The sequence below is a fragment of the uncultured Microscilla sp. genome (assembly GCF_947493425.1).
Classification (GTDB): domain Bacteria; phylum Bacteroidota; class Bacteroidia; order Cytophagales; family Microscillaceae; genus Microscilla.
Window position 1 is genome coordinate 1 of the sequence record NZ_CANLRP010000037.1, and the last position, 57,483, is coordinate 57,483.

At 37.9% G+C, this 57,483-nt stretch carries 46 protein-coding genes; 20 read left to right on the top strand and 26 right to left on the bottom strand.

All coding sequences use genetic code 11. From position 1 onward, the window contains the following. A partial coding sequence (locus Q0954_RS12005) for a transposase (protein ID WP_299457097.1) occupies window positions 1–237 on the top strand: 237 nt, incomplete at its 5' end. A 194-nt stretch (window positions 238–431) separates the two neighbouring features. On the opposite strand, the gene Q0954_RS12010 is transcribed toward Q0954_RS12005, so the two are convergent. The 3 genes from Q0954_RS12010 to Q0954_RS12020 form a co-directional block, all read right to left on the bottom strand. Next, window positions 432–1,754, bottom strand: a complete 1,323-nt coding sequence (locus Q0954_RS12010; RefSeq protein ID WP_299457099.1) for a response regulator — start codon at window positions 1,752–1,754, stop codon at window positions 432–434. Then, window positions 1,751–2,149, bottom strand: coding sequence for a response regulator (locus Q0954_RS12015; RefSeq protein WP_299457103.1), 399 nt, complete (start codon window positions 2,147–2,149; stop codon window positions 1,751–1,753). The genes Q0954_RS12010 and Q0954_RS12015 overlap by 4 nt, the downstream gene beginning before the upstream one ends. Before the next feature lie 97 nt (window positions 2,150–2,246). Then, the gene (locus Q0954_RS12020) at window positions 2,247–4,580 is read right to left on the bottom strand and encodes an ATP-binding protein (RefSeq protein WP_299457106.1); all 2,334 of its coding nucleotides are present in this window, start codon (window positions 4,578–4,580) and stop codon (window positions 2,247–2,249) included. Between the two features lie 291 nt (window positions 4,581–4,871). Between Q0954_RS12020 and Q0954_RS12025 the strand changes: the two genes are divergently transcribed. After that, window positions 4,872–5,189 (top strand): hypothetical protein, encoded by a 318-nt coding sequence (locus Q0954_RS12025; protein WP_299457108.1) that lies wholly within the window; start codon window positions 4,872–4,874, stop codon window positions 5,187–5,189. Between the two features lie 279 nt (window positions 5,190–5,468). After that, a complete protein-coding gene (locus tag Q0954_RS12030; RefSeq protein WP_299457110.1) occupies window positions 5,469–5,699 on the top strand; it encodes a KTSC domain-containing protein in 231 nt (76 codons plus the stop codon). 78 nt (window positions 5,700–5,777) lie between these two features. Here the strand turns inward: Q0954_RS12030 and Q0954_RS12035 are convergent, their stop codons facing one another. Further along, a complete protein-coding gene (locus tag Q0954_RS12035; protein ID WP_299457113.1) occupies window positions 5,778–10,403 on the bottom strand; it encodes a PAS domain-containing protein in 4,626 nt (1,541 codons plus the stop codon). Between the two features lie 424 nt (window positions 10,404–10,827). Here Q0954_RS12035 and Q0954_RS12040 point away from each other — a divergent pair, with 424 nt between their 5' ends. From Q0954_RS12040 to Q0954_RS12055, 4 genes are all read left to right on the top strand, one after another. Beyond that, window positions 10,828–11,490: a peroxiredoxin-like family protein gene (locus tag Q0954_RS12040; protein ID WP_299457116.1), complete on the top strand. Its 663-nt coding sequence runs from the start codon at window positions 10,828–10,830 to the stop codon at window positions 11,488–11,490. Window positions 11,491–11,688: 198 nt separating this feature from the next. Continuing rightward, entirely contained in the window at window positions 11,689–13,398 is a 1,710-nt protein-coding gene (locus Q0954_RS12045; protein ID WP_299457118.1) for a PAS domain S-box protein, read from the top strand. Between the two features lie 82 nt (window positions 13,399–13,480). Continuing rightward, window positions 13,481–15,547: a 7TM diverse intracellular signaling domain-containing protein gene (locus Q0954_RS12050; protein WP_299457120.1), complete on the top strand. Its 2,067-nt coding sequence runs from the start codon at window positions 13,481–13,483 to the stop codon at window positions 15,545–15,547. A gap of 83 nt (window positions 15,548–15,630) precedes the next feature. Beyond that, a complete protein-coding gene (locus Q0954_RS12055) occupies window positions 15,631–17,880 on the top strand; it encodes a tetratricopeptide repeat protein (RefSeq protein WP_299457122.1) in 2,250 nt (749 codons plus the stop codon). A gap of 153 nt (window positions 17,881–18,033) precedes the next feature. On the opposite strand, the gene Q0954_RS12060 is transcribed toward Q0954_RS12055, so the two are convergent. Continuing rightward, a complete protein-coding gene (locus Q0954_RS12060) occupies window positions 18,034–20,556 on the bottom strand; it encodes a M14 metallopeptidase family protein (protein WP_299457124.1) in 2,523 nt (840 codons plus the stop codon). 227 nt (window positions 20,557–20,783) lie between these two features. On the opposite strand from Q0954_RS12060, the gene Q0954_RS12065 reads away from it, so the two are divergent. Beyond that, window positions 20,784–21,728, top strand: coding sequence for a lysophospholipid acyltransferase family protein (locus tag Q0954_RS12065; RefSeq protein WP_299457126.1), 945 nt, complete (start codon window positions 20,784–20,786; stop codon window positions 21,726–21,728). Between the two features lie 24 nt (window positions 21,729–21,752). Here Q0954_RS12065 and Q0954_RS12070 read toward each other — a convergent pair whose 3' ends face one another. After that, the gene (locus Q0954_RS12070) at window positions 21,753–22,298 is read right to left on the bottom strand and encodes a GNAT family protein (RefSeq protein ID WP_299457128.1); all 546 of its coding nucleotides are present in this window, start codon (window positions 22,296–22,298) and stop codon (window positions 21,753–21,755) included. Between the two features lie 520 nt (window positions 22,299–22,818). Here Q0954_RS12070 and floA point away from each other — a divergent pair. The 3 genes from floA to Q0954_RS12085 all read left to right on the top strand — a co-directional run bounded on the left by floA (window position 22,819) and on the right by Q0954_RS12085 (window position 25,997). Further along, a complete protein-coding gene (floA, locus tag Q0954_RS12075; RefSeq protein ID WP_299457129.1) occupies window positions 22,819–23,781 on the top strand; it encodes a flotillin-like protein FloA in 963 nt (320 codons plus the stop codon). Window positions 23,782–24,055: 274 nt separating this feature from the next. Further along, the gene (locus Q0954_RS12080) at window positions 24,056–24,766 is read left to right on the top strand and encodes a tetratricopeptide repeat protein (RefSeq protein ID WP_299457130.1); all 711 of its coding nucleotides are present in this window, start codon (window positions 24,056–24,058) and stop codon (window positions 24,764–24,766) included. 358 nt (window positions 24,767–25,124) lie between these two features. After that, a complete protein-coding gene (locus Q0954_RS12085) occupies window positions 25,125–25,997 on the top strand; it encodes a glycosyltransferase family 2 protein (RefSeq protein WP_299457131.1) in 873 nt (290 codons plus the stop codon). Window positions 25,998–26,055: 58 nt separating this feature from the next. Here the strand turns inward: Q0954_RS12085 and Q0954_RS12090 are convergent, their stop codons facing one another. The 7 genes from Q0954_RS12090 to Q0954_RS12120 all read right to left on the bottom strand — a co-directional run bounded on the left by Q0954_RS12090 (window position 26,056) and on the right by Q0954_RS12120 (window position 33,116). Further along, complete coding sequence (locus Q0954_RS12090; protein ID WP_299457132.1) at window positions 26,056–27,789, bottom strand: glycosyltransferase family 39 protein; 1,734 nt, start codon at window positions 27,787–27,789, stop codon at window positions 26,056–26,058. 63 nt (window positions 27,790–27,852) lie between these two features. Next, entirely contained in the window at window positions 27,853–28,059 is a 207-nt protein-coding gene (locus Q0954_RS12095) for a hypothetical protein (RefSeq protein ID WP_299457133.1), read from the bottom strand. Between the two features lie 232 nt (window positions 28,060–28,291). Continuing rightward, window positions 28,292–29,101 carry a DUF6503 family protein gene (locus Q0954_RS12100; protein WP_299457135.1) on the bottom strand — a complete coding sequence of 270 codons (810 nt, stop codon included), beginning with the start codon at window positions 29,099–29,101 and terminating at the stop codon, window positions 28,292–28,294. Between the two features lie 471 nt (window positions 29,102–29,572). Then, window positions 29,573–30,190 carry a SiaB family protein kinase gene (locus tag Q0954_RS12105; RefSeq protein ID WP_299457136.1) on the bottom strand — a complete coding sequence of 206 codons (618 nt, stop codon included), beginning with the start codon at window positions 30,188–30,190 and terminating at the stop codon, window positions 29,573–29,575. Between the two features lie 262 nt (window positions 30,191–30,452). After that, a complete protein-coding gene (locus Q0954_RS12110) occupies window positions 30,453–31,085 on the bottom strand; it encodes a Uma2 family endonuclease (RefSeq protein ID WP_299457138.1) in 633 nt (210 codons plus the stop codon). Between the two features lie 201 nt (window positions 31,086–31,286). Next, complete coding sequence (locus tag Q0954_RS12115) at window positions 31,287–32,141, bottom strand: SAM-dependent chlorinase/fluorinase (RefSeq protein ID WP_299457140.1); 855 nt, start codon at window positions 32,139–32,141, stop codon at window positions 31,287–31,289. 9 nt (window positions 32,142–32,150) lie between these two features. After that, complete coding sequence (locus Q0954_RS12120; RefSeq protein WP_299457142.1) at window positions 32,151–33,116, bottom strand: glycosyltransferase; 966 nt, start codon at window positions 33,114–33,116, stop codon at window positions 32,151–32,153. Window positions 33,117–33,306: 190 nt separating this feature from the next. On the opposite strand from Q0954_RS12120, the gene Q0954_RS12125 reads away from it, so the two are divergent. Together Q0954_RS12125 and Q0954_RS12130 are read left to right on the top strand one after the other, a co-directional pair. After that, window positions 33,307–35,139 carry an ABC transporter ATP-binding protein gene (locus Q0954_RS12125; protein ID WP_299457145.1) on the top strand — a complete coding sequence of 611 codons (1,833 nt, stop codon included), beginning with the start codon at window positions 33,307–33,309 and terminating at the stop codon, window positions 35,137–35,139. Window positions 35,140–35,194: 55 nt separating this feature from the next. After that, window positions 35,195–35,716, top strand: coding sequence for a hypothetical protein (locus Q0954_RS12130; RefSeq protein WP_299457147.1), 522 nt, complete (start codon window positions 35,195–35,197; stop codon window positions 35,714–35,716). 88 nt (window positions 35,717–35,804) lie between these two features. Here Q0954_RS12130 and Q0954_RS12135 read toward each other — a convergent pair whose 3' ends face one another. The 3 genes from Q0954_RS12135 to Q0954_RS12145 all read right to left on the bottom strand — a co-directional run bounded on the left by Q0954_RS12135 (window position 35,805) and on the right by Q0954_RS12145 (window position 38,566). After that, entirely contained in the window at window positions 35,805–36,182 is a 378-nt protein-coding gene (locus Q0954_RS12135; RefSeq protein ID WP_002695310.1) for a DUF1987 domain-containing protein, read from the bottom strand. A gap of 105 nt (window positions 36,183–36,287) precedes the next feature. Next, complete coding sequence (locus Q0954_RS12140) at window positions 36,288–37,598, bottom strand: CHASE2 domain-containing protein (RefSeq protein ID WP_299457153.1); 1,311 nt, start codon at window positions 37,596–37,598, stop codon at window positions 36,288–36,290. Between the two features lie 233 nt (window positions 37,599–37,831). Next, the gene (locus Q0954_RS12145; RefSeq protein ID WP_299457155.1) at window positions 37,832–38,566 is read right to left on the bottom strand and encodes a hypothetical protein; all 735 of its coding nucleotides are present in this window, start codon (window positions 38,564–38,566) and stop codon (window positions 37,832–37,834) included. A gap of 434 nt (window positions 38,567–39,000) precedes the next feature. Here Q0954_RS12145 and Q0954_RS12150 point away from each other — a divergent pair, with 434 nt between their 5' ends. Then, window positions 39,001–39,783, top strand: coding sequence for an ApaLI family restriction endonuclease (locus tag Q0954_RS12150; protein WP_299457157.1), 783 nt, complete (start codon window positions 39,001–39,003; stop codon window positions 39,781–39,783). A gap of 1 nt (window position 39,784) precedes the next feature. Next, the gene (locus tag Q0954_RS12155; RefSeq protein WP_299457159.1) at window positions 39,785–40,996 is read left to right on the top strand and encodes a site-specific DNA-methyltransferase; all 1,212 of its coding nucleotides are present in this window, start codon (window positions 39,785–39,787) and stop codon (window positions 40,994–40,996) included. A gap of 37 nt (window positions 40,997–41,033) precedes the next feature. Here Q0954_RS12155 and hisS read toward each other — a convergent pair whose 3' ends face one another. Beyond that, entirely contained in the window at window positions 41,034–42,440 is a 1,407-nt protein-coding gene (gene hisS, locus Q0954_RS12160) for a histidine--tRNA ligase (protein ID WP_299457161.1), read from the bottom strand. 292 nt (window positions 42,441–42,732) lie between these two features. Here hisS and Q0954_RS12165 point away from each other — a divergent pair, with 292 nt between their 5' ends. Then, a complete protein-coding gene (locus Q0954_RS12165) occupies window positions 42,733–42,891 on the top strand; it encodes a hypothetical protein (protein WP_299457163.1) in 159 nt (52 codons plus the stop codon). Between the two features lie 129 nt (window positions 42,892–43,020). Here the strand turns inward: Q0954_RS12165 and Q0954_RS12170 are convergent, their stop codons facing one another. From Q0954_RS12170 to ileS, 3 genes are all read right to left on the bottom strand, one after another. Continuing rightward, on the bottom strand, window positions 43,021–43,644 hold the full coding sequence (locus Q0954_RS12170) for a hypothetical protein (RefSeq protein WP_299457165.1): 624 nt from the start codon (window positions 43,642–43,644) through the stop codon (window positions 43,021–43,023). A 102-nt stretch (window positions 43,645–43,746) separates the two neighbouring features. After that, window positions 43,747–44,583 (bottom strand): sigma-70 family RNA polymerase sigma factor, encoded by an 837-nt coding sequence (locus tag Q0954_RS12175; protein WP_299457167.1) that lies wholly within the window; start codon window positions 44,581–44,583, stop codon window positions 43,747–43,749. Between the two features lie 90 nt (window positions 44,584–44,673). Next, window positions 44,674–48,144: an isoleucine--tRNA ligase gene (gene ileS / locus Q0954_RS12180; RefSeq protein ID WP_299457170.1), complete on the bottom strand. Its 3,471-nt coding sequence runs from the start codon at window positions 48,142–48,144 to the stop codon at window positions 44,674–44,676. A gap of 365 nt (window positions 48,145–48,509) precedes the next feature. Here ileS and Q0954_RS12185 point away from each other — a divergent pair, with 365 nt between their 5' ends. Continuing rightward, complete coding sequence (locus Q0954_RS12185; RefSeq protein WP_299457172.1) at window positions 48,510–48,905, top strand: hypothetical protein; 396 nt, start codon at window positions 48,510–48,512, stop codon at window positions 48,903–48,905. A 558-nt stretch (window positions 48,906–49,463) separates the two neighbouring features. On the opposite strand, the gene Q0954_RS12190 is transcribed toward Q0954_RS12185, so the two are convergent. From Q0954_RS12190 to Q0954_RS12200, 3 genes are all read right to left on the bottom strand, one after another. Then, on the bottom strand, window positions 49,464–50,486 hold the full coding sequence (locus tag Q0954_RS12190) for a hypothetical protein (protein WP_299457173.1): 1,023 nt from the start codon (window positions 50,484–50,486) through the stop codon (window positions 49,464–49,466). 211 nt (window positions 50,487–50,697) lie between these two features. Then, window positions 50,698–51,567 carry a pirin family protein gene (locus Q0954_RS12195; RefSeq protein ID WP_299457174.1) on the bottom strand — a complete coding sequence of 290 codons (870 nt, stop codon included), beginning with the start codon at window positions 51,565–51,567 and terminating at the stop codon, window positions 50,698–50,700. A 715-nt stretch (window positions 51,568–52,282) separates the two neighbouring features. Then, a complete protein-coding gene (locus Q0954_RS12200; protein WP_299457175.1) occupies window positions 52,283–53,212 on the bottom strand; it encodes a hypothetical protein in 930 nt (309 codons plus the stop codon). 157 nt (window positions 53,213–53,369) lie between these two features. Between Q0954_RS12200 and Q0954_RS12205 the strand changes: the two genes are divergently transcribed. From Q0954_RS12205 to Q0954_RS12215, 3 genes are all read left to right on the top strand, one after another. Next, window positions 53,370–53,720 (top strand): cupin domain-containing protein, encoded by a 351-nt coding sequence (locus Q0954_RS12205; protein WP_299457176.1) that lies wholly within the window; start codon window positions 53,370–53,372, stop codon window positions 53,718–53,720. A gap of 52 nt (window positions 53,721–53,772) precedes the next feature. Continuing rightward, a complete protein-coding gene (locus Q0954_RS12210) occupies window positions 53,773–54,579 on the top strand; it encodes a helix-turn-helix domain-containing protein (RefSeq protein WP_299457178.1) in 807 nt (268 codons plus the stop codon). 83 nt (window positions 54,580–54,662) lie between these two features. Then, entirely contained in the window at window positions 54,663–55,196 is a 534-nt protein-coding gene (locus Q0954_RS12215; protein WP_299457179.1) for a dihydrofolate reductase family protein, read from the top strand. 75 nt (window positions 55,197–55,271) lie between these two features. On the opposite strand, the gene Q0954_RS12220 is transcribed toward Q0954_RS12215, so the two are convergent. From Q0954_RS12220 to Q0954_RS12230, 3 genes are all read right to left on the bottom strand, one after another. Then, the gene (locus Q0954_RS12220) at window positions 55,272–55,892 is read right to left on the bottom strand and encodes a hypothetical protein (protein WP_299457180.1); all 621 of its coding nucleotides are present in this window, start codon (window positions 55,890–55,892) and stop codon (window positions 55,272–55,274) included. Between the two features lie 177 nt (window positions 55,893–56,069). After that, complete coding sequence (locus Q0954_RS12225; RefSeq protein WP_299457181.1) at window positions 56,070–56,855, bottom strand: lipocalin family protein; 786 nt, start codon at window positions 56,853–56,855, stop codon at window positions 56,070–56,072. A 264-nt stretch (window positions 56,856–57,119) separates the two neighbouring features. After that, window positions 57,120–57,275, bottom strand: coding sequence for a hypothetical protein (locus tag Q0954_RS12230; RefSeq protein WP_299457182.1), 156 nt, complete (start codon window positions 57,273–57,275; stop codon window positions 57,120–57,122). Window positions 57,276–57,483 lie beyond the last annotated feature (208 nt).

Sequence of the window (57,483 nt, forward strand, 5' to 3'; positions counted from 1 at the left end):
AACAGTATTCGTAAACATTGGGGAGTAGAAACTAAACTACACTGGGTTTTGGATGTGGCATTTGGAGAAGATGATTCCAGAGTTAGAAAAAGTAATGCTCCTGAAAATTTGTCCATTCTTAGAAGGATTGCTCTTAATAAATTGAAAGCAGAAAGTTCAGTAAAAAAGGGCATCAAGGTAAAAAGGAAAAAAGCAGGTTGGGATGAAGAGTATCTAGTAAAAGTGTTAATGGCTTAAGAGCATAAGGCGGTTTTTTATACATAATGATAAGGTTACTACATTTTATGTATATGCTAGAAATCTGCTAATAAGTTTCTTGCGATTGCCATGAAGGATTTATAATATAGCATGGATATTATGTTGTTAATATACATTTCTTTGTAATATGTGCTAAACTTTTGCAAGGGGGGGGGTTAACGAAAAAGATTAATTTAAAGGTCAATTTGAAATCCTACTACCATTATATCATCTATTTGTTTGTGTGCTTCTCCATACTTCACAGGAAAACTAATCCAGTGATTAAGGGTGTCGTTTAGAATTTGTTCCTGATTTTCTACTGGATGATGATGAATAATGTAAAGTAATTCACGAAAATTATGTTTCATAAACTTTCTACCCTTTGGTCCCCCAAACTGGTCTTGAAAACCATCTGAGAATAGATAGCAAGTAGTGAAGGTTGATACATCTATAGTTTGTTTCGTAAAAGTTGTTTGGTCTAGGTAATTACCTCCAATGGCAAGTTTGTCACCTGTTATCTGCTTTAGATGACCATCTTGTACGTATATTAAAGGGTTTTTTGCGCCAGCAAAATCCATCGTTTTAGAATCAAGGTTGATGACACACAAAGCTATATCCATTCCATCTTTGACTGAACCATCTCCATGTTGAAGAACTTTGAGTACCCCTTGATGTAGTTGATTCAGTATTTCATCTGCCTGAGTAACTTTCTTTATAGTTACTATTTCTGTAAGCTGTTCTATGCCTATAAAGCTCATAAAAGCCCCTGGTACCCCATGCCCAGTACAATCAGCTGCTGCTATAATCAATTGATTTGTTTCTTTGTTATGTGAAAACCAATAGAAATCACCGCTGACAATATCACGAGGACGAAAAAAAATAAAGGGTTTAAGGTATTCCCTTTGTATCTCACTGATATTAGGTAATATGGCATTTTGGATACGTTGTGCATACCGGATGCTTGCTGTTATATTATTATTTTTTTTCTCTAATTCAGCTTTTTGGTGGACAATTTCTGTTGTCCTTTCTTCTACTTTTTGTTCTAAAGTGCTGTTGAGTTCTTTGAGTTGATCATTTTTTTCTACAAGCCTCTTGTTTTGCTCTTCGAGCAATTTATCTTGAAAAAAAGTGCGATTAGCTTCTGAAATAGTAAGAGATAAATCTTCTTTTTGCCATGGTTTTGTAATGTATCTATAGAGGCGAGCATTGTTAATGGCGTTGGTTACACCCTCCATACTAGCTTGTCCGGTAAGCATAATTTTAATGGTACGAGGAGACATTTCATGAATTTTACGTAGTAGTTCATCTCCCTTTACTTCAGGCATAATATAGTCTGAAATAACTACAGTAATCTCCCTTCCTTCGTCAATGAGTTCTTCTACAATCTCAAGGGCTTCATCGGCTCCTTGTGCTATCTCTATAACATAGTCATCCCCGAATTTTTCAGAAAGCTCGATTTCCAGGCTTTCCAAAACAATCTCTTCATCATCTACACATAATATTACAGGTTCTGTCATACTGCTGCTTGTAAACCACGTTTAATTGTACTTATCAAATCATTAGTTTCCCAAGGTTTGCCTAGGCAGGCAAATAAATTAGCTTCTTTCCTGCTACGTTCTACTGCTTCTTCATCGGCTTGTCCGGTAAGCATAATTTTTACTACATTAGGAAACCTTTCATGGATTTTTATAAGGAGATTATCTCCTTTTAATCCAGGCATGAGCCAATCTGAAACTACCAACAAAGTTTGGTAACCATCGTTTTCCAATTCGTCTAAAATCTCCATTGCATCATCTGCGTTTTCAGCAAACTCATACATGTAGTGATCGCCTAAATGTTCTTTGAGTTGCATTTCAAGACTATTGAGAATAATCTCATCATCATCTACACAAAGTATCACTTTATTATTCATATCTTCCTGTTTATTTACGCGTTGGCTTTTGTATTATTTTAAGCTGTTGAATATAGAAGGAATTCGTCTTAAATGCAATATTACTATTACGCTTGGTTTAGGTGGTAGTATCTGGTAGAGGTAGCCACACAGTAAAAGCAGTACCCACACCTGCCGTACTCTGTACTTGAATATCGCCATCATGTTTTTGCACAATTTTACGAACGATATCCAGTCCTAAGCCACTTCCTTCGCCAGCTGGTTTGGTAGTAAAGAAAGGATCAAATATTTTATCAATAATGTCTGCGGGTATACCACTGCCTGTATCGGCTATGATTACCTCCAAACGATTATTTTGATTATGTATACTCACTGTTAGATCACCCTTAAAATCCATTGCCTGTAGTGCGTTATGAATAAGATTTGTCCATACTTGATTCAATTCATCAGGGTAACACCAAATTTGCGGTATATTTTCGTGATAATCACGCTCAAGATGTATGCCCTGTTTTAGGTGATTATGATAAAGTGTAAGTACAGTTTCTATGCCTTGTTTTATGTCACTTTGTACTTTTACTTCCTGTGGGTTGCGATAAGCATAATTTTTTAGTGCAAATACGATCTTGTGTGCTTTTCGTATAGCCAGTTCTATATTACTTGTGCCTCTTAATATATTAGACAGTTTATTCGATGTGTGTAAGATAAGGTTGCTATGAGCATGTTTTAGCAAACTCAGGAAGTCTTCATAAGACTCTTCCGCTCTTAGGTTTACAAGAATATCTGCTGCCTTACGAGCATCAGGTACCTCATGGGTTTTCAGTTTTTCAATAAGTACTTTGCGTAGTTGTTTTTTTTCTTTGAGTGTAATTACATTCGTTTGGTTCATAGATGTATCTAACAAACCCATAAAGAGTGCTTGTTCTTGTGGGGTAAGCACTGTGAGCAAATCTGGAAGCTTTTGTAAGGTGTCTTTTAAAGCAGAAGCTACACTTTCGATAGAAGAGCGAATGGCTCCCAAGGGCGTATTTATTTCGTGAGCCACCCCTGCAATAAGTTGACCTAATGCAGCCATTTTTTCGGATTGAATCATTTGTGACTGAGTCGCCTTGAGTTCTTCGTGAGCATTTTCGAGCTCAATGTGGCTCTGTTGTTCTTTTTCCAATGCAATCTGTAACTCTTGTTGAGCAGTTTTTAACTCATTGTTGGTCGCTTTCATTTGTGCGGCTTGAGCACGTTCTATTTGCTCTGATTCTATCAATTGCTCATTTTTTATATGTAATAACTTGTTAGCCTTTTGTTTCTGAAATATACCTATAATGACTGCCACCACTAAACCCAAGGTAAGTATTAGACCACCAACCAGTAGATATATGAGCTCTTTTCTTAACTCATTTTCTTTCTGCTCTATTTTCAATAATCTATTTTCTTTACTTTTTAGATCAAGTTCTGTTTGTTTTTTCTCTATTTGATAATTGGTTTGTAATGCTTGAATTCGCCGAGCATTTTCTTCGTTTAGTAAACTTTGTGTAATGTCTATGTATTGTTTTTGGTACCTGTAGGCTTTGATAAAATCATTTTGATTAGCATAGGCTTCATTGAGTATTTTAGTACTATGTTGCATAATAGGGTGGGCAGGTATACTTGTAGCACCCTTTAAGCCTTTCTGAGCATATTCAATGGCTTTTGTATAGTTTTTTTGGTTAAGATATACTGCAGCAATGTCATTTTGCATGTCACTAATACCTCTCAAATTCTTATCCTTGATATTCATCTCCAGCGCTTGATTGAGGTAATCAAGTGCTTTTTCATACTTTGCCTGAAGGTTGTATACTACTCCAATCCGATTCAGGGCAACATCCAACGATTTTTTCTTTTTGGTAGACTCCCTTATTTGTTTTACTTTAAAAAATGCTTTCAGTGCTTCATCATACTTTTTTTGTTCTTGAAAAGTTTCTCCCATGCGTAAGTATCCATAAGCCTCTCCACTTTTATTCCCCAGTTTTACAAATACTTTAATGGCATTTTTCATGTTCTCCACAGCCTCGTCGTACCGTTTTTGAAATTTAAAAACCTCACCTATGTTGTTGTAGCTATAGCCAATTTGAATACCTTGCTGGTGTTTTTTTGCTATTTTGAGGGCACGATGATAATACTCAAATGCACTGGCATAATCACCAAGGTTACGGTATATAATTCCTAAAAAACTAAGTATTTCAGCGTGTTTAGTCTTGTACTGAAGTGCGTGTACAATATCCAAGCTGCGTTTGCCATATTGCAATGCTCTGTTTAAGTCTACATCCCTGAGTTTCCAGGTAAGTCTGTTCAGTACCTGAACCTTCAAGGTATCGTCAGACATAGCTGGTAAAATTCTTTCTAAACTGTCTATTTCAGGAGTTTGAGCATGTCCAATAATGGGGATAGATAGTACTAAAGCAATGAAAAAAGCTCTCATAAATTGATAATGACAAAGTTCGTAGAAATTGATTAAAGATCAGCCAAATGTTATACCAACATTGTGAGCAAAGAGGTAAAAGGTAGTCGTATAATACATCCTATAGTTGGGTTTTACAAGTATGCATAAGCCAATTCTTGAGGTGTTTTTCGTGATAAAGGAGTCTGTTTTTGCTGTTTATATTAACAAAATAAATAAATGTTAAATTTATTAGCGAATATTGTTTGTTCAATTCAATTTTAACTTTATTTTTGCTAATATTATTAACAATAAACCTAATTCTTTAGCATCATGAGTGAAATTAGAATTCCCTTACCCAATGGTACACAATTAACTTTTGTTCAAAAAGAAAAACCTGAAGAATTGCAACCAATCATTACAACACAACACCATGAACCTATAAACGACACCAATGAAACAAGAGAAACAAAAGATGAAATTCCTTTGATGGTTTCTTCAGTAGATGAACTTCAGGAAATTTCGTTGGCATTGATTTACTACAAAACCTATCTTAAAAATAAAGGACAACAAGACAGGGCAGAACAAATAGGGGCAATTGACCATAAGGTGTTTCAAACCTTGCAAAGTGTACAAGCTACCAGCCAATAAAACTTGTAAAGAAACCAAACCATAGGCCATATTTCAGAGTAATTACCAACTATGCAATTTTAACTCTACTTGTTATTCTGACAAGCAGAGGGTTATTCTCTTAAGCTAAATAATACAATCACAAATCGTGAGTGATTGAAGTAAAATCGCGGATAGTTTATTCGTGATTTTTTTTATAATAAACTGATTTTAAAGGTTTTAACTCTTTGTTTTGTTGAGTTTGAAAACAACTTTATCTGCTTAAATACGTTAAATAATATATACACTAAATATTAAAATATGACAAGGTTTAAGCGTGTTCACATTCATTCTTCTTTGATTACTTCAGTTGCTTACGATGCTTTTAGTAAGGTGCTTGAAATAGTTTTTTGCCGTGGAGGTATTTATGAGTATGCCAATGTAGATAAACAAGAATATCAAAACCTGTTGAACTCTAAGTCTGTAGGATTGTATTTTAACGGCAATATACGGAATAGGAAGGAAGAAAGATTTATCAAAGTGCGAGATTGACAGAATATACCAGAAACAACAAACGCGAGCATTGTCCAAATGGGTAATGCTCGTGTTTGTTTTAGCCCCATCCCTATACTAAATTCTTATGCCAATAACCAATACATCGTCAATTTGACGTTCGTTACCTTCCTTCATCCACTGGGCAAGTGTATCATCTAAAATCTGTTTTTGCTCCTCCATAGGCTTTTGGTGAATTTCCAACAGTAACTCCCGCAACCGTTTTTTCATAAACTTTTGTTTATTAGGACCTCCAAACTGATCCTGGTAACCATCAGAGTAGATATACAAGGTGGTAGGTTCGTTGGCATCTATAGTGTGTTTGTTGTATGTGCGTTCTGTGCCTCTTTCTCGCCCGCCAATACTAAACTTACTTCCTTTAATTTCGTGTACTTGCCCATTTTGAATATATACCAAGGGGTTTTTTGCTCCTGCAAACTCTACTGTGCGTTCATCTAAATCAATGGTACACAAGGCTATATCCATACCATCGCGACTATCAGCATTTTCTTGCTGTTTCAGTGACTTTTTTACTCCTTCATTTAGCTTCGTTAAAATTTGATCTGGGTCAGTAGTTTCATGCTGAATCACCACATTATTTAATATGTCATTGCCAATCAAACTCATAAATGCCCCTGGTACCCCATGCCCGGTACAATCTACCGCAGCAATTACAATCTTTTCGTTTCTAAAACCCTTCAGTACTTTTTCTATTCCTTGAAAACTGCTCACTTCCTCGTACAAAGGTTTGGCTTCAGTATGAGCAAACCAATAAAAGTCCCCACTTACAATGTCGCGTGGTTTGAACAAGATAAAGGAATCAGGCAAGGATTCTTCGATATGTTTTCGGTGAGGGAGCAGTGCATTCTGAATTCTTTTGGCGTAGCTTATACTTGCTCTTATATTTTGCTGCTGTTGAGTAATTTCTACGTTCTTTGATTGTAGCTTATCCTCAAAGATTTTACGGTCGGTAAAATCACGAGCAATAGAAAGCACCGCATATACTTGCCCAGTTGAATCAAACAAGGGGAGTTTCTGGGTATCAAAAAATCTAAGCTCGCCATGTATCATAATCCCTGGGTCATTGGTATTTTGAATAAAGTGCTCGTATTCAAATACTCGTCTATCATCTTCTCTAAAACCCTTAATTCCTTGTGCTTCATCGCCTTCAATCAAGTGCTTAGGAAATCCAAGGCTATAATCATCTTCGCCTAATACTTGTTTTTTGGTGCGGTTAAATGCACGGGCAAAACTACGGTTACACAAAATATATTGATAGTTACGGTCTTTTACTGAAATCCAATCTGGAGTAGCGTCTATTACTGCCTGGATAAGTTCCCTCGAACGTTTCGACTCTTCAAAGGCGGCCTTCATTTTAGCTTGTGATTTTTTCCGATCAGTAATATCCCTTTGGATAGTAGCAATACAAATAGGTTGTTGGGTATTTTCATCTATTACCGTGAAAATTTTAGAATCTATGTTAATGTCTTCATCACTAATGACACTTCGTTGAATAAACTCTCCTTTCCAGACACCTTGCTCAGCTACTTTTGGGAATATATTATTAAATATACTTACTTTTTTACCTTTGGCATTTTTCAATTCCAGGTCATCAATTTTTAAAGTACTCACATTGGCATCAGCGGCAATGCCCCATACTTTACGCGCTTGACGGTTCATATACAGTATTTTACCATCAAAACCTGCCATAGCAATCATATCGTCACTATTATCAATCATAGTAGCCAACTTTTGCTGCTCTATTTGAGCCTCCTTCAGGTTATGAAGGTTTTTTTGTAACAATTTCTCCTTATCTACCAGTTCCTGGGTTCTTTGTGCTACTTTGTCGTCTAGCGACTCATTCAAGCTATTAAGCTCTTCTATATTTTGTCTTAACTCCTCTTCTTGCGCCAGCAAACGTTGGTTTTTTTCCTGAATATCCTGAGTAGCTTCTTGTATTCTTTTTTCCAGTGATTCATTTAAGGTCTGAAGTTCTTCTGCATTTTGTCTAAGCTCCTCTTCTTGTTGAACAAGTTTGTTTTGGGCTTCTTTACGCTCAGTAATATCACTTTGAATCAATGTAAAACAAATCCACTCCTGGGTATTAGAATCTTTTACCGGAAACACAGTAGTCTCTACATTCAACATAGCGTTAGTGCCCAAGTGCTGTTGATGAAGCTCTCCTTTCCATACCCCTTCTTTAGCAACAATAGGTATCACATCCTCTATTAGGTCAAGAGTATCATCAGGTACCTTAAAGTCCATCAAAGTCAGATGGCTAATATCTGCGCCTTGTGCAACGCCTTTCATAGCTCTGGCGGCATTGTTCATATATATTACATTGCCTTCTATGCCAGTAAGTACAATAAAGTCATCAGAATTATTGAGCATCAACGACAACTTGTGTTGCTCTCGTTGGCTCACCTTAAGTTTGGCCAGGTTTTGCACCAGTATTCTTTCTTTTTCTTTCAGTTCTCTGGTACGTTCTTCTACCTTCTGGTCAAGCGACTCATTAATAGCATTGAGCTCTTCAAGGTTTTGTCTCAATTCTTCTTCTTGTGCCAGTAGTTGTTGATTTTTTTCCTGAATGTTTTTCGTGGCAGCTTCGACTTTTTCTTCCAGCGATTCATTCAAATTTTGAAGCTCTTCAGAGTTTTTGCGTAAAGCATCTTCCTTAGCAGATAACTGTTCATTTTGGATTTTTACCTCTTGTAATAGTTCTTGAGTAAGTATGTCGGCTTTCATGTTGTATACCGCCAAGCTGATACGTTCACTAATACGTCTCACAAAAGCTACTTCATTTTCAGTGATTTTTCTCAAATAACTTATTTCCAATACTCCTACCAACCTTTGGTTATTGAGTAAAGGCACCAACAGCAAGGTGGTTGGTTTGGCGTTAAATGTGGCCGATGTGATGATGTCATACTCTTCTTCTTTAGGAGTCAAGCGCATTACTTCTTTATCTTTGGCACAAGTACCTGCCAGCCCAGTACCCAGTGGTATTTTTGTGTGGTTGGTTACAAACTTTTCATTATGTCCTCGGTGTGCCAGTAGCTTTAAAAAGGTGGTGTGTTCATCAGCCTCAGCTACATACATTGCTGCCTGCGTTGCATCTACATATTGAGTCAAATGATTAAGAATATCCTCAGCCATTGCTTCAATGTTATGGTCGTTGCGCTGTAGTACAGGTAAAAACTCTATTACCCCGTTTGATAGCCACTGTCGAGCTTCCAGTGCGGTGTTAGATGTTTCTAGCTTTTGACGTTTCTCATCCAGCGATTCATTTTTTTCCTTGATATTTTGTGCCATCTGGTTAAATGAATGAGCCAGATCGCCAATCTCATCTTTGGAGGTTACTTGCACTTCGGTATCAAGTTTCCCTTGTTGAATATTTTTAGTGCCTTCTAATAATTGCTTGATCGGAGAAGACAGGTTTTTGGACAACAAAAGCGTAATTATCAAAATAATGATGAGTAATACCAATACACCTTGATATGCTTTTCGGGCAAAACTATCCATAGGCTGCATTACCTCTTTTTCGTCTATTTGGGTGACCAAAAACCACTCAAGGTCAGGGATTTTGAGGGGAGTGTAAGAAGTAAGTACCCTTTGGTTTCGGTAATCAGTAGCAATTTTAGCGTCTACTCTACCCAAGTAGGCGTCTTTCACTGCTTCAGTTTTTATTTCCTGAAAAAGAATAGAAGATTGAAATTGCTTCATCTTTTCAAGGTCACCTGCATTGAGCTTAAGCTTGGTCAATAATTTTAAAAATGCTTTAGGATCTTCTATCATTGCCCTGGCGTCATTACGCATTTTTGAGTCTCTGCCTACAATATAGCTTTCCCCCGTTTTGCCTAACCCCACTTCTGCCCATTTATGTTCATTGGTCATTGTGCGGTCAATTTCTTTAGTTGATAGTTCAAATACCAGAGTCCCTATGTTTCTTTTACCGTCAAACACTGGTGTACCTATAAACATTGCAGGAAACATAAAGGAAGGAGTGTATTGTTCAAAGTCATATATTTTAACAAAATCTGGTTCACGGGCTTGCTTAACTTCCTGAAACACCTTGGCTATATTACTTTGAGAGTAAGGACCTGTTTTGAGGCTAGTGGCAAAATCAATTTCTTTATCTACCGAATAGATAATATGACCAGTTTCGTTGTCAACCAACAGAATGTCATAGTATTTAAATTTCTTTAGAAAATTGCTAATGTCTTGGTTGTATTTGGTGTGAACAGCATGATAGGGGTGATCATTTTTTATACCAGCCATTTCGGCCATATAATACCTTTGAAAAAAAAGTGTGGTAGAATCTTGAGGAATGAGGCGGTTTAGTTCAAAATTGCTAAGATTGTTTCCTAACTTTTTAAATATTTTATCTTTATAATAGCTTTTTACCTTTGCTATGTCATTTTCATTCAAACGTGTTGGTACAGAAGCGTGAAAGGAATCTTTAAATTCACGCATTGCATTCACAATAGTGTGGTTTTTTGATAGGTACTGAATCTCATTGCGTACCAGTTGAAAATACTCTTCTATAGTTTGTTTTTTGTATTCGCGAATGGCGTTCAGTTGATCAAAGTTTTTTTTACGCAATAAATTGCCTGTAAACCAAAATCCCAGAAACATAAGAATGATCAGAGGCACTATGCCTACCAGCAAGAAGTTTAAAAGTAGCTTTATTCGTATGTTGATCTTCATTCTTTTTATATAAAATATTGCTTATAGCATTATTGGGTGGTAAACTTCTCCCAATACCAAAGCTTTTTGTCAAAGTTAAAATTATATCTGGTTGATTGTCAATAAGCTAATATCGCTTAACAAACTTGTTGAGGGGGGAGTGCACCAGTGCTACAATAAATACCAAAATTTGCACTACATCCAATACCCAATGTTCAGAAACTTTGCCAAAGAATGACAAATAGGCAAAGTTTCTTGATATAAAGTACAACTTATGGCACTTAATAAAACGTTTAAATGTTAATATGACAGATTGGTCTAGTTGAGCGCAAGTATACTGTTTTCAAGAATCATTTTTGTTGTGAGCCTGACTAACCATGTCATTGTTTATAGCGTTAGTTTATAAACTTGCACATCGTTTATGAACATCAATAAAGTATGAGTTATGACTTTACAAGAAGAATTAGACACTTTAAAAGCTAAAGCGCAGAGCGTTAATGGAGGAGAAATGGTATTAGGTCACCATGACTTTGTCCAAGATATTAACAATTCGGGCAGGCTAGAGCAAGTTCCCAAATTGGGCGATATTGCACCACCCTTTATGCTACCTGATGATAAAGGAAACATCGTAAGTAGTAATACATTGTTGGAAAAAGGACCTTTGATTATTTCGTTTTTTAGAGGCGATTGGTGTGTGTTCTGTAGCCTTGAACTAAGGGCTTTGCAAAGGTCGCTGGCAGAGTTTAAAAAACTAGGAGCAAGTTTGATAGGAATCTCTCCTCAAAGTGTATCATACTCACACATGGTAGCCGATAAAAGAAATGTACAATACAATGTGTTGTCAGACGAAGGAAATAAAATTGCTGATAGCTATGGATTGATGTTTTCTATGCCCAACCAAATGATCAATGCTTTTAGCGCTTTTGGTGTAGACCTTAAGGCAATTAATGGTAGCCAAAGTTCAGTAGATGTGCCCGTGCCGGCTACTTTTGTGCTCAATACAGAGGGGAGAGTTGTATACCGTTTTGTAGATGCTGATTATACCAAACGTGCCGAACCAGCAGCAATTATTGCAAGTTTGATGGAAATCAATGCTCAGGCAGCCTAAACCAGGTATGTTGCACTTGCTGATATGGCGGCAATTCTTAACATATCAAACGAGTTTTGGTAAGTAAGTTGTAGGTATTTGTCAAAAATATAGACAACTTAGGAGTGCTAAATCAATACTTGTAAGTGCGTCTTGGTTAAACTCATTCTAAAACTTGATTTAAATTTGCTGGCATATATTTAACTTAATGCATAACTAATGGCAGACCAACAACCTATTAGTCCCCAACAGGTTCAGTTACTCGAAGAACAAGTGCGTAAACTGGAGCAACGTCTCAAAGAAGCTGAAAAAATCAACCAGTGGATACTGATGGACAAAAGAGCACTTGAGGTGCGTTTTGACATATCAGAAAAACTTGCTCACATAGGTTATTGGGAAACCAATCTACAGAATCAAGAATTACATTGGTCAGACGGTTTTAGAGAGATTTTAGGTGCTGATAAACAGCTACAGCCTGATATGAAGCTTTACAAGCAAATGATGACCGACGAAGATGGGGATAAGTTAGGAGCAGCGATTCAAAAAGTATTTATCAACCGTGAAAATTACTCTTTTGAGCACAGTCTTTTGTTGGCAAACCAACAACTAAAGTTTGTAGAACTTACCCTAAAACTGGTGTTTGATGAACAAACCAGCCAACCAGCCAAATTACTAGGCATAGTACAAGACATTACTGCACGTAAAGAGTCACAAGCAAAACTTGAGCGTTTGTCGTTGGTAGCAGCCAAAACCTCCAATGCCGTATTTATTCTGGATAAAGACCTAAAGCTTGAGTGGATGAACGATGGGTATACCCGGATGACAGGCTATACTTATGACGATTTGCAAGGAAAGCATCTGCCAGAAGTGTTGGCTTTGTGTGAAGGTGACTTGAAAAATTATGATGAGTTTGTCGATAGTCTCTCCTCTAGTCAGTCGGTAAGCAAAGAACTTAAAATAAAAAACCGACAAGGGGAAGACTTGTGGATTTTAATGAATTTGACTCCCACCTATGACTATGCACTTAATCTAACAAACTATGTTGCCATTATTATTAATATTACCAAGCGCAAAGAAGCGGAGGAAATGTTGTTAGATGCCAACAATGAGCTCAAAGACAAAAATCAAAGTATTACCGAAAGCATCAACTACGCGCAAAGAATACAAGCTGCTATGTTGCCCAACCTTAATACCGTAAAGCAAGAGTTACCCGACTTGTTTGTGTTGTTTAAGCCCAGAGACATTGTAAGCGGAGACTTTTACTGGTTTGCTGCCCCCCACCAATACGACGAAAGTGGCAACAGTATACCTAAACATAAATTAATGATTGCAGCAGTTGACTGTACCGGGCATGGGGTGCCAGGAGCTTTTATGAGCATGATTGGGCATTCCTTATTAGATGAGATTGTAAATGTGCGAGGGATAATCAAACCCGACTACATATTGAAGGGTTTACACGAAGGGGTTCGTTATGCTTTGCGGCAACAAGATAGCCGCAACCGCGATGGAATGGATATGGCGTTGGTAGTGGTGTGTAAAAAGAAACAAATTATAGAATTTGCCGGGGCAAAAAACCCTCTATTGTATATTCAAGACAATCAGTTGTATCAACTCAAAGGAGATAAACTTGCCATTGGGGGTGAGCAACTCGAAGTAGAGCGAAAGTACACCCGCCATGTCATTGACATCTCAAAACCTACTACTTTTTATCTTTACTCTGATGGTTATCAGGATCAGTTTGGAGGACCAGAAGGAAAAAAGTTTATGCGACGAAACTTGCGTGAACTGTTGTTGCGTATACACCAAAAGCCTATGCCCGAACAACGTCAGGTATTGGATGACACTATTGAAAGTTGGTGTGCTCAAGCCAACGAAAAACAAGTAGATGACATTATGGTAGTAGGGGCACACTGGCCAGGTAAGCAATGATCTTCCTGAACAAGTATCTTATCAAACAGTGGCATTTTTCAGTAGTATTAGATATAAAATGTTTCAACCCATTATTTTTTCAATGCAGTACTTAAAATATTTGTGTTTTAGTTTGTACCTGCTGTTGGCTTATGATGCAAAAGCTCAAAAAGTCTTTTATATCGAAGGAGATAGTAGTCAATACAAACAACTGAATTCTTGTTTATATGTACTGTCGAAAAACACCGCTTCAATTGATTTTACACAAGTACAAAACCTCCCTGACACTCAATTCCAACTGTTTATATCTGCCCCAGAAAATATTAAAAAAGCGTTAAAAATTTGGGGGAAAATTAGAATTCAAAACAAGCAAAGCCGTGATTTTAATGGTATCCTTATACTGGGCAAACGTTATATTAACATAGCAGAGGTGTATCAACAAAATGATAAGGGAGAGGTGGAGCTCAAGAAAACAGGAGGGCATGTAAGAGGCAGCGAAAAAGACCTTAATATAAACCGTACCATACCCAAAGTAAGGTTGTACCTCAAGCCAGGGCAAGCCAAAACCCTATATATTCGCTTCCAAAATGTTAACCAAAAAAACTTGAGTATCGGGCTTGAAGCCCAAACTAAAGAATACTGGGACAGTTTTATCCAACGTCGTAACCTGGTACAAGGTATATTTCAGGGGGCAGTAGGGCTTATATTATTGTATAACCTGTTTTTATACGTGTTGAGTGGCAACAAGATATATGTCTACTATAGTGGTTATCTCTTTTGTACAGGAGCCTATTTTTTCAATTACGCTGGATTTTCTACCGAGTACCTGTTTCCGGAACATCCTCATTTGTTTTATGATGTTTACCTGTTTTCTACTGTGTTTCTACAGGTGTTTTATATTCAGTTTATCCGTGTTTTTTTAAACACGCAAAAAAATATTCCTTTTTGGGACAAGGTCATGTGTTGGTGGATGATAGGGCGAGTAGTTGAGTTCATAGTACTCGAAGTAGTGCTACATACCAGCGACAACTTTGCTTTTATTCACAATTTTCATCGTCAATACGCTTTGGTTGAATCTGCCTTCTTTTTAGTGTTGGTAATGGTATGGGCGACCACCAAAACCAAAATGGTGATTTACATCATTGCAGGCTTTTTTTGTTTATATATTGGGATGAGCATTAGCATTGTTAAAGGCTCCTATAACGGCAATTTGTATTTTCAAGCGGGTACTTTGCTCGAAATTTTATGTTTTTCTCTGGGGTTAGGCTACCGAATCCGTTTAAACGATAAAGAAAAACGCAGAGCACAAGAAGAGGTTATTCTGGTACAGGAAAACGCCAATAAACAACTCGAAAGCAAAGTGCAAGAACGGACTGAACAGCTAAAACAACTCAATGATACACTCAATAGCAAGAATGAAGATTTACACGCAAGCATGCGGTATGCACATAAGTTGCAAAAAGGAGTATTGCCTGATGGCAAAAGAGTTTCGCAGTTGTTCTCTCAACATTTTATACTCTATCGTCCTCGTGACATTGTAAGCGGAGACTTTTATTGGGTAGAAGAAGTAGAAGGAAAAATAATAGTAGTGATAGCAGATTGTACTGGACATGGTATTCCTGGTGCTATGATGAGCATGTTGGGTAGTACAGCCTTGTCAGATATTATTTTAAATAAAAAAATATTAAATGCAGACGTTGTTTTAAACAAATTGAGTCAGGTGGTGGAGGCGATTTTACGGGCAGATAAAAATGAGATCAGAGACGGGATGGACATCGGCATTTGTGTTATAAACTATGAAGGAAAACAAATGGAGTTTGCCGGGGCTCATCATCCTTTATATTATTTTCAAGATGGGCAACTAAATATAATAAAAGGTACTCAACTGTCTATTGGAGGCTATCAGGAGAATAAAACCTTTAAGAAAAATGTAATAGATATATCAAAAGAAACAATATTTTATATGTGTTCCGATGGGTACCAAGATCAGTTTGGTGGACCTAATGATAAAAAGTTTATGACTCGACAACTCAAATCTTTAATTACAGAAATACACCAAATGCCCTTGTTCCAACAAAAACAGATTTTGGATGATACACTTAATCAGTGGATTATTGAAGGAAATACTAAACAAACTGATGATATATTGGTGTGGGGAGCTAAAATATAAATTTGTGTAATTGTATGGATGTGATTTGAATGTGCAGTATTTTTGCTTGTCCATTCGACATGAGGGAAAAATTTAAAGCTTAAATGAAACACCTTTTTTTTATCATATCATTATGTCTTCTCGTTGCAGTAAAATCGTTTGCTCAACTCTCTATTGTTGATAGCTTAAAAACTGCCTTCTCAAATGCTTCTCATGATACTACAAAAACATTCATTGCCTTAAAGATAGCCAAGACTTATATTAAAACAGATCAGAAACAAGCACAAGAATATATTAATAAAGCCCGCGTATTGGCAGAGAATGCTGATTTTTTGGAAGGACAAATAAACACGCTTATTACTGAAGCCAAACTATTCTCGACACAAGGAAAAATACAAAAATCAGTCGAGATTATTAACAAAGGCTTTGACCTTATCAAACAGAAAAAAGGCACAGAAAGACAAGCCATGGTTTTGTACAATGTCTTGGGTGTGTATTATTATGCCATGTCAAACTATAAAAAGTCGTTAGAGAACCTGTTGGCTGGTTTGGCTATAGCCGAAAAATTGAAGGATGATGTATACATCGGAAAATTTTCATCTAACGTAGGTGTAATTTATGACGAGCAAGGAAACTATCCTAAAGCCCTGAAAAGCTACTTTAAGGGGCTAAAGGTGGCAGAAGCTCACCAACAGTACAAATCAAAAGTAGACGTGCTAACCAATATAAGCACGATATACTTTCAACAACAAAAACTGAAGCTGGCAATTGAAAATGCCCAAAAAGCCCTTCATTTACTCAAAACAAAAGTGAAAAACGAGGTAGGGGAGGTAATTTGTTTAGGTAATCTGGCGGAGTTTTATTTTTACGAAGGGAAGTACTCAAAAGCACTTGAGTATGCCCAAAAAAGTAAGGAAATAGCACAACGTATCACTGATAAAATGGGCTTAGTGACTGCTTATAAAGTAATAGGGCAGGTAAAAACCAAAAGAAAGCAGTACCGTGAGGCTTTGAGATACTATGGCATTGGGCGTGACATGAGTATTGAGATAAACGACAAGCAAGGCACCAGCAATATGGAGCGTGAAATAGCCCTTATTCACAGCGAAATGAAGGCGTATGAGACCGCCCTGGAGTATGCCAGAAAAAGCCTTAAGAGAGCCCAGGAAATAGGAGCTGCCAAGGAAATAAAAAAAGGATTGGAAGCGTTGTCAGAAATTTTTAAAGCCCAGGGAAACATAGACTCATCTTATTATTATTACAGAGCGTACGTAAAGCAAAAAGATAAGTTATTTGGGGATAAAAATGCCCGTGAGATAGCTACTATCAGGGCAGAGTTTGACCTGGAAAAGAAACAAGCCGAGATTAACTTGCTCACCAAAGACAATGCACTAAAAGAAGCCAAAAACCAACGAGCTCAAATTGTGCGTAATCTTTTTATTGGAGGGTTTATAGTAATTCTTATCATTGCATTTATAATGTACCGAAACATTTTGCAAAAGCAACGGAACAATCAATTGTTGCAAAATAAGAATGAGGAAATTAATCGTAAAAATATTCAAATCAATGCCCAAAATGAAGCTATTACTTCCAGCATAAACTACGCCCAACGTATTCAAAAAGCCATTTTGCCACTGGACGAACAAATAGCTAAATTAGCCGATGAATATTTTATTTATAACAAACCACGAGATATTGTAAGTGGAGATTTTTATTGGGTAGTTGAGTATCAAAACAAGTTTTTTTTCAGTGTGATTGATTGTACAGGTCACGGGGTACCAGGGGCATTTATGAGCATGTTGGGTAATACTTCACTTACCAATATTGTACTACAACAAGGCATTACCAAACCCCATGAAATACTCAATCAGTTGAGCAAAGAAATAGATTTTATATTGCAGCAACACGTAACCCAAAACTCTGATAGCATGGACATGGCTTTGTGTATGGTAGACTTTGACAAGGGTATACTTGAGTATGCAGGAGCCAATAACCCTATGTTGTGTATCCAAAATGGAGAAATGAATTTGGTCAAGGCCGACCGCATGCCCATTGGCAAAGAACAGATAGATATGGCTCGTAGTTATACCCTGCATACCATAGATATAAGCGTGCCTACTGTAGTATATCTGTTTTCTGATGGCTATCAGGATCAGTTTGGAGGGAAAGATGGCAAAAAGTTTAGAAGCAGACGTTTACGTCAATTGATTATGGATATCCATCGTTATCCTTTGACAAAGCAAAGAGCATTGTTAGATGAGAGCCTGACTACCTGGATGGAAGATGGTGATAAGGTACAGGTAGACGATATATTGATTATGGGAGTAAAGTTTAATGGAAAATCTCAGATATAACAATTGTCTGATGTTCTGGCTTTGCAAAGCATATCACTTAGCCTGAAAAGATCGTGTCTACTTTTCCGTGTTGATTAAAGTTTTTCAATAAAAAAGGGTTCTAGCACTTCAGGCTGGAACCCTTTTTTATTGAGTGGTCTATAAGTAGAAATCTTAGTTGCCTACAAAAAACAAGGCGTTGCCAAATAGTAACTTGCCTCCATACCAAAAACCGCGAAAAATAGGGGAATCTGCCATATAGACGAGCTTGCCTTTACCATACGACTCTACCCCAAGCGATAATGTTTGGTTGATGCGTTCTTTAAGGTGAGTACCTACAAAACCACTGACGTGACTATTACTTCCATAACGCCCTACGTTCCAGCCGCCTCTGGGTAAATAAGGAAGCAAACTGTTATTGCGCTTAATCAAAAATGTAAATTTATCTTCGCCATAAGCCAACGGGTGAGTATTGTCCAGGCTTACCTTATAAATAGCCCCTGCAACCCTGTTCATCAACCTTTGACGACTTTGTCCATAGAATCGGGTAATATGCTGACGTTTTCTTTTTTTAGAACTACGCTTTCTGAAAGATCCCTTACTTAACAACAGGTGTTTGTCTCGCCTAAACTCCCTAAGCGCATGTTCCATCGCAATTACTTTACCACCCTGTTGCACAAAGTTGGTAAACCTTTGGTCTATTTCTTCATAATTGCCAGAAGGTAATATTAAAACATCAAACTTATATAAATCGGTTTCAGATAAATGTTTGGTATTGATCACTGTCACTGGATATTGTATGTCTTTTTCAAGAAAGTGCCATATTTCGCCAAAAGCAGTATTGTAAATATGTTCGCCAGCAAGTAAAGCAATGTTAGGCTTTTTTATGCGTCGATAAGCACTTGTGCCCAAGTCTTGCCCTTTTTCTACAATGGCTGTATTTACTGGAGTCAACTGTACCTGAAATTCTACAGCTGCTTGGTTCAATATGTAAGTAAGGTTTTTATTACGTTTGTTATCGGCAGACAAAATGACCAGGGTGCCCCGGTTAAACCTTTGTCGGGCAATGGTAAATGGTTCACGGCTAAACCTTACCTGAATATTTTGCTTGAGCAATGTAGATAAAAACTTGACTTGATTAAACCCTTCCCAGTTGCTGATATATGCATAAGGTAAAGCATCACCCTCAGGGCTTGCAGCACGGTATGTACTGGCTGCTTCTGTAGTCTTTTTACCCTCTATTTTTGCCGTGGTAGCATACGCTTCTACATTATATATATAAGGTACAGACCAAGCAGTGAGGTCATAGGTAAGCGAATCCTCCAAAAAAGTTTCAGGTTCAAATAGTACTTTGACTAACACAGCTTTAGGTTGGTAGGAGCTTATGATGACATCGTCTTTTTCTACTTTAAAACCTTGATTTGCTTTTTTATTGCGGTAATCAAAACCTGTGTACTTTTTATTACTTTCTTCGGCTACCTGATACCTTATTTGCTGTTTGTCGAGCAACTGAAGTAAGGCGTTTACTTTTGCTTTTTGTTGCTGATTTTTAACTACATAAGTTTTATATTTTCCTGGTGGATTTTTTACTGCTTCTTTAAAATAGTTCTTGAACTTTTCTAAAATTTTGTCTTTGTGTTTATAGGCGATTTCAATAGTCGATAAGCTTGTAGTTACATGGCGGGTAAAACGCTTGCTAAGGGTGAGCGTGTCGCCAGTGTTCTGGGTAACTGCTACCCCAGCACGCCCTGAGCCAGCCTGTTCATAAGTAAATCCCATGGCACCATTAAACATAGGCCAGGTATCGCCATAGCTGGGGTACAACAAATCATACACTTGTTGAGTAAAATACAACCATTTTTTTTGATTAAAATACTTGGCATGATTGGCACCTATGTACTCTTGAAACTTTCTTTGCCAAGGGGTAATATTTTGATGATAGGGCTTGGCTGCTGGAGCAAAAAAGTAGGAATTGTTATGGTTCATTTCGTGAAAATCGACATGAATATGCGGCATCCATTGTTGGTATAGTTTTACCCTTTGCTGAGACTCTATCTGGGTTTGCCACGCCCAGTCGCGGTTTAGGTCAAACATGTAGTGGTTAAAACGCCCTCTTGCCCAACCTTGGTGGTGTTCCCAGCCATTGAGCGATGGGTTAGGGATACGACTACCTACTTGGTTAAACCAATTGACATAACGTTCTCGCCCATCAGGGTTTTCACAAGGGTCGATCATTATGATCAAGTTATCTAGCCAGGCTTTTATATTAGAATCGTTGGAAGTAGCCAAGGTATGCAAAGTAATGAGTGCCGCCTCAGTACAAGATGCTTCATCTCCGTGTACGTTGTAACTCAACCACACAAAGGGTAGGTGTTTGCCTTGCACAGTGCCTGATTTGAGCCCGGCAGCAATCAGGTTATTTGCTTGAATTTGCCGCCGCTTACGAAGGTTTTCGGGCGAAGAAATAACCGCGACTACCAAAGGGCGTCCTTCATTGGTTTTGCCATATTCTATGTAGTTAACTCTGGGGGAGTAGGTCGCCAAGTGTTGAACATAGTCTACTACTCGATGATGAAAAGTAAAACGTTGCCCCATTTGATAACCCAAGAATTTAGAAGGGGATTGGGTAGAGTTTTGAGCCAATGCCATGTTTACAGAGAACAAGCCCACTACCCACACTATAAATAGTTTGCGCATATAGTCTTTTTTATAGCAAAGATAGTATAATTTTGATTTCTTTAGCCTGAATCTTTATTTTCTTCTACAGCATACAGGTAGAAAATCAAGCATATATGTAAGACGATGATATTGATCGCAAAGGTTCGCTTGAGTAGAACGCTTCCTTTGTTGTAGGTAGATTTTGGGGTATAAAAGGAAAGTTGTAGTTTTGATCACCCTTTTATGTTTAGTAACCACGATACCCAATGAATGAGCATCAAGACCAAGAAGGCAACGAATCAAAAAAAATAGAGCAAAGTAAACGAGTTCCTTTAATACCTAGTGCAGCCAATATACCCACTAACAACGAAGAGAACACACCAACGAACGATTTTTCAAGCTTTCAACCACCATCCAAAGAGTTTGTTGCAAATATTTCGGCGCCGTTCTATAGTTACTTCACCCCCAGGTTTTTGGGTTTGGATAATATAGATAATAGCCGCCCTTATTTTTTTGTAGGCTACCATACTCTACTTAGCATTACCGATATTTTTTACGTAACTGAGCTACTGCTCAAAAGAGACATCATGTTGCGCCCACTTGCCGATTCCTTTCACTTTAAAGTACCAGGTTGGCACCAGTTTTGGGAAAAAATGGGAATGGTCAAAGCTTCACGTGAAAACTGCTCAGCATTGATGACTGCTGGAGAAAACGTATTGGTGTTTCCAGGAGGAGCCAGAGAAGCTTTCAAACGCAAAAATGAGCAATACAAAGTAAACTGGCAAAACCGCAGTGGCTTTGCTTACATGGCTATAGAGCATAATTATCCCATTATTCCACTAGCGTCAGTAGGTCTGGAAGATGCCATGGATATTCTTTACGACGCTGATGACATGATGAATACTTGGTTGGGGCGTTTTCTTAGATATACAGGAATTGCCAAATACATTCGTGACGGTGAAGAGCTTCCTCCTATAGTAAAAGGTTTAGGCTGGACTTTATTGCCTCGCCCCGAACGCCTCTACCTGTCATTTGGCGAACCTATAGATGTGAGCGAATTTGCCGGAAAGGCAGACGATAAAGCGGCTCAAATGGCAGTACGCGAAAAAGTAGAACGCTCAGTAAAAAAGCAAATAGACACCTTGCTAAAGTACCGCGCCAATGACGTGGAGAACATGGGTTGGTTGCGTCGTTGGTTTCTTAAAAATTAGGAGAGCAGAGCACCCCCCTCGACTTTAGCCATCTTGTATTAAAGCAAAGGTATGCGCATCCCATATCTTTTCATTTTTGATAATGGCTTTTTTGCAAATAGCTTCCCTTGTGTAGCCACACTTTTCTAACACACGCATAGAGCCTGTATTATACTCAAATACTATAGTTTGGAGACGAACAATGCCCAGTTGTTGAAAAGCATAATCAGTCAAGAGTTTAAGCGCTGTAGTCATAATATTTTTTCCCCAATAAGGTTCTCCCAACCAATAGCCAATCTCGGCTACATGGCGTTGCTCATTGACTAACTTCACTAAACCAATGACTCCACAAAATACCCCTTGATAGGTAATGGCAAAAGTAAGGGGAGGATTTTCTGATTGAGTAGAATCTACAAATAGCTGTCCATCTGGCTCAGTATAGGGGTGAGGAATATAGTCACGTACATTGTCCCAAATATTTTTATTGTTCATTAGTCGGGCAATGTCAGGCACATCTGCGTTTGTCAATACCCTCAATATCACTTCATCACTTTGCAATACGGTATTTCTGTTGGGGCTGTCATTGTACATTATTTTACTTTTATGATCCATAAAGCGAATACTACCACAAACTAATGTTTTTTGTAGGTTATTTTCAAACCATTCGTTTGAAAAATGCTCAACAATTCTTATGTTTAAGAATAGCCTCATTGAAATCAATACTCCACCGTTTTTTCGGTTTGATAGTTTTCTTTATTCAGGCTCATAGCACTTCATCACAATTTAGTTATGGCATCTTCACTAGTGCTTAGCCAAGCATTGAATTAGGAATGAAACTTGGTGGAATACTATGTCACAAAGAAAGACAAAGCTTTTTGCAAAAGTGTCCTTAAGTTTGGTCTTGACTAAATACTATGTCACAAAGAAAGACAAAGCTTTTTGCAAAAGTGTCCTTAAGTTTGGTCTTGACTAAATACTGGCAATTTTAACTAATAAACTCATAATGTATTGAAAATGAATTTGCTAGTTATCGGTGGAACAGGGCAAACCTGGAGCCTTGCCAGGGCTGTAGATTATTATAAAATAGCTAACAAAAACAAATAGATCAAGTATGGAACCAACATTTATTGCCATTTTGGTGGCATCCATAATAGGCTTTTTTGCCTTTATGTACTTCGTACCCGTTAACCTCTGGATTACTGCCGTGTTTTCGGGAGTAAGAGTAAATCTTTTCCAATTGGTTTTTATGCGAATTCGCCGAGTACCTCCCAGTACTGTAGTCAACTCGTTGATTACTGCCACTAAAGCCGGATTGGAACTTACCGCTGATGACCTTGAAACTCACTACCTTGCTGGAGGGCATGTACCTTCAGTAATCCGTGCCTTGATTTCGGCAAATAAAGCCAATATTCAGCTTTCGTTTAAACAAGCTACCGCCATTGATCTGGCTGGTCGTAATGTGTTTGAAGCAGTACAAACCTCTGTAACCCCTAAAGTAATCAATACGCCCCCAGTAGCTGCCGTATCTCAAGATGGTATTCAGCTCATTGCCAAAGCCAGGGTAACGGTTAGAACCAACATTGCCCAGTTGGTAGGTGGAGCAGGCGAAGAAACCATCATAGCCAGGGTAGGCGAGGGTATTGTAACTTCTATTGGTTCTTCGGGCAATCACAAAGAAGTACTTGAAAATCCAGATGGTATATCAAAACTAGTATTGGCAAAAGGTTTAGATGCAGGTACTGCTTTTGAGATTTTATCGATTGATATTGCCGATATAGATATAGGAGAAAACATTGGGGCAAAGTTACAAACTGAACAAGCCCAGGCAGACCTGAAAATTGCCAATGCCAAAGCTGAAGAACGACGAGCAATGGCAGTAGCCAGCGAGCAGGAAATGATCTCGAAAGCGCAGGAAGCCCGCGCCAAAGTAATTGAAGCCGAGGCAGAAATTCCTAAAGCCATTTCTGCGGCATTCAACAACGGAAACCTTGGTATTATGGATTATTACCGAATGAAAAATATAGAAGCCGATACCGATATGCGTGACTCTATCTCTAAGGGAGAAGGAGGTTGATAATATAAAGTTGGTGGATGTGTGGGTGGCTTTGCGTTAAAGTTCAATAAGCCTTTACACTCGAAAAATTTAAAAATATTTTTTTCATAAGCAATTTATTAAAAGCTTTGCTGAACAATTGAGTTCGGCAAGGCTTTTTTTGTACAAGCCCTCGAACTTTTTGAAAATAATAATACAAGAATAACATAGTCATTGGTAGTACTATTAGCATACCTAAAACTGGTTGCTTGAGATTTACAACTACAAATGCTATAGACCAAACACGACAATATAAATGCAAAATTTAGCCAAATACATAACTATTATTACCCTGCTGATGTGTCAGGCATGTAGCAAATCATCGGAAGCATTTTTAGAAAAAGGACGCACATTTATGCAAGAAGGTAATTTTAAAGAAGCAGTGCGTTATTTTAATTGGGCAGTAGAAAAAGATGCACAAAGCTATGCTGCTTTTAATGCCAGAGGTGCCGCTTACTTTAGCCTGAAAGATTATGACAATGCATTGTTAGACTTTAACCAGTCTATAAAGTTAAACGATAAAGATTATAAAGCATTTATGAATCGAGGCAACGTAAGACGTGAAACCAACGACTTAAAAGGTGCTTTGGCAGACTATACCCAAGCCCTTCAACTGAATAGTAATGTGCCTGATTTGTACTTAAACCGAGGAGTAGTAAATGCCCAGCTACAAAACTACGATGCAGCTTTGAAGGACTTTAATGAAGTAATCAAAAGAAACAAGCAGAACAAAAACGCCTACTACAACCGAGGTAATATTTTGTACACTCAAAAAAAGTTTAAAGAAGCCATTGCTGATTTTAGAACGGCAGTGCAACTAGATGCTCGCTTTGCCAAGGCTTTGTATGCTTTAGGTATGGCCGAACTGTTGGCAGACAAAAAAGAGGATGCTTGTATGCACCTCAAACAAGCCGCCAACCTGAATCACCCTCAGGCAGATGGAAAAGTAATCGAGTATTGTAAGTAGGTAGCTATTGCGGAAAAATCGTAATTAGCGTACGCAGAGCTCCCTGCGGTCGGTGCGTAATTTATATGAATAGCATAGAATGCGCTTTATAACGCTCACAATTGAAAACAATCGTAATTAGCTTACGCAGAGCTCCCTACGGTCGGTTCGTAATTTATATGAATAGCATAGAATGCGCTTTATAACGCTCACAATTGAAAACAATCGTAATTCGTAATTTATATGAATAGCATAGAATACGCTTTATAACGCTCACAATTGAAAACAATCGTAATTTATATGAATAGCATAGAATGCGCTTTATAACGCTCACAATTGAAAACAATCGTAATTCGTAATTTCCAAATTCGTAATTTATATGAAGGTGTCAGGATTTAGTTTTGTGCGCAATGCAGTCAAGTTAGACTATCCTATTGTAGAGGCCATTACTTCGGTATTGCCTATATGCGATGAGTTTGTAATAGCTATAGGCGACTCAGAGGATGAAACACTCGAACTGATTCGATCTATTGATTCTCCTAAAATAAAAATTATAGAAACCGTGTGGGACGATCGCCTGAGAGAAGGAGGGAGGGTGCTGGCTGTAGAAACCGACAAAGCTTTTGCGGCACTTGCCGAAGACTCCGACTGGGCGTTTTACATCCAAGGTGACGAAGTGATACATGAACAATATCTCGACAATGTAAAGCAAGCAATGCTCAAGTACAAAGACCACCCCAAAATAGATGGGCTCTTGTTTAAGTACGCGCATTTTTATGGTTCTTACGATTATGTGGCAGACTCGCGCAAGTGGTATCGGCGTGAGATAAGAGTGGTGCGCAATCGCAAAGATATTTTTGCTTACCGCGATGCTCAAGGTTTTCGTAAACAACCTAACGATAAGTTGTGCGTAAAATTGATTGATGCCTACATTTATCATTATGGTTGGGTGCGTGAGCCCGACAAGCAACAAGATAAACAAAGGGCTTTTCATAGCCTGTGGAAAAATGACGATGAGGTAGCCCAATTTGTAGGACAAGCCAGCGAGTTCGATTACTCTAACATTGACTCATTGAGCGTGTTTAAAGGTACTCACCCCAAGGTGATGCAAGCCCGTATTGATCGTATGAACTGGAAGTTTGACCACGACATTGCCAAAAAGAACTATTCGGCAAGGGTGGCATTTCTTACGATGGTAGAAAAGCTTACTGGGTGGCGCATTGGTGAGTATAAGAATTATAAGATTGTATGAAAATCATAAAACCCCCGGTAAATATTTGTTTATCAGGGGCTTTACGTTTGCGCTGTTTTTAAAACTTCTGATTATATACCACCCAATACCTCTCCGGACGGGTTTTGTCTGTAATGAAACCGTCTACTGAACGCGATTGGGCAAACACCTTGTCAGACAAGTGTATATAATACTGGTAAGTAATGGGGCTCTTATAATTATAAGGGCAGTAATAACAAAGCTTTTGATGCATATATGCCCTAAACTGCATATACATCTCTTCGTTGAGCACAATGGCTATGGGCTCTTGAGCATCATATAATTTTTTGAGTTGGAGAAAATGCTCCCCTTTTAAGTGGTTATAAGGACTCAATTTTTGATAAGGGCGATCTACCGAAATTATATAAAAAGGCATAGAAGGCAAAAACTCATGGGCAAGTACTACCTTGGTTTTTGCTGGAGTGGTTTTTTCAATCAATTGGGCTACTTGCCGAGTGGCCGAACGTGACTTATCCAACGAAGGCACAATCAGGCCCCAGGCAATAAGAAAAAAGCCCAATGCACTGACTAAACTGCCCTTGAGCCCTTGGTCTACCGCCCCTTTTTTATAGTTTATAAAATTATAAATGCTTAATCCACCCCAAAGTACCGCCAGTGTCACAGCTGCTACAATGCCTAATGTATCTAAAAACAAAATGCTGCCTGCTACAAGCCCCACTGAAACAATAAGTGCCAATACTAAATAAATATAAAGGCCCACCCGCAAAACCTTGAGTTGGGTAAAGTCTGTTGCTTTTACCTGTAGTATTTGTCGGGCAATAATGACTGCTACCGCCGGATAAGCCCCCAACGCATACGAAGGCAGTTTGCTGGATACTAACTCATATACAAACCAACCTGCACTGAGCCAGGCAAGCATATACCAATAATAATCGTCGTTTTTCTTTTTACGCCAACGGCTAAATAAGTCTCCCAAGCCTTTGGGGAAGTACATAAGCCAAGGTAAAAAAGCAATGCAAAATACCAATAAAAAATAACCTGGAGGGCCAGTTTGTCCAAACACATTACCGCTTACTCTTTTGAGTATATACCAATCAATTAACCAAGTGATAAATTTACCCCCATCGGCTTGCCAGGCAGCTTGCCCCCATACATACAAAGGCACCAACGTAAGTGGTACAAAAAACCAAGGGTGTAGGTGTACCAGCCGCCAACGCTTTGAATGAAATATGAACAGCATACCCACCATGCCAAATACTAAAATAAGCACTGGAGGTCCTTTAACCATTATGCCTCCACTTACCATTAGCCAAAGCAACAAAGTCCACTTCAAGGCAGGGCGATGCATAAAATTGAGCAAAGCAAGGGCTGCCCCTGTTTCAAAAAACATCAGTGTAGCATCAGTGACCCCTATTTTGGCAAGGCTGGGCAGAAACAAAGACGACAGCATTAAGACTGTAGCCAGTAGTGAGGTTTCGCGCCCAAATAGGTTTTTGCCCAAGGCAAACAGCATGTAGCCTGCCAATAACAGGGCTAGTACACTGGAAAAACGTGTGGCAAATTCATTTTCGCCAAACAACCAAAATGATCCGGCGATTGCCCAAAAGTGAAGTGGCGTTTTTCGGTGAGGTTCCGACCAATCAAACTCAGGTACAACCCAATTACCGGTTTTTCGCATATTGTGGGCAAATCCGGCATAAGCCGATTCATCCTGATCCCAAAAAGAGATAGACCAGTTATTGATAAATAAATTGAGCACAATAATACCTATAACCAGGTACAAAAAACGCTTGTTTTGGACTATGGCTTGCATCAAGTGTTATTTTACGTGTTTTGGATTGATCAAAAAAAGATAGGAGGGAGGGCTACGGCATAATTAGTCAATTTCTACCCTCACCGAAATAGTAAGCATAATCTGATCTTGACTAATATTTTGATGAGTTGCCAATTTTTCGAGCAACTCTTTTTTTATACCCGCTATTTTAGGTCCTGTGGTAGTTATGTCAGGTAACTCCTCTATTTTGGCACGAAAGCCAGTAGAGGCTGGTTCTAGTACGGCAGTAAATGCGAATTTATTATTCATTTTATATAAACGATGTCAATGGGGGGCAAATTTAGGCTTTTTCGTAGCCAAAACAAAGGTGAAAGTGAAGGGGAGGGCAAATTTAAAACAACAAAACTTGAAGCATAAGCAGAAGCATGGACTTATTTTTATTAGATCAAAAACGTAACCCCTTGACTTATAGAGTCATTTGAATGAAAACCAAGTCCCTAATTTATATCTGAAAATCAAGGAGTTGGTCGTATATTATATATTACTTAATCAAGCTTACCTTGATATTCTTATTTTCAATCTTAGACAAAAGTTTTAGGTTGCCAGCTTCAAATATCTTGGCCAATGTTGTGAGATCAACTCCTTTTTCAGCCTTATAATTTTCATAGTCCAAAAATGTAATGCCCTCAATGGTACGTGGGTTATAAGCAACCCTAAACCTTACTCCACCCTCGTGTACTTTGTAAGAGTAAGCAAAGTAATCCATCGTGTTTTTTTCTTTGTGCATCCAATACATATATACATCTGAGTGGTCTTCTCCTCCCCCCTCTTGTTTAAATGTTACCTGTATTTGGTGGTAGGGTTGCCCTTTGATGGTGGTTTCGCCCATATATTTTTTTATTACTGCATTGTCGTTTAAATTAAAAGGCAAAAACATAAAGTACACTACTGAGTTGATGGAGTTTGAATATTTATTTGCCCATTCTTTATTCACTGTTACTTCCTTACCTTCTACTTTTCTTGTAAACCCTTCATTTGTTAACACATCATGTACCTGCCCCAGTGAATCATGTTTGAAACTACGCTCGTATTGATACTTTCCTCCGTTGCGTTTATAGGTGTAATGAATGTCTCGGAAGTCGAACGATACCTGAGCTTTTTTGTACAAATCACCCCCATGTTGAGCAATCACAGCATTCACTACCTTTTGCTCTTTGGTAAGATATAGGCTGTTTTTTTCAGATGTGTTATTGGCTTTTTCCTGGGAGGTATTTTTTTGTTGTTGAGGAGCACAGGCGGTCAAAAGCCAACCTGCAATTAAGATGAAAATGAGGGAAGTACGTATATCCATGATTTTGTATTGTTAGTAATTTTACAATACTAAAATACGGAGAAGAAGTAAGGTCATATAGTCACCTCTAAGGCTTTAACACCCTTTTAACACCTGTTGTGTAATGATATTTTGAATAAAAAAGAAGGGATATACAACAGTACTAAAAAACGTCAAATCATTGAGAATTAAAGAAGAGAAGTAAACCTGTATTATGTGACCTTAAATCAATAGACAAATACAAAGAGGTGTTTAGAGAGGAAGCAGGCAGCTACAATATTTTTATGCGTAAAATGGGAGAGGTATTTTAATTTAACTTGGTATTATGTGCTTGCCAGCAAAGGAGAGTATTTGTACAGTTTGTTTGCCAATGCCTGCAACAAATATTTTGTATGGGATTGTGAAAATGAGTTGCCTTTTTAGCCACAGATAGTTAATTACTGATTCTTGTGTTACGTCAATAATTAACCATCTGACAGAGTAAACTTTGAGTTAGTTTTTTGTTTTCTTTTTCTGTAACGCATGAAACTCTTCTATTTCTTTTCTGATTTTTCCGGTATTTATTTCTACTTTCAGAATAAAAAAAGAATTGTTGTCGTCATGGGGCAAAAAGTGATAATCGTGTTTTCCCGTAGTTTTCCGGGCAATGTCAATCAAACCTAAGCCAGCCCCTCCTTTGGTAGACAATTTACCTTCTTTGATTTGCTTGCGATACATTTCTTTGAGCTCTGTTTTGCTTGCTGCGTTAATACGCTGGAGCATATCTTCAAGAATCGGTTGTTTTTCTCTCGATACCTTATTCGAGGTTATTACATAATATGTATCATCTTTTTTACCAATCATAAACAACCCTTTTCCTATAGAGCCTTGTTCGGCAATTTCGTCAGAGTGTTTATTCATGTTTTGTAAGGTCTCTACCATTACATGATACACTTTACGCTTCACCGACAGTTCTTCTTGGTTTTTATCCATGTCATCTTCTGCCATAGAAGTAAACATTTTGGTAATTTGATGACTAAATTCACCCAGGTATACCAAAGAAATCCCATTGGTTACGAGTTCATCATAAATAGTGAGTACCGATTTTATAAATCTGACATCTAATTTCATAGGGGTAAAAAATCTTAGAAGACCTTAAAAAATTTGGATGTAAAACTGAAAGTTATTGGATAGAATAAAGTATTTACTTTCAGTCACGCGAGTTAATATGATTGATGTTTGCCTTTTTTCAAATCAGGTATAGCAATTACCATTCTTAAATATACAAAACATTTCAAATTATTTTGGAAAAAGCATTCAAGATTCTTAGATATATTCTCAACAACGAAGGCAACAGGGAAATGAAGAGGATAGAACTTGAACAAATACTTGCTTACTTTTTAGGAGGAGGAAAAGCCTTAGGTGCAATACCTGTGTTGTGATATATTTCTGCTACGGTAGTTTCAAGGTTTATCAAAGGAATAGATACCAGGCTTTCCAAAGCGTCAAAATTTTCGTACCCCCAAGGGGCAGACGTTTGGCTACGTGTGTACAGCTCCACCCGGAAAGTGTATTGAGATACCATCAAATATACTTGTAGGGTGGGTACTTGCATGTATTTTTTGAGCTTACAATGGCGATCAAATTCATCAGTGATTTTAGATAGTACTTCTACCGCAAGCAACGGCTCTCGTTTAAAGCCCACCGGACAGTCTTCATCGGGGTATTGGGTAATAAACAAGTCAGGACTGGGGTAAAACCGATCTTTGATGGCTTCAAAACGAACTCCATCGCTGTAGAGCAAATAAGGAGGGGCATCATCTTGCCCAGTAACAGTAGCTGCCTCATTATTTTTCAAATGCTCAGCAAAAATATTGACAAGGTTGGAGGCAATCAACTGATGATTTTTAGTCGTGTTTGCTACAGATAACCAATCTGAGTAGAAATGTTCCTTGCTAAGATCCAGCGTACCCTTCAGTTTCAGGTATTCTATTGGAGAGTATAATTTATTTGATGCATTTATCATAGATGCTGTTTGTCTCATTAAGCCTTAATCTTACTATGCCTTTTAATAGTTACGTAATATAGTGGCAAGGGGTCATGATCTCCTGTTGAGATGTGTATATCATTTCACAACAAATATGCCATGGTAAAGGTAAAATACTTGATTACCATCGATTAATATCTGATAGCAAAGCCAATGAGCAAAAAAGAAGATAAAAGTTGTTTAAGAGCCAGAGATTACCTGATGTGTTTCTATGCGCCAATCAGTGCCCGAACCCATACCGTATACCTTGGCAAAATCACCTTGGTTAATTGCCAGCCCCAGGTTACCCTGTGAATCTTGGTATAACAAAGGAGTTCCTGCACTTTTAAACCCAAAGCTTTTCACTATTCCAAGTGTTTCGGCAAATACAGGTGTTTCTTTGTGCCAAACCCTTACCTGAAGCATAGATTTTTGATCCACACTCGCTCCCAAAGCATCTATCCAGGAATAAGGAATATTAGTAACAATATTGCCATAAGGGTGCTCTATCTTAGTAATGATTCCTTTTAGTCCTGCATCAGGCAATATTTCAGCTTCGGGTATGTGTAGTTGGATCAAAGGTTTTATGTGTTTTTTTCCTACATCATCAAGCCTTAGTTTACCACTGGCAAGTAACGCCCCCACATACACATATACATCTCTGCCATGAAATGTATGGAAAGAGTCAGAACCAGGACGTCGGTGTATTGCTTCGTCAATAAGGTATACGTTTTTAATGCCTTGCTCTTGAGCTACCAGAGTAAGAGTGCCATTGTCTGGAGTGACAATCAGATGGTCATTATTGGTAAGCGCCACTACTGAACGGCGTTTAGTACCTACTCCTGGGTCAATTACTGCCACAAACACAGTTCCGGGGCTCCAGTAAGGAATAGTATGGGCCAGTGTTTGACTAGCTTCCCAAATATTAAAAGGAGCAATTTCGTGCGTAAGATCTATGATAGGCAACGCAGGGTTTATTCCTAAAGCGACCCCTTTCATACTGGCCACAAATCGGTCTCGTAACCCAAAATCAGTCATTAAAACTAAAGCATTCATATTGATGGTTTAAAATTGATATCGCTTAAACTTTTTGGTGAGCGTTGATTGAGGCTTGGCAGCATTGATACTTTCACCATTTAGAACCTTCTCATAGTACGTCAAGTACTTGTCTGTCATTTGTTTTGCCGAAAAATTGTCGCAAACATATTCGTGGCAGGTTTGAGCGTTAAAGTCCTGTAAGTTTTGAACGGCAGCCACCAACTCATCCTTACTATTAGATAAAAAGCCCACTTCTTTAGTGATAATTTCGGGCAACGACCCATAACAAGTGCCAAATACAGGCGCACCAAAATACAAGCTTTCGATCATGGCCAAACCAAAAGGCTCATCCCAGAGCACTGGAAACAACAAAGCTTTACTATGTCGTAGCAGTTCAAGCTTATCTTCACCCCCTACCATTCCTTTGTATATAGTATTGTCTTTTTGAAAACTCAACAAAGGTTTTTTCTTTTCTGCTCCTCCTGCTACCAATGTTTCTCCGGTTTTATTGGCTATATATTGGCATCCTTTCAAGTTCTTTTCTTTTCTGTCTTGCCCCAAAAAAAGCAAGTGTTGTCTCGACGCATTTAATGCAATGGTTCCGTAGTCGTCTAACCCTAACCCATTGTATACAAAGGCTTCTGCTTGATGGCGTTGTGCGTGATTATGTGATACAAAAATAGTATGAATATCATATTCTTCACCCAGACCACTATTGCCATGCATGGTTACCACATAAGGCTTGCTCAATGGCTGAGTAATAGGAAGGTGGGCATGTACTATGTCTATATCCTCAGGAATTTGCTCATCGAGGTGTTGTTGTGGGTTGTATGTAAGTACTTGAGCAAAATCTGAGTATGACCCCTCAGGCACCAATAAGGTGATTTGATGCCCCCTTTTGTGCAGCTCTTTACTCAACCACCATACTACTCGTTCAGTACCACCGTATTTTTGCACAGGCACCTTGCCATTACAAATTTGTAAAATATGCATATATAATATACTTAAAAAATGTCTGCTGTGAGAAAGAACAAATGTAGAAAAATATTGATTGCTTAAAGGGCTCATAAACGACCCTTTGTCAAATTGTTATCAGAGATTACTGTTTTTTTAACAAAAGCGCTAACTTTGCGGCTTTATTGGGCATTATCTACAAAAGTGACCATTATTTAAATACACCTGAATGAAGACTTTTTTTAGAATACTTTCATTTGCTCAGCCTCTGAGCAAATATGCTATTCCTTACTTTATATACTCCATATTTGCCACCATATTTGGGGTGCTTAACTTTACCCTCTTAATTCCCCTTTTAAAAGTATTATTTGGTAAAGCAGAGGTGACAGAAGTTCCAAAAGAACCAGTTTTTGAACTGAGCAAAGCATTTCAATACTTACTCGATTATTTTAATTATTTTTTCAAAAAACTGGTACTTACCGAAGGTGCCTACTCAGCCTTGATATTTGTTTGTATTATATTTCTTGCGTCTATTTTTTTATCCAATATATTCCTTTATTTATCTATAAGGGTAAAAGAGTATATGCGGGCAAGGGTGATAGAAAATGTGAGAGCTACTTTTTTTGAGAAAGTCACTTCTTTGCACCTGGGCTATTTTTCTGACCAAAAGAAAGGCGATTTAATGTCGCGTATCACCAGTGATGCCAATTACCTGGAGTGGGCAGTGATTCATAGCTTAGAGCTACTTTTCAAACACCCCATACAATTGGTAAGTTTCTTCATTGTACTATTTTATATTTCGGTTCCACTCACCTTGTTTACACTGGTATTTTTACCTGTATCTGCTACCATTATTGCTTTTCTGAACAACAAGCTCAAAAAACAATCTTACTCACTGCAAGAGTCTCAAGCGGTGATTATGAGTATATTGGATGAAACACTCGGTGGCTTAAGGGTCATCAAAGGCTTTAATGCGATTGGTTATATAAGGAACAAATTTGACAAAGAAAATAAACATTATGGCGATGTGGTACGTGCAATGGCTCGTACCCGCGAAATGGCATCACCTATATCAGAGGCTACCGGAGCTTTGGTAGTGGTAGGTATATTATTGTATGGTGGTAGCCTTATACTACGAGAACAACCGTTATTGCAACCTACCGAGTTTATTACTTATATTATTTTATTCTCGCAAGTAATGCGTCCTGCAAAGGGATTAACTGTAGCTTCAAGTGGCGTACAAGTAGGTTTGGCAGCAGGCAATCGTATTTTTAATATTCTGGACGAAGCCGTGAAAATTAACGACAAAGAAAATGCTCTAGAGTTAGAAGAGTTTAAAAGCGAGATTGAGTTCAAAGATGTACACTTTCGCTATGAAGAAGATTGGGTACTCAAAGGGATTAACTTTAAACTGGAAAAGGGTAAAACTGTAGCCTTGGTAGGCAAAACCGGAAGTGGTAAGTCTACCATTGCCGATTTGATTCCTCGCTTTTATGATATACAAAAAGGTGGAATTTATATTGATGGTGAGAATCTACAGGATTATCGATTAGGTTCGGTATTGCAGCATATTGGTATTGTAAGCCAGGAAGCGGTATTGTTTAATGATACTATATTCAATAATATTGCTTTTTCGGTAGAAGATGCCACGCATGCAGAAGTAGAAAGGGCGGCAAAAATAGCCAATGCCCACGATTTTATTATAGAAAAGCCTCAAGGGTATCAGACCTTAGTAGGAGATAGAGGCGATAAGTTGTCGGGCGGACAACGACAACGAATTACAATTGCAAGGGCAGTACTTAAAAACCCTTCTATTCTGTTATTAGATGAAGCCACTGCAGCGATGGATCCTAAAACAGAGCAATTGGTACAAGATGCTATTAATAACCTGATGCAAAACAGGACATCTTTAGTGATTGCCCATCGTTTGAGCACCATTCAGAATGCAGATGAAATATTAGTGGTAAGAGAAGGACACATTGTAGAGCGTGGAACTCACGCCGAATTGCTATTGCAGGAGAATGGAGAATATGCTGATTTACACGCAAGTGGGATAAGATAATTGAAAAACAGGACTCATATTAAAACAAAGACATACAACTGAATGATTTAATTCTATGGCAAAGGTATTTAGTATTGTAAGAGTACTTACAATCGTTTTTTTCTTTATGGCTTTATTGGGAATGTACTACGACCTTAATTTGTATTCAAAGGGGCTGGTCATCTACTTCGACGCCAACCAAAAGCCCGCATTATCAACTACTTCTAACGTGGTATTTTGGGTAGGTACAGGTTTTATTTTGTTATTAAACGGTTTGGCAGTAGCACTCAAAAACCTCTTTCACGCATTGCCCAGGCAGGCGCTCAAAACTTTTACCCCCAATTCAGATTTTTGGTTGAAAAACGAAGAGTCACGCGACCATTACTATGCTGTAATGGATACTTGGCTGATGACTTTTATAGGAGTACTCAATATGTTTTTGGTATTTGTAGTACTTAAAATGTGGCGAATGAACCGTGCTTTGAAAGGAGAGATTACTGAGTATAGACTCTTAACTGTGGCTGCGGTGGTCATAATTGTCTTTTTTATCTCCTATATATTTGTTAGGTTCAGAATTAAAAAATATGATGTAGTGTAGCGAAAACTTGTATACAGTAAAATTAAAAAAGGAGGTATTTGGTATGAGCCGAATGCCTCCTTTTTTTAATAAAAAAATCACGTAATGCCTATAAAGGAATCAAGTTTAGAGGTAGGCTCACATCCTCTAGGTAGTCTTCTCCTTGTTCTAGCATGTCCATGTCGTTTTCATCATAGTACCAGTTCACTTTTACTTCTCCACCCTTGTTTTCGTAATAATCTTCCAATATGTTGAGTATCTCCAAAAAACGGCGTGACGTACTGGTATTAAAGTAAGTCATTTTAAAATTTAACTCGATTTTTCTGCCTTCTTCCTGAGTATATTCTTTGAGCCATTCGAATACCGGCTTAAAAAATTCTAATGTATACTCTCCGTAAGAGTTTTTCGAAACTTCTAATACGCCAGAGTTTGCATCAAAATCAATGCGCGGTTTATACTCAGTAGCCTCTATGGTTAAATTTTCCATTTGTTGTGAGGTTTTGATCTATGCTGTAATAAGAATTGTTTACTAAAAATAATTTGGTTGGCTTAATTACCAAAGGTTACGTTTAACAAATATATAAATTTTCTGCTAAACTGCTTTTTCTTCTTCTTGTTTAGGCGAAAATTTATTATTGAAGAGGTTTTTACCCTTTTCGATCAAGTTCATATAAAATGCCAGAATAATGGTTCCTACGTGAATATTGAACAAAAAGAAGGAAACAATTGAAATAACCATAAAATAAGAAGCAAATACAGTCATTGAAGCCAAAAAACTGCCTGCATCACTCTTTCTGGTCAGTTTTTGTACCCACTTGCCATAAATAGTTCTATAATAAAATGTAATAAAAGATATAAACCAATAAGCTAACAACAAATAAATTACAAAACCGGCTTTAATTTGATTGTCTCGGTTTTCGAGTGCCAAAAAAGCATTTAATAAAATCAGAGGGCCTTGCGTGTCACCATAAATTGTTTCGTGTATATCGTTTCCATTGGTGAGCGTAAAATCGCCAATAAATACAATACGATCCTTGACAAACTCGTGTACCCCATCGGCACTTACAACATTACCGTCATCATCGGTTTCAAGCAAAGCAAGCAGCTCTCCCAGATATATCTTGCTATACTGTACAGGTTTTTCTTTTGCCTTTCCTTTTTTGTTATGAGTGCTGTCATTTACCTGAGCATCTCCACTAAAACCATAAGGGCGAATGCGGTAGTCAATGATGAAAGAATTAAAGATAGGGCGTCCACCTAAAGAGTAATAAAAGGCATTTTTTTCAAATTTTTCGCCAGGGTGTATACCTTCATACATAATGAGTGGGGTAGACTTAAGCGAATCGTTATGAAAAAGCTTGAATTTAACTGCTTTTTGAGATGTTTTTTCTAAATCAGACAGCGATAATTTACTCTTGGGTATCTTTACATCTGGATGCACAGGTTTGTCGTTATCGTCGCGATGATAAGATACCGCCATTCGGGGGAGTTTTTTGATGGCAGCCAGCATAGTCGAGTCATATTCAGTAGAGTCTTTAAATTCTATGTCGCATACCATAAATTTGTAGTTGGGTTTTTTGCTGAGAATAGTAAAAAACTGAGCAAGCTTTTCGCGGTCGGTAATGGGTTGATAACCAATCGGAAACCCTTCACTGTCGTTTTTATCAATCAAAGCCTTGTCCCAGGCAATATTTATAAAGGCAAACCGATCAGGGTTGGGTGGTTTTTCCCATTTAAGTATGAGGTTTTTTACCGCCGATGAATAACGAATGAGCGGGAACTCATCAAAGAATACATAAGGATAGCTCAATAACGTAAATGTTAGCCACATCATCAGCAATGCATTCGAAAAGCTCAATGCTGATACGCGCAGTACTTTTTTCTTATTGATTTTGAACGCCATAGAGAGGGGGTGTTTAATGGAAAAACGCTGAGTTTCTCGAAAAAAACGAAATCAGGTTAAACTATAAGCCTGAGTTAAATCTTACCTTCATCTAATGGTAAAAAAATAGCCAGGCAATGTGAACTGTCTGGCTACTTTTTTACAATTATAATGCTATAAATTTGATGGTGGCAGGTTATGATAAACTTTCAACCAATGTTTATAGCAAAAAAGTGTATGATATGATTAAACACCTATTTTTCTGATTTTTGAGGCTTAAATTTTACATCAGTGGATGAGATAAAGCCATTGGCTTTTAACCATTTTTTAAATACCTTTTCGTCAAAATATTTACCGTGCACATCCCTTACATAAGTGTATACATGAGCATATTTAGCGTTGTCGTTCAGGTTTTTGTCTTTATTATAAATGGCTAATAACTCAGTAAGCTCATTTTTTAATTCATCTGAATCAACAAAAACCACGTTAAAAGCCGCTTCTTTTCTTGAAGAACGGTTGCTTCTGTCAAAGTAGTAAATCTCAATTTGTTCTACTTCATCTGGACTTATTTTAGTCCCATTTTTGGTGAAAATTCGACTTCTGTCAAAAGTAACTGTGTTGCCTTCATAAGGCAGTTTTTTGTTGATAGCCTTGCCATTGTACACATAGCGACATACCAAAAACTTAGTTTTGCTCAATGGATAATTGGATAAGTTTACATTAAACGCTACTTTTTTACCAATAATGGCAAAATCAGTGTCACCAAAATAACCTTTCAAACTTTCTACATCGGTGTCTTCAGCGCCACGCGTACTTGCTTTGGCATTTTTCTTAAGAGGTGATACTACATCTTTGACAAAAGCATAAAATTCGGTGCCTTTTTTCTTGGCACGTTTGGTAGTTAAAATAAAACGTCCACGACGGCTACCAATCATTACCGCTTTGGCTCCTTTGCTTAACTTTAAGTTGTCTGAGGATTTGATCTTCATACCACGGCGTAAGTATTTTTTTGTGCTTACGTTTTGAATTTTGCCTTTAACGTGTACTACGTGGTAAGTTTCCAGTAGGGGGTCACTACTGGTGTTTATGTTTAATAATAGTGAGAATATGATCGCAGAAATCATGGTTTTTTAATAGTTTAGTTTTTGAAAAATTATTTAATAGTGTTTAATAAATAATCAAATTTTGAGTGTTTCAAGTTATTTTTTACAATAGTTATACTAATCAGAAGAACGTTTAATTTGATTTTTTGTTACTTTATACTATTTTATGTATATTTAAAAATTTTTGAAAAATTATAGGTAACAACTATATATTACTGTATTGTTGAGGGATATTTGATTAGCATAATGCAAAAATAAGAAAGCAATAGGGCATTGTAAAATAAAAAGCGAGGTTGTATAATTTTTTATCTTAGCTACTAATGATGTTTAAAGTAGAACAAGCAAATAAAGCAGAACTCATAAGTTATTGTGAAGAAATAGGGATACCTACCAGTGGTAAAAGTAAGGAAGATTTAAGAAGTGCAATTAATAAATATTTGGATGCCGAAATATTGGCAGCAGTGGAGTCAGAAACGGCAGAAGGCTTGTTGACTGACAAGATTGAAGTACTTGTTGAAGATTATAGAAGTAATTTACAAAGTAAAATTAAGCATCGTAAGCAAGAAATGAAGAGTGATGATCATTCTCACTATTTGATATATCGTGTATTGGGTATTTCTGAAGATGATGGAGAGAAGATAGATGTTTATCAAAATACAGGTCGCTTTTTGTATAAATATGCAGGAGCACTTCTTGAAGAAGTAACTACATTATGCTTGAAGTTTAAGAGCATTAAAGGAGGTAAAGTTTTAGTGAAGAATACACGAGGGGAAAAACCAAGAAACTTTGAAATAGATTTCTTGGATGGCAACTATGCTTTTGAAATTAAATGGAGAGATGCTACGACTGATGGTGATCATATCACAAAAGAGCACACTAGAATACAGGTAATTCACGAACAGGGGTACACCCCTGTTCGTATTATGTTTTATTATCCTCAAAGAATACAAGCACAGAACATCCAGGCAACCTTAAAAACATTGTATAAAGGTATTGGAGGTGAGTACTATGCTGGTGATGATGCCTGGGAATTTATCCGTCAATACACAGGGTATAATTTAAAAAGTATTTTGACAAAAATTGCAGATAAACAAATGCCATAAAATGGAAGTAAATAAAATATATCAGGGGCATTGTATTGAAGTGTTACAAACGTTTGGGGATAATTCAGTAGACTTAGTGTATTTTGATCCTCCTTTCTTCACTCAAAAGAAACATTCCCTCACTAACCGGGAAGGTAGCAAAAAGTATCAATTTGATGATTGTTGGGATTCTTTGGATAGTTATTTGAATTTGATAGAAGAGTGCTTAATAGAAAGTTATAGAGTACTCAAAAATACTGGGAGTGTGTTTTTGCATTGTGATAAGACTGCATCTCACCACATTAGAGTAATATTGGACAAAGTTTTCGGTGTAAATAACTTTCAAAGTGAGATTATATGGAGTTATAAACGTTGGTCGAACTCTAAAAAAGGATTATTAAATGCTCATCAAAATATTTATTTTTATTCAAAAACCAAAAGCTTTAAGTTCAATCAGTACTATACAGACTATGCCCCAAGTACTAATATTGATCAAATTTTACAGGAAAGAAAGAAAACTACTGATGGAAAATCTGTGTATAAAAAAGATAAAAATGGTAAAGTAGTATTAGGTAAAGAAAAGAAAGGTGTGCCTTTGTCAGATGTTTGGGAAATACCTTTCTTGAATCCAAAAGCGAAAGAAAGAGTTGGTTATCCTACCCAAAAACCTGTATTATTATTAAAGCAAATATTAAAAATTGCCACTGATAAAGGTGATTTGGTGATTGACCCTTTTTGTGGCAGTGGCACTTCTTGTGTTGCTGCTAAAATTCTAGAGCGTGATTTTATAGGTATTGATAGTTCACAGGAAGCAATCAGTCTGGCTAACCAACGACTACAGGATATGTTAATTACTGATTCAGCACTGTTGAAAAAGGGAGCTAAAAGTTATATAGAAAAAACAGAAGAAGAGCTTCATCTTTTAAAAAGCATAGGTGCCATACCTGTGCAAAGAAATGCAGGTATTGACGGTGTCCTTAAATCCCATTTTGCTAATAAGCCCGTGCCTGTAAAAATTCAAACAAAGTCAGAGAGTTTGGATGATGCAATTGAAAAGTTAGAAAGAGCTTGTAAAGGAAAAGAATATAAACTAAAAATTGTATTACAAACTCAATCAAATACAGTGAGTAATCGCTTATTTGGTTTAGCTTCCGATGTAAAAATAATTAAGTCGAGTCATCTACTTTTGGTAGAGCTTCAAGAGCAAATGATGAATAAATTGATACATAAGTAACGGTGTCAAAATACACGTTACTTATGTATTGCTGTCTTTATACCATCACTCCTTGGGTAGGCTTTAACTTTTCAATGATCTCATCTACAGTCAAAGCTTCTTGCTCGCCAGAATCCATGTTTTTCAAAGTAAGCTTGCCACTTTTCATTTCTTCCTCGCCCACAATCACCACATAAGGGATAGACTTGCGATTGGCATATTTAAATTGCTTATTTAGCTTTGCCGCATCCGGAAATATCTCACAACTAATTCCTCTGTTTCTAAAACGTGGCAAAAAAGGCAAAGTATAAGCCTCTGCCTTGGAGTCAAAGTTGGTAAACATGACCTGTACTGAAGCATGGGTATTTGCTGGAAACAGGTTGAGTTCATCCATTACATCATAAATACGATCTACCCCAAACGAAAACCCTACTCCTGAGACTCCTGACAATCCAAAAGTGCCTGTGAGGTCGTCATAACGTCCTCCACCGCTAATGCTTCCAATCTGAACATTGTTTACTTTTACCTCAAAAATAGCCCCTGTATAATAACTCAAGCCCCTGGCAAGGGTAATGTCAAAGTCAAGGCTAAAATCTTTTTCAGGTTCAGCCGACTGGGTCATTGTTTTTATATAATTCAGTATTTGTTCTACTTCATCTAAGCCTTGCAGCCCGGTAGGAGCTTTATCGGCAAAAATGGCTCTAAGTTTGGCTATCTTTTCGGTAATACTTCCCTTAATGTCGAAAAATGGGTAGAGTTTTTCTATAGCACCACCATCTATGCCACGGGTGGCAAGCTCTTCTATTACTTTGTCTTTACCTATTTTATCCAGTTTATCTATAGCTACACAAATATCTCCTATGCGCTCTTCGTGTCCTATTACCTGAGCAATGCCCGTGAGCACCTTTCGGTTGTTTATTTTCAACGCAAAATCATTGATTTCAAGGTTAGGCAACACCTCATTAATCATCAGGATGATTTCTGCTTCACAGATCAAAGAATCAGTACCAACTACATCAGCGTCGCATTGATAAAACTCACGGTAACGCCCTTTTTGAGGACGATCTCCACGCCATACAGGTTGTATTTGGTAACGTTTGAAAGGAAAAGCCAGTTTGTCACGATGCATGACTACAAAGCGGGCAAAAGGAACAGTAAGGTCATAACGAAGGGCTTTTTCAGAGATTTTTGGGATGAGATGTTTAGACCCTTCATTGATGTCATCTTGAGTTACTTTTCCAAGATAATCACCAGAGTTCAAAATCTTAAAAATTAATTGGTCGCCTTCGTCGCCGTATTTCCCGGTAAGTACGCTCAACTTTTCTATAGAAGGGGTTTCTAGAGGGGCAAAACCAAATTTCTGAAAGGTAGATTTGATCGTATCTAATATGTAGTTACGTTTTGCCATTACCTCCGGACCAAAATCGCGGGTGCCTTTAGGAAGGCTGGGTTTTTGAGCTTTCATTTCTGTATGTTGGCTTTTTTTATTGATTACCTCAGTTGTCTGGGTATGTCATTGTGTTAAACTATTGAACAAAATTACTCTATACTTACAAATATGAAATAACATGTTGATTTATAGGATACTACACTATTTTCTGATTTGATTATTCGTAAGTATTTATTGAAACAGACTACAAAGCTAAGGATTTTTTTTGTTGATATGAGCTAAAACCAGACATCAATTTGTAGTTTGAAAAATAAAGGCTTAATTTTGCGTGAAATTTTTTTTATAAAATTAGAACGGAGACAGAACAATGGCAGTGACCAGATTAGAGCGCAAGGGACGTACAAACCGTGCCCGCGCAAACAACCGTAAGGCGGTTATGAAACACCAAGGAACTAAACCTACCATCAAAAAGGTAGATATAGAAGCAATTAAAAAAGAGTTTGAAGAAAAGAAAAAAGATCAGTAAGACTTTTTAATTGCCTTTACTCAAGAAATTGAGCATCATAGGTGAGCCGCTGGTTTCACCTTTTTTTATAGTTAAACCCCCACATTACAATAGAGTAGTGTGGGGGTTTATGGTTTTTATTTTACTTGCCTAAAACTGAATAGCTTTGTAGTATTCGGTCGGAATTTGAATGCCTTGATAAGACTCCTGAAGGCTTATTACAATCAATACCCCTACTACAAAACCTATGATTAAGATGAGTCGGGCTTGTTTTTGAGCATTTACGATGTTTTTGGCCGATGTTTTTTTGTAATGAACGGCAGCAGTATGTCCAAATACGCTCATTACCGCAAGCAAGTAATAAGGTATAAAAAATAAAGCCACGGGAATGCTGTTGACTACAATGGCTGCATAGTAAAAGTTGGTGTCAAGTTGGAGCACTTGCCTGCCCTGCCATACCGTGGCTAGAGTATGTACGATCAGAAAAAAAGCCAGGTACAAACCACTGTACCATTGCAGTTTATCATAAAATGTACTGTTTTTTTTGCGTTTGCGCCACACCAATTGTATTCCACTGGCTATTTGTATGGCTACTATCACTAGTAAAAATACCTCAATCACTGGTTGGCGGTATATTTGCCTTAGCAGCTGCATTACTTTGATGTGTACTGCTGCCCCTACCAAAGCAGTAAGGTGGTTGAGCAGGTGTACACCAATAAAAATACTGAGGGTAATACCCGAAACATAATGTAGGGTGTTGGTTTTAAACTTCATACGTTTTGTCTTTTAGTATTTTTCAGATAATTTGACATAAGACAAACGAGTAGTGTAAAGTGTGACAACCTTTATGTGTTTTTTTGAGTAGAAGAGGGTTTGTTAAATCACTTTAGTCAATTTATCGGGGTTGAGAATGTTATATACGTGCTGTATTTTGCCCTGATGAATGCTCAAAATGACTACGCCAGTCAGCTGGTCTGCCCGATACAGCAACAAGGCAGGTTGCCCCAAAATAGTATTATACACCATCTTGGTGTTATCAGGTGTATTTTTGCCAATTTTGATATAAAAATTTGCCACCTTTTGGGCGCCAACAATGGGCAGTTTGGCAGCAACCACTTTGCCACCCCCATCAGAAAATACCTGAATGTCGTCCTTAAAAAGTGTAATTAAGTGCTCTAATTCGCCTTTTTGAATGTATAAAGCAAACTGAAGCGCCTTATTTTTATCGGTAACTGAGGCAGTAACCGGGTGGGTGTATTGGTTAATTTTAGCCTTTGCCCGGCTAAATATCTGTCGGGTATTGTCAGGTGTTTTGTCAATAATTTCAGCTATTTCTCTGTGGTTTAACTCAAAGGCTTCTTTCAAGATAAAAGCCGCCCTTTCGTAAGGACTAAGGCGAGAAAGTTGAGTGGCAAGCTCATAGCTAAGCAAGTCTTGTAATTCAAATGTTTGGTTGGCTTCTAGTAAAGCTCCATTTACTGGTTCAGGCAACCATTGCCCTTTGTATTGTATCCTTTGTTGGTGTTGTTGGTGGTTGAGGCAGTGGTTTATAGTAAGCCTAATGAGGTAGTTTTTTTGATTGGTGATATGTGTAGTATCCAGTTGCAACCATTTTTCGGTGACATCCTGCGCCACATCCTCAGCATCTGAGTAACTACCCAAAATGCTATAGGCAACACTGATAATTAATGCACGGTTTTGTAAAGCAAACATAACTTGAGACATAAAAAAACTGGAAGACCAATAGCTCGTGCTTTGATCTTCCAGTAAATGTATATATTAATAACTAAAAAGCGATACTTTTTAGTTATTCTCCACATTGGCAAGTACCTCAATTTTTACAGTCAAGGTAAATTCTTCTATCTCTAAGGTTTCACCCCCTTCTATATTTGCCTGATCTGCCAGCGAAAGTGCTTGAGTTTCAGTACTTATATAGTCGTGGTGTGTTTTCAGTGCATCTTTTACCAATTCGTCGGTACTGTTAAATACAATGCCTATTTTATCAGTTACCTCCATTCCAGCATCTTTACGGAGGTTTTGTACTCGGTTTACAAAATCGCGGGCAATCCCTTCTTTTCGCAAGTCTTCGGTAATTGTTTCATCCAATATTACGGTAAGTGCTTCGTCAGGGTCAGAAGCCACCGAGTGCCCTTCTTTTACCTCCGAAACAATCACTACATCTTCGGCAACAAAATCAAAGCCGTCTTTGCTTAAAGTACCAGTACTGTCTATAGTAGCAATCTCATCTTTGTTAAACGCATTGACAATGCCTTGCACTTTTTTCATGTCTTTGCCATACTTCTTACCTAACACTTTAAAGTTAGGTTTGATGCTTTTGACTACAATGTCAGAGTTGTCACCAATAAATTCTATGTCTTTGATATTGGTTTCGGCAAGAATCAAATCTTTTACTGCCTCTATCTGACTTTGAGTAGTAGCATCTACTGCTGGCACAATGATTTTTTGCAAAGGCTGACGTACTCTGATGCCCTTGTTACCTTTGGCTGTTTTGCGTAATGAGTGAGTCAATGAAGACAGCTTTTGTGCCAAAGTCATTCTACGCTCAAGGTCGGTGTCTATAATGTCTTCGTTTACCTCTGGGAAGGTAGTCAAGTGAATAGACTCAGACTGATCGCGCCCACTTACTTTGTTTAAGTCAAGGAACAATGCTTCACTCATAAATGGCATGACTGGCGAAGCCAGCTTCAAAATAGTTTCCAAACAAGTATACAGTGTTTGGTAGGCAGCTACTTTGTCATCGTTGAGTTTGGTTTTCCAAAAACGGTTACGGTTGAGGCGTACATACCAGTTGCTCAAGTCGTCCATTGTAAAGGTTTGGATGGCTCTGGCTGCCTTGGTAGGTTCAAAGTCATCATAAAAACCATCTACTTGTTTGATCAAAGTATTCAACTTAGACAGTATCCAACGGTCTATCTCTGGACGTTGTGCTACAGGTACTTCTGTCTGACTATAGTCAAATTCATCGAGATTGGCGTACGTAGCAAAAAACGAATACGTATTTTTAAGTGTGCCAAAAAATCTTCTTGAGACTTCTTTTACACCTTCTATATCAAACTTTAAGTTATCCCAAGGGTTGGCGTTAGAGATCATATACCAACGGGTAGTATCAGCCCCATGTGCATCCATTGTTTCAAAAGGGTCTACTGCATTGCCCAATCGTTTAGACATTTTACGTCCTTCGGCATCCAGTACCAGCCCGGTAGAAACCACATTTTTGAAAGCTACAGAGTCGAACAGCATACCAGCAATGGCGTGTAAGGTAAAGAACCAACCACGGGTTTGGTCTACTCCCTCAGAAATAAAATCTGCCGGAAACTCGTCACGCTCATCTATCATATCCTTGTTTTGGAAAGGGTAATGTAATTGAGCATAAGGCATAGCCCCTGAGTCAAACCAAACATCTATCAAGTCTTGTTCACGGTACATTGGTTTGCCGTTAGGCGATACCAATACAATATCGTCGACATAAGGGCGGTGCAAGTCAAAGTTTTTGCGTTTGAAATAAGCCGAAATCACATCAGCACTTAGTAGTGTGCTGCCATCATCATCAGTTTTTACTTCTTTGATGTTCTCAAATTCACCCACCGGGTTTTCTTGCATCAATCCAGCTTTGATTGATTTTTCTACAGCTTCATAAAGTTCGTATACCGATCCTATACACTCTTCTTCTTTACCGTCTTCGGTACGCCATATAGGCAAAGGTATGCCCCAATAACGTTGACGCGATAAGTTCCAGTCTACGAGGTTTTCCAACCAGTTGCCAAAACGCCCAGTTCCTGTACTCTCTGGCTTCCAGTTGATGGTGTGGTTCAATTGTACCAACTTGTCTTTAGCCGCTGTAGTACGGATAAACCAAGAGTCAAGTGGATAATACAATATAGGTTTGTCGGTACGCCAGCAGTGTGGGTAGCTGTGTTTATATTTTTCTACTTTAAATGCCTTGTTATCAGTTTTTAGTTTGATAGAGATCAATACATCAGTAGATTTATATTCAGGTACTGCTTCCGGATTTTCCTCGTATTCGGCTTTTACGTATAGTCCAGCAAAATCAGTAACTTCCTTTACAAATTTTCCCTGGCGATCAACCAAGGGAACATTGTTACCTTCTTCGTCTTTGACCAATACCGGAGGCACGTTATTTTGTTGAGCTACACGGTAATCGTCAGCACCAAACACTGAGGCAGTATGTACCACACCAGTACCATCGGCAGTGGTTACAAAGTCGCCAGGTATTACGCGGAATGCATTCTTTTCAAGTTCTTCGTTGGTCACATAAGGCATCAACTGCTCATAGCGAACCTCCGTTATATCACTTCCTTTAAACTCTTGTACTACTTCAAAAGGAATCAACTTATCTTCTTTCTTGTAGTCTTCCAGTTTTAGGTCTTTAGCCTTGTCAGAAAAATGCTTGCTTATTAAATCTTTGGCAAGTATGACCGATATAGGCTGGTGAGTATATGCATTAAAAGTTTTTACTTTTACATAAGTAATTTTTTCACCCACAGCAAGCGCACAGTTAGACGGCAATGTCCAAGGGGTAGTGGTCCAGGCAAGTATTCGTACATCTTCGTCGTTGTTTTCAAACAAAAACTCAGAACGTTCGCTGCGTTTTACTTTAAACTGGGCTACAATAGATGTATCAGTTACATCTTTATAGGCGCCTGGCATATTCAGTTCGTGTGAGCTAAGCCCGGTACCAGCTTTGGGTGAAAATGGTTGAATGGTATACCCCTTATACAGCCAGTCTTTTTCGTGGAGCTTTTTCAGTAAATACCACACAGTTTCGATGTAGTCGTTGTGGTAGGTAATGTAGGGGTTGCCCATGTCTACCCAATACCCCATCTTTTGCGTAAGCTTAGACCAGATGTCGGTAAACTGCATGACTGTTTTACGGCATTCTTTGTTGTAGTCTTCTACCGATATTTTTTTACCTATATCGTCTTTAGTAATACCAAGCTGTTGTTCTACCTTTAGTTCTACGGGCAAACCGTGGGTATCCCATCCGGCTTTACGTTTCACCTGAAATCCTTTGAGTGTTTTGTATCGACAAAAAATATCTTTAATTGTACGAGCCATTACGTGGTGAATTCCAGGCATTCCATTCGCTGATGGTGGGCCTTCATAAAACGTAAAGGTTTTCTTTCCCTCACGACTACTTATAGATTTCTCAAATATTTGGTTTTCTTCCCAAAACTCAAGAATATCTGCCTCTAGCTGAGCGTAATTGAGGTCTTTGTACTCATTATACTTCATCAGAATTATAAGATATTTTTTGTCTTTTGTTTGAATTAGGCAAAATTAGTAAAAAACAGACAATAGTTGATAGATTATAAGTTTCATTTTTGACACTACATAACCAATCGTTGTTTTTTGTTCAAATTATTGACTTTACAAAATAATAGGAGATACTAAAATTTTATGCTTATATATCAGCTTGCCAAAGCAGATTGTTTTAGGAGGAGTAGCATAAACTTTAATTTTTTGTTATTTATGTGTTTTAAATAAATTCCATTATGAGTGTTTGTTTAAACTTTGTCTCTAGAGTTAAAAATGATAAGTTTTTTAACCCGGATGGTCAACATTAAACAAGCCCTTACATACCGAAAAATAGAAATACAATGATGCGTTATTCTTGGATATTTGTGCTTGCTGTAGCTTTGTTGGCAAGTTGTGGCGATAAAAAAAATAAAAACAAAGGGGAAACTAAAGATACTACTGCCAATACCCAGGCCGAACTGCCACCTAACCAGCCTGAAGTTATAAGTATTACAGTAGATAGTACTGCTAAAAAGGCAAAAGTAAAGTTTAAAGTGCCCCGTAAGATCAAGGTAAGTGTAGCAGTGACCAATGTAGAAGGTGTAGGCTTGTCGAGCGATCAGGTAGGCGAGGTAGAAGGGGAGTTTGAGCATACGCTTGACTTATCAGATACCAAAAAATTTGGCAAAGGTTTGTACTATGTAAATATAGTGACTTACGAAAATAAGAAAGCTGTAAAAGAAATAATCCTAAAGTAGTGAGTAACGATACTGCAAAAAGGTAGCAATGGGTAAAATCTAACTTTTATATGTTTATCCTCTTTCAGGAAGTAATAAAGAAGCCAAGGAGTAATTTCTTTGGCTTTTATAGCTTCAAATCTGCTCAAATAGAGCTTTGAGCTGGCTGTTTACAAACTTATTTTTTGAGTAGCCTTGGCAGGTATTTTTGCTTCAAGGTTTATCAAGGTGGTAATGAGCAAGATCATTGCCAGCGGCAGAAAAATGCATGAATCGGTAAAAGCATCTAGTGCTTTGGGAACTAAGTAGTTTATACACTATTTCGAGTTTGTTTTGGTGGCTGTCAAACCTCCAAAAAACGAGCATAGCCTAAGCTACGTGAGTTTTTTTAGGTGAAGTCAGCAGGCAAAAGAAGCCGAAATATGTGAAAGGAATTTAGTACCAAGAGCACTAGTGCTCTGTCAATGTTTAGATTGGGGATAGAATGTGGATGAATAATGCAATCTAAAAGCGTGGTAAAAGTTAGCATTGGAATCATAAGAAGTAGCCAGGTTTAGTGTTGGCTACTTTGGTTATTTCTTATTGTTTGGCCTTTTTTCGTTTGTACTTGTACCACATGATAATGGCAAAAACTATAATTAAGATAGGGATAAGGTATGCCATAATGAGTGGGAAAATGACCAAAATTCCTCCATTTTTGCTATATATTTTAAAATCAACTGCTTGCACTGTTTTCCACCCTGTAGTGTTGAGTTCATTCCCTTTCAGTGCGTCTATTTTCTTAAAATATCCTGGAGCAGCCTGTAATACTTTATTGAAGTCAAAATTGTTCAGTTTTTTAGAGTAACGGATGACTACATTGCTGTTTTCGGTGGGTTCGAGGTCAGCAAAATCATAGACCATCTGTTGTTTACCATCAGTTTTAAAAGTTTTGAAAGGGTATACGCCTTGTACCGATGGTATTTTCAGCGTATCCATCAAGCGTACATAAATTCTACCTTTGTTTATGTTTTTTGCCCAGGCGCGCCCTGACTCTAGTAAATAGCTAAATCCATTGTGGTAGTCGGCATTGTAGCCTTTGCGGAGCTGGGCGGTATTGGTATTTACAATAAAGTACACGGTCAACTTAGTCAATTTTTGGGGTGCATAAGCCGCCTCCCAAATGTACCAGTTGTCGGTATGGTCAAGGGTTTTGTAGTGATAAGCCTCTACGTTGGCGCTACTGGCTCTTTTGACAGTGGCATTTTTTCCATTTACTTTTACCTGTAGGTTATACAAATCAGACATTTGCACACTATAAGCGGCTTTGTTCATAAACCCGCTATTGATAGGGTAGCCTGTAGTAAGGTTAATGGCTGTATCACTGTGGTTGTACATCTGGTATTCGCCTTTTACTACGGCAAACCCTGGGTACAGCATAATGGTAACCAACTCACTTTGCATTTGAATCTTGTCGAGGTGTACGCTGTCTTTGGCAAAAAACGGAATAAAGTTGATCCCTGCACCAACGTCCCAAAAACCTGGCATTGCTGCATTGGCCAATGGCTTGCCCTGAAAACAAACCACTAATAAAAGACTTGCTATAATATTGCGTATGTTCATTGTTGTTCTTCTTCTAATGTTTTTGAGGCACAAAACTACAGCTTTTAGTCAGGAGCACCAAGAGTCTCAGGTTTTAAGCGGCAAATGGCAAGTCAAACCCTGCTCCAAACGATTGTTAATAAAATTGCAGTGCCTTTGCTTTCAAGTGTTTATCAAATTGGTGGGTAATTACCTTTAGTTTTTACTCAACTTTTAAACAAATGCCTATATATTATGGAACAGGAATATAAGTATCATCACCTGGTACTTTCGGAAACTGTTTATTTTTCCAGTCTTCACTTGCTTTTTTTAGGCGGTCACGCGATGATGATACAAAATTCCAAAATAAGTAACGAGGTTCGGGCAGAGGTTGCCCACCAAATAACAACAATTGTGTGTCAGCCGCTAACTGTAGGCAACATTCGTTTTCGGTCTTCGATACCAGCATTTGCCCTGCTTCTACGGTGTTGGAATCATCAGTTACTTTGCCTTTTACTACCACTACTGCTATTTCCCCTTCAAGTTGCCCTTGCAGGTCTAACCAAGTGCTTTTAGTAGCTTTAATGTCAACCATAAACAAAGGAGAATATACAGGCAAGGGCGATTTTTTGCCATAACCCTCCCCCGCTACCAAAGTAAATATAAGGTCATTTTCCTGCCAGCGAGGTAAGTCCGTTTTGGGTATAAAATCGAAACGAGGGGACATTTCTTCTTTTTCTTTGGGCAAAGCCACCCACACCTGATAGCCGTGCAAAGTATGAGGAGCCTTGCCACGCAAATATTGGGGGGTTCGCTCGGTATGTGTTACACCACTGCCCGATGTCATGAAGCCTACATCGCCTGGGGTAATTACTTGGTGGGCACCTGTGCTATCGCGGTGAGCTATTTCACCTTCGAACAAATAAGTAAGCGTTGACAAACCAATGTGAGGGTGTTGATCTACGTCTACATATTTGTCTTTGCCAATGAGTGATGGACCCATGTGGTCAATAAAAGTAAAAGGACCCACTTGCCGTTTTTCACGCACAGGCAGCAACCTACCCACTACAAAGTTCCCAATGTCGCGGCTCTTTTCTTCCAGTATCATTTTGTTATTTGCCATAAGTAGTTGTTTAGGGTTTAATGAGGAAGATAATCTACTTTATAAATATACTGCTTGAGGGCGGTATTTGGAAACGATGATGTAGCCAAAGGCAAATAGGCGTGTATATTTGTGAAAAAACTTAACAAAGATGAGCCAAGGTTTTAAAATATGACCAAAACCTTTGAGTAATTTATGAGAGTGTTTACCCTAATTTGCCTACTAAGTAAAAACGCAAATTAAAAGTTGTGAGGAATGACTACTTAAAAGGAGGAACAAGGAAGCGTCAGATAAATGTATACAAAGGATTTTAAGCGAGTATGGATGTGCCTGAGTTTATTGTGATTCTGGAAGGTAAAGTTAGGTTGCCTATTTTTTATAAACGCCCTTGTTTTGTTGTATTTGTACTGTGCTTTTAGGTAAAAGTATAACCTTAAGGTAGTCATCAGGAAAATATTACCTCAGGGCTTGTGTAAAATAATAAAACTTTACAAGATAAGGCACTTACCCCATAAGCTTTTGTTCAACATCTCCAATTGACTTCCGAAGTTTGCGCTAAGCGTAACATTTTGACAGGATGACGTAAAAAACACGCACTTACATACAGTAGGTACGTGTATGGTTTAGAGATTATAGAATTAAAATTGAGCTGTTTGTGTAAGTTTGGTTTTGGGTGTCTAAGAATATCTTTATTTGTGCATTGGTACCAAAGGACTTGAAGCTAATTAATGACTATTTAACCTGCTAAAACTAAGTCCTGATCTTTGCGATATTTGATAAAGCGTTGTTGATAAAAATCCAACAAGCTTTCAAAGTTTTCTTGATGTGGAATATAAAGAAAGTTTAATGCTAAGTGTTCAGTTTTGTCTTGGTTTTTGGTGGTTTTTAGGTAGTCATCATTAAAAATTACCTTGAGGTCATTGCCTTGCAGCAATACAGATTCAAGGTTTTTCCAGGGGAGACGCAAAGCCTTGTAACCATCATAATACTTTATTTCTTCGCTGTTGGCGGCAAGCATTGGTTCATTGCACTGGGCAAGGGTACGATAATGGATGATTTTTTTGATAAAACTGACAATGTAAAGCATAAATATTGCCCCTAACCCTACTTTTACCCATAGATAACCCGCAAAACTCATCCACAAAAAAGCATACAAGGCGGCAGGAGCTAAAATCATGAGCATTAAATCCCGTATTTCTTTTGTCACTTGCTTTTTTTCTATGTAATAAGCCATTTCCCACGGAATTTCTACTACATCTTGCCAGTGTTGATTGTTTGATTGAAGTCCAGCCAATCTTTTTTCTGTTTTTAGGCGATCATCTTGCCCAAGTTGCTTCAATGCTTTTCTATCTTTCAAGCCTCGGTTACTGAGCCAGTCACGACGGATGCCTTCTCTTTCGGCAGTGTGTAAATCTTCGGTATGCAACAGTACCCATAGTTGCCAACGTTGACTGCCTTGGCTTTTAAGTTTTTGGTTGATAAACAAGACCAATACTCCATACAAAGGGATAAGAATGTTACTAAGGGCAAACCACCCTAAAAAACGAAGACCAAACAGGCTGGCAATTACCAGGGCACTAACTAACATTAGCATTTTAAAGGGGCGTTCTATCATTTTTTGCCCTTGGCGTATTGCCATAGCAGTAGTAGAGTGTTGGTTTGTCATGGAAGGCATAATGTTTTAATATGGCTTATGATTTATTTGCGTCATAAACCCATACAAGGTATAGGTGTAACAGTGGAGTTTTTTCGTCTGTTTTTTTTAAGTTGTAATAACTATATCTTTGGCATTTATTTACAATTGAAATCTGCTATTATTTGAAATGAAAAAGACAAAACAAAATAGCGAACATTATAACTGGGGCAGTAAATGTGAAGGCTGGCACTTAGTCAAAGACCAATCGCTCAGTGTAATACAAGAAATAATGGCGCCCCATACCAAAGAAGAGAGGCATTTTCATGCGGCTTCACAACAACTTTTTTTTATTTTAAAGGGCAAAGCAACTTTTGAACTGGACGGCAAGGTAATAGAGGTAATGCAAGGAGAAAGTTTGCACATAAAACCCAGGCAGAAACACCAAATACAGAACAATGCTGATGAAACCCTTGAGTTTTTGGTGGTGTCGCAACCCGCTACACGCGGCGATAGAATGGAGGAGGTGGCAGAAGAGTAATTTTGGTAAGAGAAGGCGTATTCAATTAGTAAAATAAACATTTTCTAAGTTTATGATAAATCATCAAGTGGCCTTACATATTAACCGTACCACTGCTACCATAGATACTATATGGCTTGCCGAGCAGTCACATATAGCCGTAACATCACTTAGTTTGCCTTATCTACAACATGAACTAATACTCAATCAAGGAGACATTTTTAAGGTAAACGATTCATCAGAAAAGCAACGGGTCATTTATTCTCCTCTTGCTCCCCAGTGCATTACCACCAAAGCTTATGGTAGGTATCAGGCGCTGGGCATTATGTTTCAGCCTATAGGTATTTATGCTACTTATGGCATAAGTGCCTTAGATTTTGTCCAATCAAGTAATGCGGTCAGATTATTTGACAAAGCTACCGAACTTGATCAAAGGTTTGCTGAAGCAGCAGCCCCAGCAGACAGGCTGCAGGTATTGATAAGTTTTTTTCAACAAAACACCGTAAACAAACCCTGCCCACCTGTTGTGTTACATTTTCTTAAGGTGGTGTCATCACTTGCTTGCCAACCCGTAGAAATTCAGAAAATAGCCAAAGATTTACACTTTAGCGCCAAACATCTCATTGCTACGTTTAAATCTGTAGTGGGCATTACACCACATAAATATTTACAGTTGTTACAGCTCAATCACGCCTTACAGAGAATGATTGATTGTCCTGGTCAAAAATTAACCGAAATTGCCTTGGAATATGGCTTTTATGATCAATCACATTTCATCAGGGTTTTTAAACGTTATGCAGGCATTAGCCCACTTAAGTTTCGATCACAGCAAGCCAAACAATCGCATGGGTTTATCAATACCTTGATTTATAAGGCATAACTCGTTTTACAAAGGTGCATTTTGTCCAATTTTTATTGCTTGATAAGCCGTTATTTTGTGAAAAACAATAATAAAAGAGATTGATGCGAAAAGTAAAACTATATATTGCTATAAGTCTTGACGGCTTTATTGCCCGCAAAGACGGAGCACTCGACTGGCTAGAAAATATTCCTAACCCCAATAAGCTAGACTATGGGTATCAGGCATTTTACGACTCAGTAGATACAGTGCTGATGGGACGAGCGACTTATGAAGAAATACTGGGTTTTGGCGTAGCCTGGCCTTATGGCAATTGTCAATCGGTGGTGTTTAGCCGTAATAAATCTTTGAAAATTAGCACACCAAAAACTCAATTGATCCATGAAGATGTTACAGCTTATGTGCATGGGTTGAAACAAAAGGTTGAAAAAAACATCTGGTTGGTAGGAGGGGGGAACTTACTCACCTCATTTTTAAATGAGGGCTTGGTAGATGAAATGATCATTGTCATTGCTCCTGTAGTGATTGGTGAGGGCTTACCCTTGTTTCCTAATGTACCTCAAGAAACTACTCTCGAACTGGTTAATACCACTAGTTATGATACAGGGTTTGTGAGTTTGACTTATAGGGTAAACTAAAGCAAACACCCTTTTGAAGTAGTCTATCAGACTACTTCAAAAGGGTGTTTGTATTAACAAGTAATAGTTATGCCCTTAATCCAAAAATTTGATGAATTTAAGGTTTTTATCAAACCACCATTTTGCATCATTTTTAGTATTTACTATTTCATACCAAGAGCCACGGGCTATGATCACCTTGAATATGCGGTTTTCCCCTTCTTTTTCAAACTTCAGCCCTTCTTTGTCCATAATAGGTTGAAAGTCAGCCAGTTTTTTGTCGGTGGCCAGGTGTCGAGTATATGCCCATTCGTTGGTTGGACTAAAAATCACATAATTTTCAATGCCTCCACAGTCACACTTCTTAAAACCTTCCTTGTTTTGTTTCCACACTTGCTTGCTTACATCCTTGCAAGTTTTGGTACGTTTAGTCACTTCTTGCTTTAGTTTGTCAGAAGGGGTAAAATCTTCTGCTTGCTCAAAGTGTGGAATGTGTTGAGTATAGGCAGAATACATTACTATAGCCGATGCTTTAAATTCGGGTGTGGTAGTGTCTACCTTTGCCGAATCTGCTTTGGCAAGTTTTTTTAATGAGTCAATGACTTTCAGAGAATCATCAGTGGTATTGTTTGTTGATTCTTTGCCAGAGTTACAAGCTCCTAAACCAAAAATCAGTAATAAACAAAAGAGGGCGTAAACGGGTAAATTTTTATGCATTATTCCAATTGATTTAGTTTTTAAATTCAGGTTATAAAACGGTGTGAAACACCATCTATTACTGGTATGTAAGATGAGTCCTAAAAATAAGTTGAATATGCTATTATAGCACAGCAATGATACCAGTTTTTTTTGTGGAAGAGGGTAGGTGTATAAACAAAAGTTCTGGCATAGCCCTTACTTCACCCGCTCAAACAAAATCTTTTCTCCCTTCTTGTCGTCTTGAGCAATCATTTGGTTTTGGGTAAAATACAATACTGTTACGTTGGTTTCTTTGATTTCCCCTTTTTTTTCATTGGTAAACTGGAGTTTATTTGATCCGTTTACCTTCCAGGTACCATTTTCTTTTTCAATTACATTGTCCAAAGGAGTTTTTAATTGAGTAGTACCATCTTTTTTGAGCGCATACTTAATACCCAAAAGCATGGTTATTCCCTTGCTTTCTACTGCCACAGCTTTCCAGGTTCCAGTAAGCTTCTTTTTACTAATTTTTGCCGTATTGGTATTTTTAAAATCTTTCAAAATTTTATTGAGTGATACAAAATATACTTTCTCACCCGGCTTTTTTTTGCTCTCCAGCACCAGCAAATCAGGCGTAAGCTTGAGTATCTTTTCCGATTTTTCTTTGCCTTTATCATTCGTAGTGATCAAGCGGTCGCCTTCTATTTTCCAGCTACCTTTGATAGCATCTCCTTTTTTATCTTTCGCTGCCATGGCTGCCATCATTCCTCCGATTTTGGTAGAGCCATCTTTTAAAAACTCAACACTGACATTGCCAAATACAATCGCCATCATTTCTTGTTTGGCGGTCATGCTCTTTTTTTTCTCAGCTGGTGTGTTTTTAAGCATGTATTCCATAGACAAATGCCAGGCACCAATAAGGTCATCTTTATTAATTTGCGCTTGAGTGCTTGTCATAAAAAATCCCGCAATGTATACAGTGAGTATTAACTTCAGTTTCATAAGATGAATAATTTAAATGATCAAATAATGTGGTAGTAATGAAGAAACCCTCTCAGTTTGTGCTGATAGGGTTAAAACATTGTTTAACTGGTTAACGGGATTTTTCTTTATCAGATTACTAAGGCCTTACAATCTGTCCATTGGGAGTAATATGGTAGAAATAACCCCTTTGTTCGCCCATGGATTGTCCAGTCGAGTGCCAAGTACTCGATATTTTACTGTTGGCTTGTATGGTTACGTCACAAACTTGGTTGTAGCCCACCATCATGTGGCCCCCCCCATAAAGCCTACTACTTCGGTGGCAATTGCCTTACCCGATTTACGGTTAAAGGTGTTGAGCACTATAGATTGAGAACTATGATACCCTCTAATGTATAAAATACCAATCAAGTTTCTACTTATTTTAAAGCATCCATCCAATACTTTGAAAGTTTTCCCCTCTTATCGTAGTTTTTAGTTGGTAAAATAGCTTAAAAGCAAAATACCAATTTATAATGAAAACGAAAGAGTCTTTGTTAGATTAAATCACTATTTGCGATGATGAAATAGTAACTTACGTTTCGCTGATTTCTAGGTTGGAAAAAAGAAAATAGTTAAACTCGCTGTATGATCACAGAACGAGTAGATG

What these genes read in the sequence shown, in the direction of transcription:
- Q0954_RS12010 (WP_299457099.1), bottom strand. Translation starts at nt 1,754, where the DNA reads ATGACAGAACCTGTAATATTATGTGTAGATGATGAAGAGATTGTTTTG.
- Q0954_RS12015 (WP_299457103.1), bottom strand. Translation starts at nt 2,149, where the DNA reads ATGAATAATAAAGTGATACTTTGTGTAGATGATGATGAGATTATTCTC.
- Q0954_RS12020 (WP_299457106.1), bottom strand. Translation starts at nt 4,580, where the DNA reads ATGAGAGCTTTTTTCATTGCTTTAGTACTATCTATCCCCATTATTGGA.
- Q0954_RS12025 (WP_299457108.1), top strand. Translation starts at nt 4,872, where the DNA reads ATGAGTGAAATTAGAATTCCCTTACCCAATGGTACACAATTAACTTTT.
- Q0954_RS12030 (WP_299457110.1), top strand. Translation starts at nt 5,469, where the DNA reads ATGACAAGGTTTAAGCGTGTTCACATTCATTCTTCTTTGATTACTTCA.
- Q0954_RS12035 (WP_299457113.1), bottom strand. Translation starts at nt 10,403, where the DNA reads ATGAAGATCAACATACGAATAAAGCTACTTTTAAACTTCTTGCTGGTA.
- Q0954_RS12040 (WP_299457116.1), top strand. Translation starts at nt 10,828, where the DNA reads ATGACTTTACAAGAAGAATTAGACACTTTAAAAGCTAAAGCGCAGAGC.
- Q0954_RS12045 (WP_299457118.1), top strand. Translation starts at nt 11,689, where the DNA reads ATGGCAGACCAACAACCTATTAGTCCCCAACAGGTTCAGTTACTCGAA.
- Q0954_RS12050 (WP_299457120.1), top strand. Translation starts at nt 13,481, where the DNA reads ATGCAGTACTTAAAATATTTGTGTTTTAGTTTGTACCTGCTGTTGGCT.
- Q0954_RS12055 (WP_299457122.1), top strand. Translation starts at nt 15,631, where the DNA reads ATGAAACACCTTTTTTTTATCATATCATTATGTCTTCTCGTTGCAGTA.
- Q0954_RS12060 (WP_299457124.1), bottom strand. Translation starts at nt 20,556, where the DNA reads ATGCGCAAACTATTTATAGTGTGGGTAGTGGGCTTGTTCTCTGTAAAC.
- Q0954_RS12065 (WP_299457126.1), top strand. Translation starts at nt 20,784, where the DNA reads ATGAATGAGCATCAAGACCAAGAAGGCAACGAATCAAAAAAAATAGAG.
- Q0954_RS12070 (WP_299457128.1), bottom strand. Translation starts at nt 22,298, where the DNA reads ATGTACAATGACAGCCCCAACAGAAATACCGTATTGCAAAGTGATGAA.
- floA (WP_299457129.1), top strand. Translation starts at nt 22,819, where the DNA reads ATGGAACCAACATTTATTGCCATTTTGGTGGCATCCATAATAGGCTTT.
- Q0954_RS12080 (WP_299457130.1), top strand. Translation starts at nt 24,056, where the DNA reads ATGCAAAATTTAGCCAAATACATAACTATTATTACCCTGCTGATGTGT.
- Q0954_RS12085 (WP_299457131.1), top strand. Translation starts at nt 25,125, where the DNA reads ATGAAGGTGTCAGGATTTAGTTTTGTGCGCAATGCAGTCAAGTTAGAC.
- Q0954_RS12090 (WP_299457132.1), bottom strand. Translation starts at nt 27,789, where the DNA reads ATGCAAGCCATAGTCCAAAACAAGCGTTTTTTGTACCTGGTTATAGGT.
- Q0954_RS12095 (WP_299457133.1), bottom strand. Translation starts at nt 28,059, where the DNA reads ATGAATAATAAATTCGCATTTACTGCCGTACTAGAACCAGCCTCTACT.
- Q0954_RS12100 (WP_299457135.1), bottom strand. Translation starts at nt 29,101, where the DNA reads ATGGATATACGTACTTCCCTCATTTTCATCTTAATTGCAGGTTGGCTT.
- Q0954_RS12105 (WP_299457136.1), bottom strand. Translation starts at nt 30,190, where the DNA reads ATGAAATTAGATGTCAGATTTATAAAATCGGTACTCACTATTTATGAT.
- Q0954_RS12110 (WP_299457138.1), bottom strand. Translation starts at nt 31,085, where the DNA reads ATGATAAATGCATCAAATAAATTATACTCTCCAATAGAATACCTGAAA.
- Q0954_RS12115 (WP_299457140.1), bottom strand. Translation starts at nt 32,141, where the DNA reads ATGAATGCTTTAGTTTTAATGACTGATTTTGGGTTACGAGACCGATTT.
- Q0954_RS12120 (WP_299457142.1), bottom strand. Translation starts at nt 33,116, where the DNA reads ATGCATATTTTACAAATTTGTAATGGCAAGGTGCCTGTGCAAAAATAC.
- Q0954_RS12125 (WP_299457145.1), top strand. Translation starts at nt 33,307, where the DNA reads ATGAAGACTTTTTTTAGAATACTTTCATTTGCTCAGCCTCTGAGCAAA.
- Q0954_RS12130 (WP_299457147.1), top strand. Translation starts at nt 35,195, where the DNA reads ATGGCAAAGGTATTTAGTATTGTAAGAGTACTTACAATCGTTTTTTTC.
- Q0954_RS12135 (WP_002695310.1), bottom strand. Translation starts at nt 36,182, where the DNA reads ATGGAAAATTTAACCATAGAGGCTACTGAGTATAAACCGCGCATTGAT.
- Q0954_RS12140 (WP_299457153.1), bottom strand. Translation starts at nt 37,598, where the DNA reads ATGGCGTTCAAAATCAATAAGAAAAAAGTACTGCGCGTATCAGCATTG.
- Q0954_RS12145 (WP_299457155.1), bottom strand. Translation starts at nt 38,566, where the DNA reads ATGAAGATCAAATCCTCAGACAACTTAAAGTTAAGCAAAGGAGCCAAA.
- Q0954_RS12150 (WP_299457157.1), top strand. Translation starts at nt 39,001, where the DNA reads ATGATGTTTAAAGTAGAACAAGCAAATAAAGCAGAACTCATAAGTTAT.
- Q0954_RS12155 (WP_299457159.1), top strand. Translation starts at nt 39,785, where the DNA reads ATGGAAGTAAATAAAATATATCAGGGGCATTGTATTGAAGTGTTACAA.
- hisS (WP_299457161.1), bottom strand. Translation starts at nt 42,440, where the DNA reads ATGAAAGCTCAAAAACCCAGCCTTCCTAAAGGCACCCGCGATTTTGGT.
- Q0954_RS12165 (WP_299457163.1), top strand. Translation starts at nt 42,733, where the DNA reads ATGGCAGTGACCAGATTAGAGCGCAAGGGACGTACAAACCGTGCCCGC.
- Q0954_RS12170 (WP_299457165.1), bottom strand. Translation starts at nt 43,644, where the DNA reads ATGAAGTTTAAAACCAACACCCTACATTATGTTTCGGGTATTACCCTC.
- Q0954_RS12175 (WP_299457167.1), bottom strand. Translation starts at nt 44,583, where the DNA reads ATGTTTGCTTTACAAAACCGTGCATTAATTATCAGTGTTGCCTATAGC.
- ileS (WP_299457170.1), bottom strand. Translation starts at nt 48,144, where the DNA reads ATGAAGTATAATGAGTACAAAGACCTCAATTACGCTCAGCTAGAGGCA.
- Q0954_RS12185 (WP_299457172.1), top strand. Translation starts at nt 48,510, where the DNA reads ATGATGCGTTATTCTTGGATATTTGTGCTTGCTGTAGCTTTGTTGGCA.
- Q0954_RS12190 (WP_299457173.1), bottom strand. Translation starts at nt 50,486, where the DNA reads ATGAACATACGCAATATTATAGCAAGTCTTTTATTAGTGGTTTGTTTT.
- Q0954_RS12195 (WP_299457174.1), bottom strand. Translation starts at nt 51,567, where the DNA reads ATGGCAAATAACAAAATGATACTGGAAGAAAAGAGCCGCGACATTGGG.
- Q0954_RS12200 (WP_299457175.1), bottom strand. Translation starts at nt 53,212, where the DNA reads ATGACAAACCAACACTCTACTACTGCTATGGCAATACGCCAAGGGCAA.
- Q0954_RS12205 (WP_299457176.1), top strand. Translation starts at nt 53,370, where the DNA reads ATGAAAAAGACAAAACAAAATAGCGAACATTATAACTGGGGCAGTAAA.
- Q0954_RS12210 (WP_299457178.1), top strand. Translation starts at nt 53,773, where the DNA reads ATGATAAATCATCAAGTGGCCTTACATATTAACCGTACCACTGCTACC.
- Q0954_RS12215 (WP_299457179.1), top strand. Translation starts at nt 54,663, where the DNA reads ATGCGAAAAGTAAAACTATATATTGCTATAAGTCTTGACGGCTTTATT.
- Q0954_RS12220 (WP_299457180.1), bottom strand. Translation starts at nt 55,892, where the DNA reads ATGCATAAAAATTTACCCGTTTACGCCCTCTTTTGTTTATTACTGATT.
- Q0954_RS12225 (WP_299457181.1), bottom strand. Translation starts at nt 56,855, where the DNA reads ATGAAACTGAAGTTAATACTCACTGTATACATTGCGGGATTTTTTATG.